This window comes from Stenotrophomonas sp. SbOxS2 (assembly GCF_013416715.1).
Classification (GTDB): Bacteria; Pseudomonadota; Gammaproteobacteria; order Xanthomonadales; family Xanthomonadaceae; genus Stenotrophomonas; species Stenotrophomonas lactitubi.
Map to the genome: position 1 here is coordinate 448,011 of NZ_JAAVXD010000001.1, position 57,327 is coordinate 505,337.

Sequence of the window (57,327 nt, forward strand, 5' to 3'; positions counted from 1 at the left end):
GCCAGGCATGGCCTGGCGCTACCGGAGGCGGGCACGTCACACCGGTAGCGCCGGGCCATGCCCGGCAGCATCGGTCGTGCAGGCCTGCAATGTTATAAACACCGTGATAGTTTCCCAACGCCCGTCGGCGTAGCCTGCCTCCATCGCAAAGGAGCTGTTGCCATGGGTCACGACCACGATCACCTGCCATCCGAGATCCGCCACGAGAAACCCTTGTGGTGGGCGCTCGGCCTGACCTCCACCTTCCTCGTGGTGGAGGTGGTCGGTGCGTTCTGGACCAACAGTCTGGCGCTGCTGTCCGATGCCGCGCACATGGCCACCGACACCCTGGCGCTGATGATCGCGCTGGTGGCCGTGCGGCTGAGCCGGCGTCCGCCGGATGCACGCCGCACCTACGGCTATGCACGCCTTGAGGCACTGGGTGCGATGATCAACGGCGCCATGCTCTTCGTGGTCGCCGGCTACATCCTGTGGGAAGCCATCGGTCGCTTCCGCCAGCCGCAGGAGATCGCCTCCACCGGCATGCTGGTGATCGCTGCGGTCGGTCTGGTGATCAACATGATTTCCATGCGCCTGCTGCAGGCCGGCAGCGGCGAGAGCCTCAACGTGAAGGGCGCCTACCTGGAAGTGTGGGCCGACATGCTCGGCTCGGTGGCGGTGATTGCCGGTGCGCTGCTGATCCAATGGACCGGCTGGAAGCCGATCGACCCGATCCTGGCCGTGCTGATTGGTCTGTGGGTGCTGCCACGCACGTATGTGCTGATGCGCGAAGCGGTAAACGTGTTGCTGGAAGGCGTGCCCAAGGGCATGGACGTGGCCAAGGTGCGCGACCGCCTGTCCGACCATGACGCGGTGCTGGACGTGCATGATCTGCACGTATGGGCGCTGGCGTCCAGCACGCCGGCACTGACCGCGCACATCGTGATGCGCGAAGGCGACGACGCTGACCGCCTTCGTCGCGAACTCGGTGATCGCCTGCACGATGATTTCGGCATCGAGCACGTGACCCTGCAGATCGAGGCCGACCACTGCGGCGAAGCCTGTGGCCAGCCGTCAGCAGCGAAGGACGACGATCACACCGGGCACGATCATGCAGCGACCGATGCGCAGGGCCATCGCGGTCACGTGCATCGCTGAGCGGGTGTGCCGGGCTGTGCCCGGCGTCACTGCTATTCGTCGCGCCGCGAGGCCAGCCGATCCGCCAACCGGGTCGGCTCGGGCAGGCGATAGCCGCGCAGCGTGCGCTGCACCCAGGCCAGCGCGGTATCGGCGCTGACCCGATGTCCGCCGGCGACGAACAGCGGCTTGCAGCGCAGCTTGCTGCGCAGCACCCAGCCGAGCTGCTCGCTGCCATCCATCAACGGCGTATGCGCGCCTGCCTCGGCGCCCGGCTCGATGAAGCGGCCAACCAGCTTCGATTTGGCCACGCCGATGCTTGGCAGGTCGGTCACCACGCCCAGGTGTGCGGCAATGCCCAGCCGGCGCGGATGGCTGATGCCGTGGCCATCGACGAACACCAGATCCGGCGTTCGCGGCAGCAGCGCCAATGCCGCCAGCAGCGCCGGCAGTTCGCGGAAGCTGAGCAGGCCCGGGATATAGGGCATGACGGTGGGGATGCGGGCGATTTCCTGCGCCACCGGCTGCAGGGTCTCCGCGTCGAGCAGTACCGCCGCCGCGCGGGTGATCGCGCCGTCTTCCTCGAAGCCGACATCCAGCCCGGCCAGCCAGCGCACGGCAGCGGGCAGGCGGTCCTGGCGCTGCACACGGCTGGCCAGCTGTTTCTGCTGCTCGCGCGCGGCACTGACGCTGCCTTCCCAGCGCCCGGGGTCGATCACGGTATTCATCGGCCACAGGATGACATCCGCACCGCCACGGCGCGGTGAGCGGGCGCCGGGGCTACAATGGCCGCCTGCCTTTCCTCGCGTTGGAGACCCTGCAGTGACCCGTAAACTCGTACTGTTGCGCCATGGCCAGAGCCAGTGGAACCTGGACAACCGCTTCACCGGCTGGGTCGATGTCGACCTGACCGAGCAGGGGCGCCGGGAAGCGGTTGCCGCCGGCCGCCTGATGCGCGAGGAAGGCCTGCAGTTCGACGTCGCCCACACCTCCGTGCTCAAGCGCGCCATCCACACCCTGCAGGGTGCGCTGGCCGAGCTTGATCAGGATTGGCTGCCGGTGAGCAAATCCTGGCGCCTCAACGAGCGCCACTACGGTGGCCTGCAGGGTCTGGACAAGGCCGAGACCGCGGCCAAGCACGGCGAAGACCAGGTCAAGGTGTGGCGCCGCTCGTACGACATCCCGCCGCCGGCGATGGACCTGGAAGATCCGGGCCACCCGATCCATGACCGTCGCTACGCCGGCCTGGACCGCAACGCGCTGCCGGGTACCGAATCGCTGGCCACCACCCTGGACCGCGTGCTGCCGTACTGGCACGACGCCATCGCGCCGCAGCTGAAGGACGGCAAGACCGTGCTGGTCACCGCCCACGGCAACTCGCTGCGCGCGCTGTACAAGTACCTCAACAACGTGTCGCGCGAGGAAATCCTCGAGCTGAACATCCCGACCGGCATCCCGCTGCTGTTCGAGTTGAATGACGACCTCACCGTGAAGTCGTTCCGCTACCTGGGTGACCCGGAAGCGGCACGCAAGGCTGCTGAAGCCGTGGCCAACCAGGGCAAGGCGAAGTAAGAACGAAGGGCCGGCGCAAGCCGGCCTTTCTTTTTGTTGGGCGAGCCAGGCTCAACGGCTTTTGGCTCGGCGGCGGTTACCCCGCGCTCTGGTAGCGCCACGCCATGAGGGCTGTGCGGCCGTCAGCAGTCGTAACCCCAGTCTTCCACGCTCAGCGTGCAACCCAGCAGTTCGCCCAGCGCGGCCTGCTGCGCCAGCAATCGATCCAGTGCCATCTGCTGGAACGCATCGCTCCCCAGCACATCGACCACGCCCGCTTCGGCGGTGCGTACGAACAGGGTGACGAAACCGCTTGCCTTGGCCCGTTGCATGCTGCCGATGCCGGCGCTCATCACCGGGAACGGCAGGACCAGGCTGAGGCCATGCTGGCTGAATCCCGCGCAGCCGGTTTCCGCTGCCGACCACGCCAGCAGATGCGCGCGCGGTTCGGCATCGATCGTTGCGGCAACGATACCGGGCAGGTGTTCAACGCCAACCAGTCGGGCACGGCCCGTATAAAGCCGTAGTGGATCGCTCTGAAGGGTGGCAAGGATGAGGGTCTTCATTGCGGCCATGGTAGCGGCCAAGCATCGTCCTGTGACCTTTGGCCGGTCCCCGCCATCGCCGCAGCGGCTACGCTGGACGATTCGCCGTTGGAGACACGCCATGAACGTCCGCAATCTGGTCCCGTTGGGCCTGACCATCGCCATCGCCGCTTCGCTCGCCGCCTGTGGCAAGAACGAGACTGCGCCCGCTGCCGACGCCGCCAAGCCGGCCTTCGACCAGTCGCAGATCAAGACCGCGCTGATCTCGCTCAACAGCGCCGATCTGGATCCGTCCATCGCTGCATGCACCGACCTCAACGGCTTCGTCAACAGCAAGTGGCTGAAGGCCAACCCGGTGCCGGGCGACCAGACCACCTGGGGCAGCTTCGAGATCCTGCGTGAGCGCTCGCTGGAAGTGCAGCACGCGCTGGTCCAGCAGGCCGCCGCCAGCCAGGCCAAGGCCGGCTCGGTGGAAGCCAAGATCGGCGACATCTGGAAGACCGGCAACGACGAAGCGAAGATCGAGGCCGCCGGCCTGGCGCCGCTGCAGCCGACGCTGGACAAGATCACCGCGCTGAACGACACCGCCGCCATCACCCAGTACCTGCGCGACAGCCAGGCGCAGGGCCAGGGCGTGCTGTTCTCGCTGTTCGCCAATGCCGACTACAAGGATTCGGCGAACGTCATCGCCTACGTCGGCCAGGGCGGCCTCGGCCTGCCGGAGAAGGGCTATTACTTCGATGAGTCGCAGGCCAAGATCCGCGACGCCTACGTTGCCTATATCGCACAGGTGCTGACGCTGTCCGGCGTGGACGCGGCGCAGGCCGCCGAACAGGCCAAGGCGGTGATGGCGTTCGAGACCCGCTTGGCCAAGGCCTCGATGTCGCGCATCGAGATGCGTGACCCGGCCAAGCGCTACAACCCGCTCAGCGCTGCCGACGCGGACAAGCTGACCCCGAACTTCAGCTGGACCGCGCTGTTCGACACCCTGAAGGTGCCGGCCGCACAGAAGTTCTCGCTGGCCCAACCGGGCTTCTTCAGCGAGATGGACAAGATGCTGGCCGACGTGCCGGCCGCCACCTGGCAGTCCTACCTGCGCTTCCACACCATCGATGATGCCTCGCCGTACCTGAGCAGCCAGTTCGAGAAGGCCAACTTCGAGTTCTATGGCAAGACCCTGCGCGGCCAGCAGGAAATGCAGCCGCGCTGGAAGCGCGTACTGGAGTCGGTCAACGGCGGCATGGGCGAAGCGCTCGGCCAACTGTATGTCGATGCGGTGTTCCCGGCCGAATCCAAGGAGGCCATGCAGCACCTGGTGCAGAACCTGTCGGTGGCGCTGAAGGCGCGCCTGGAGCAGCTGCCGTGGATGGGCGAAGAAACCAGGAAGAAGGCGCTGGAGAAGTGGGCCAGCTTCACTCCGAAGATCGGTTACCCGGACAAGTGGCGCGAGTGGACGGGCCTGCAGACCAACGGTGACAGCTACCTGGGCAACATGCAGGCTGCGCGCGCGTTCAACTACCGATACATGCTGGACAAGGTCGGCAAGCCGGTGGACAAGACCGAGTGGGGCATGACCCCGCAGACCGTCAATGCCTACTACAACGCTACCAAGAACGAGATCGTGTTCCCGGCGGCGATCCTGCAGGCGCCGTTCTTCGACGCCAAGGCCGATCCGGCGCTGAACTACGGTGGCATCGGTGCGGTCATCGGCCACGAGATGATGCACGGCTACGATGACTCGGGCAGCCAGTTCGCCGCCAACGGCAACTTCGACAACTGGTGGACCGACAGCGACCGCAAGGCCTTCACCGAGCGCACCGATCAGCTGGTCGCCCAGTTCGACGGCTACGAGTCGGTGCCGGGCGTGTTCGTGAAGGGCAAGCTGACCCTGGGCGAGAACATCGGTGATCTGGGTGGCCTGACCGTGGCCTACGATGCTCTGCAGATGGCGCTGAAGGAGAACCCGAAGGCGAACGTCGAGGTTGACGGCCACAGCCAGGACCAGCGCTTCTTCATGAACTGGGCCACCGTGTGGCGTCGCAACTTCACCGACGGTGAGCTGCGCGTGCGCCTGAACACCGATCCGCACGCACCGGCGAACTTCCGTGCCAACGGTGCGCCGTCGAACATGCCGTCCTATGCCGCTGCGTTCCAGTGCAAGGCCGGCGATGCGATGGTGCGCGCAGACGACAAGCGCGTGGTGATCTGGTAACCGATCGCCCGCACTGCGTGAAGCAGAAGGCCCGGCGCAAGCCGGGCCTTTTCATTGGGGAACCACTACAACCGGCTGCGGCTCAGCCCGGGCATTTCAGGTACTGCGACAACGTCGCCTGCCATGCACTGGCCGGGTCGAAGCCTGGCACCAGGCCGCCACCCGTGCCGGTGAAGTTGGACATGCCATGGGCCAGCATGTAGGTGGGGGTATACGAGGGCGGCCCCACGCGCTTGCTGAAGGTACAGATGCCAGCGACATAGGCGGGCGCCTTGTCGGGGGTCAGTTGCGCCTTCAACGCGCTGTCGAAGCGGCCGAGATTCTCCTCGCCCATGGCCGAACCCGCCATCGCCTTCAGCGCGTTGTAGGCACTGTGTCCGGTCTCGTCCGCAACCCGCTGGCGATCGAAATGGGCGAATACGCCGGCGATGTTGTAGAGATCGATGGCGTCCTGCATGCGCCCGTCCTGCACGCAGCGGGGCAGGGCGTTCATCAAGGCGGCGGGCGAGGTGCTGGCGCTGATCTGGCTGCGCGACAAGCAGGCGGCAGCGGGCGCGTTGCCCTCCTGCTGGGCCTGTGCGAACGGCGCCAGGGCCAACAGCAACAGCCCCAGCGGTGCGGCGATGCGGGTGTTTCCTTTCATGGGTGGTGCTCCTCGTAAGCAGGCGGCCGTCTTTGGCCGATCAGCAGCTTGCGAGGATTGCCGCGGCTGCGCAAGCGAGGCGCAGCCAGGCCCGTGCATGCTCAGGCCAGCGCCGGCTCGTGCTTGAGCATGCCGTGGAAACGCTGCAGCACGTACGGATCGATCAGGCCACCGGCCTGCTCATCGAGTATCCGCAGCACCGTCTCATGCTCCATCGCTGCGCGATAGGGGCGTGCACTGGTCATCGCATCATAAGCATCGACGATGGTGACGATGCGTGCGCCCAGCGGGATGTTCTCGCCCAGCAGGCCATCGGGATAGCCGCTGCCGTCGAACGCTTCATGGTGGGCGCGGATCAGGCGCGCGACCGGCGCGGCATCGCTGCGACCGGTGGCCAGGAAGATGTGTTCGCCACGTACCGGATGCTCGCGCATGATCGCGCGCTCTTCATCGCTGTGCCGGCGTGGGCTCAGCAGTACGTCGTCGGGAATGCCGATCTTGCCGATATCGTGGAAGCGTGCGGCCAGGGCGACCTGCGCGCAGGCTTCTTCATCCAGGTCGCAATGCAGGGCAAGGTGCTGCGCAAGCAGGCCCACGCGGTCGCAGTGGTGGCGGGTATAGGCATCACGCATCTGCAGCGACATCGACAGGGCGTCGATCAGGCAGGCCTGCGCGTGCAGGAGGTCGGGAGGTCTGGGCAGGGGCATCGGAACTGGCGGCGCGGCGAAGCCGCGCAGGAAACGGAAAGGCCCGCAAGAGCGGGCCAAGGCGGCGCATAGGGTACCCGCATCGGTGTTGCGCGGGGCGCATCGACGGTATCGCGTGGGGCCGTACGTTCAGTCGTGCAGCGTGTCATCGCCCCGGCCGCATCGGCAACCGGGGCGGCGTGGCTCAGCCGGTGGTCTGCAGGTGGATGCGATGGGCTTTGGCGAAGGCGTCCTGCGCGTCGCTCAGGGTCTGCATGTCTTCGTCCATCTTGGTCACGGCTTCATCCAGCGTCCGCAGCAGCGGGGTGACCTGTTCTTCGCTGTAGCCATCGGGCAGGGCAGCCAGCTGTTCCATCACCGCGAACATCTGTTCGGTGCTCTTCAGGGAATCGAGCAGGTTCTGGTGCAGTGCATCGGCGTCCTTGCCATGGGTGAACTGCTGGACGAAGACCAGCCGGTCGGCGATTTCCTTGTGCGCGTTCTTCAGGCCGAAGCGATGCTGCTGCATGCTCTTGCCATCCTGCAGCGACGCATGGAAGGACTCGCCGTTCGGGCCGTTGGTCCATTGCTCGACCATGCTGACCGTGCCGTTCCAGCTGGCGACATTCTCAAGCAGGTAATCGCGGTTGCTCATGCCGCTGTGGCAGGCGGCCAGCAGGCCCAGGCTGGTGGCAAGCAGAAGGGGGGCGAAACGATTCACGGCAACACTCCTTGTCGCGGGCGCGGTAAACGGAAGGGGTACCGGTCTGCCGCCCGCGGCGGACCGGTACCTAGGATATCGATCAGCGCAGGGCCAGGGTCAGCAGCAGCGCCCGTGCGGCGTTGAAGCGGTCTTCGGGCAGCGGCAGCGGATGCTTGACGCGCAGCTTGTCCGGGCCTTCCATGGCATAGAGGTTCGGTTGCTTCTGGATCAGCTGGATCACCGCCATCGGATCGATGTTCGGCTTGGATTCGAACACGATGCGGCCGCCGTTCTCGCCCAGGTCCAGTTTGCGGATGCCCAGCGTGCTGGCCTGCAGCTTCAGCTCGGCGATGGCGAACAGGTTCTTGGCCGCATCCGGCAGCAGGCCGAAGCGGTCGATCATCTCCACCTGCAGCTCGCGCAGCGCATCGCTGTCGCGCGCGCTGGAAATGCGCTTGTACAGCGTCAGTCGGGTGTGCACGTCCGGCAGGTAGTCGTCCGGAATCAGCGCCGGCACATGCAGTTCGACCTCGGCGCCACGCGCTTCTTCGCCGGCATCGATGTCGGGCAGATGGCCCTGCTTGATGCTGCGCACGGCGCGTTCCAGCAGCTCGGTGTACAGGCTGAAGCCCACTTCGGCCATCTGTCCGCTCTGGTCCTCGCCGAGCAGTTCACCGGCACCGCGGATTTCCAGATCGTGCGTGGCCAGGGTGAAGCCGGCGCCCAGTTCGTCCATCGAGGCGATCGCTTCCAGGCGCTTTTCCGCGTCGGGCGTGATCGAACGACGGTCGGGTACAACCAGGTACGCATAGGCGCGGTGGTGCGAACGACCGACGCGGCCACGCAGCTGATGCAGCTGGGCCAGGCCGAAGCGGTCGGCACGGTTGATGATGATTGTGTTGGCGTTGGGGATGTCGATGCCCGATTCGATGATCGTGGTCGACAGCAGCACGTTGAAGCGCTGCTTCTGGAAGTCCAGCATCACCTTTTCCAGCTCGCGCTCGGGCATCTGCCCATGGGCGATGCCGATGCGCGCTTCGGGCACAAGTTCGGACAGCTCACGCTGCATGCGGCCGATGCTTTCCACATCGTTGTGCAGGAAATACAGCTGGCCACCGCGTGCCAGCTCGCGCTGGAAGGCTTCGCGCAGCAGCGCGTTGTCCCACTGGGTGATGAAGGTCTGCACCGCCAGCCGGTTCGGCGGCGGGGTGGCGATGATCGACAGATCGCGCAGGCCGGCCATCGCCATGTTCAACGTACGCGGAATCGGCGTGGCGGTCAGGGTCAGCAAGTGCACGTTGGCTCGTAGTGCCTTCAGCGCCTCCTTCTGGCGCACGCCGAAGCGCTGCTCCTCGTCGACGACGACCATGCCCAGGTCCTTGAACTTCACGTCCGGCTGCAGCAGGCGATGGGTGCCGACGATGACGTCGATGGTGCCGGCGGCGACCTTCTCCAGCTCGGCCTTGATCTCCTTGGTGCTCTTGAAGCGCGACAGCACCTCGACCTTCATCGGATAGTCGGCGAAGCGGTCGCGGAAATTGCGGTAATGCTGTTCGGCCAGCAACGTGGTCGGCACCAGCACCGCCACCTGCTTGCCAGCGCTGGCGGCGGCGAACGCGGCACGCACCGCGACTTCGGTCTTGCCGAAGCCCACATCGCCACAGACCACGCGGTCCATCGGCTGGCTGCTGGCCAGGTCACGCAGGGTGGCGTCGATGGCGGCCAGCTGGTCCGGGGTCTCCTCGAACGGGAAACCGGCGGCGAACGGCTCGTACATCGCGCGGTCCACCTGCAGTGCCAGTCCGGCACGCGCCTGGCGGCGGGCCTGGATTTCCAGCAGCTCGGCGGCCACGTCGCGCACCTTCTCGGCAGCCTTGCGCTTGGCCTTGCTCCACTGCTCGCCACCCAGCGAATGCAGGGGTGCGGTCTCGGCCGAGGCGCCGGAATAGCGGCTGATCAGATGCAGCTGCGCGACCGGCACGTACAGCCGGTCGCCCTTGGCGTATTCGATTTCCAGGAATTCGCCGGGCATGCCACCGACGTCCATCGCGATCAGTCCGCGATAGCGGCCGACACCATGGTCCTCGTGCACGATCGGCGCGCCTTCGGTCAGCTCGCCGAGATCGCGGATGATCGCTTCCGGCTCACGTCCGGCGCGGCGCGTGCGGCGCGTGCTGCCCGCGCGCTCGGGGAACAGCTGGCGTTCGGTCAGCACCGCGATGTGCGGTGCGTCCAATGCGAAGCCGTCTTCCAGCGGCGCCACGGCAATGGCGAAGCGTTCGTCGCTGGCCAGGAAGGACAGCAGATCGGCCACCACTGGCGGCTTCAGCTCGGCGGCCTGCAGCACTTCCAGCAGGGCCTCACGGCGGCCGGGTGAATCGGCGGCAATCAGCACGCGGCCGGGATAATGGCCGAGGAAGGATTTCAGTGCGTCGCCGGCCGGCGCCTCGCGTGCGGCCACCGGCAGCGGCGGCAACGGCTGGTCGCCCAGCGCATGCGCCTCGGCAATGCGCGCGTGATCGGCAGCCCATACCTCGATGCGCGGTGCGTCGTTCAGACGCTCGCGCAGCAGGTCCGGGGACAGGTACAGCGCCGACGGTGGCAGCAGCGGCCGTTCAACATCATGGCGGCGTTGCTCGTACCGTTCGCCGGTCTGCGTCCAGAAGGTCTCTGCCGCTTCAGCGGCACCGACGCAGACCACCGGCAGGCTGCCGGCAGGCAGGTAGTCGAACAGGGTGGCGGTGCGCTCGAAGAACAGCGGCAGGTAGTACTCGATGCCGGCCGGGGCCAGGCCCGATTTCAGATCCTGGTACAGCGAACTGCGGCGGGTATCGACGTCGAAGCGCTCGCGCAGGGTGGCCAGCACCCGCGCGATGCTGGCGTCGTCCATCGGCACTTCGCGGCCGGGCAGCATGTGCACCGCCTCGACCTTGTCCAGCGAGCGTTGGCTTTCCGGATCGAACGCACGGATCGAATCGATGTCTTCGTCCAGCAGCTCCACCCGCAGCGGCTCGTCGGCGCCCATCGGGTAGACGTCAAGCAGGCCACCGCGCACGGCGAAGTCACCCGGGTCCATCACCTGCGGCACGTTGCGGTAACCGGCGCTTTCGAGGCGACGCTTCTCCGCTTCCAGGTCCAGGCGCTGGCCGACTTCAAGATTGAAGCTGCCACCGATGACGTAGCTACGGGGCGCCAACTGCTGCAGCAGGGTCTGCACCGGCACCACCACCAGGCCACGCTTCAGCGTGGGCAGGCGGTGCAGGGCGGACAGGCGCTGCGAAATGATGTCCGGGTGCGGGCTGAAGCGGTCGTAGGGCAGCGTTTCCCAGTCCGGGAACGCCACCACCGGCAGGCTCGGGTCGCCTCCCAGCAAGGTATGCAGATCCGCTTCGAGCTGGTTGGCACCGTGGTTGTCACGGGCCACCACCAGTACCGGGGCGTCATGCGTCCGCGCGGCCTGGGCCAGATACCAGGCCAGGGCAGTGGGCGAGGCGGGGGCGCGCCACCAGGCGCGGAGCTGGCCGGCACGGGGCAGCGGCGGGGCGGGGTAGGGAGTACGCGACATGAACTGCGGATTTTAGCAGAAGCCCCCGCCGGGCCCATGATCGTTACGTGACCGGGGTAGCGCCGGGCCATGCCCGGCGAGCGCAGCGGTCGGATCAACATCGCCGGGCAGGGCCCGGCGCTACCGTCAGTTGTCCAGCTCCAGCACCATCCGCACCAGGCCCTCGGCCCCGTTCGGGTGCGGCACCGGCTTGAAGCCCAGCGAGGCGGCCAGCTGCTTCATCGGCTCGTTCTCGGCGGCGACATCGCCGTACAGGCGGTCCAGGTACTTGCCGCGGCCCCATTTCACCAGCTTGCGCATCAGCTGGCGGCCCAGGCCCTGGCCGATCAGGAACCGGCTGATCAGGATCGCGTACTCGGCTTCGCGGGTACCGGGGATGATCGAGGCACGGGCCACCGCGCCGACCACGGCCTCACCGGCCGGCAGCGACTCGGCGGCGACCAGGGTGATCTCGGTCTTCGGATTGGGGTGGGTCAGGCGCTGGGTGGTTTCCGGCGACAGCTCGGTCACCGACTGCAGGAAACGGTCACGGATTTCTTCCGGCCCGAACAGGCTGAAGGCGGCCTGCAGCGGCGCGCCATCTTCCGGGCGGATGGGGCGGATCAGCAGCTCGTGGCCGCTGGGAGCCTTGAAGATCTCATGCCAGGGCGGCATGCGGTTGCGAGTGGCCATACCGGGTGATTCCTTGGTGGTCCATCGATTGTGTCATCACCGGGGCTGTATTCCGTGAACGAAAGGCTCACGGTCGTACAGCCTCGTGAAGGCCCTTATTCGGCCGTCTTCAGCCAGTCCAGGCGGGTGCTGGCACCGGGTTCGCCCAGATGCTGGCGCAGCGCCGGCAGGGCCGGGCCGACCACGCGGTCGAACTGCCAGGGCGCATTGAGCACCAGCATGCCACTGCCGTTGAGGCGCAGCGGCGAGTCGTCCGGGCGCACCAGGAACTCGATGGTCATCGCCGACTTCACCGGCAGTGCGGTGGCTTTGCGCAGGAAATGCAGGATGGTGCGGCGCTGCTTGATCGGGAACCAGACCGCACAGGTGGCCTGCGGCCAGCGCGCCAGGGTCTCGGCCAGCGCGGCCAGGATCGCTTGGTACTCGGCATCCTGGGCCTCGTAGGGCGGGTCGATCAGGACCAGGCCGCGGCCGATCTTGGCGCCGTTGGCCTTGGGCGGCAGCAGCGAGCGCAGCAGCGCGTAGCCGTCACCGGGGTGTACGCCGACGCGGCTGTCATGGGCGAACAGGGTCTTCAGCGACGCGGCTTCGTCCTCCTGCAGCTCGCACACCGCCATGCGGTCCTGCGGGCGCATGGCCTGCGCGCTCAGCAGCGGCGAGCCGGGGTAGGCGATCATCGCGCCGACCGGATTGTCGGCCTGCACTGCCTTGAGGTAGCGCTCGACCACCTCCGGCAGCTTGGGCTGGGCCATCAGCCGCATGACCCCGGATTCGGCCTCAAGGGTCTTGCGGCTTTCTTCGCTGGCCAGCAGGTAGCGGCCGGCACCGCCGTGGGTGTCGAGCACGAAGAACGGGCTGTCCTTGCGCTTGAAGCTGTCGATCAGGGCCAGCTGCACGATGTGCTTGAGGACATCGGCGTGGTTGCCGGCGTGGAAGGCGTGGCGATAGTTCATGGGCGGCAGTGTACGGGGCGAGGGCCGCAGCGGCTATGCTGCGCGCCATGACAGCGCCTGTTACCCATGTCCTGGTGGTTGAAGACGAAGCGGCCATCGCCGAAACCGTGCTCTATGCGCTGCGCAGCGAAGGCTATGCGGCCAGCCACAGCCTGCTGGGCGGGCAAGCCCTGCAGCAGCTGCAGGCCGGCGATATCGACCTGGTGGTGCTGGATGTCGGCCTGCCGGACCTCAGTGGTTTCGAGGTCTGTCGCCGGCTGCGCGCCCTGCCGGGGCCGGTGGCGCAGGTGCCGGTGATCTTCCTGACCGCACGCAACGACGAACTCGACCGCGTGCTGGGCCTGGAGCTGGGGGCCGACGACTACATGGCCAAGCCGTTCTCGCCGCGCGAGCTGGTGGCGCGGGTGCGTGCCCGGCTGCGGCGTGCCACGCCCGCTCCGGCCGCCTCGGGTGCCGAGACCGGCTGGCAGGAACATGGTGCCTTCGCCATCGATCGTGAAGGCCGCCGCATCCGCTTCCAGGGCCACGCGCTGGACCTGACCCGCTATGAATATGCCCTGCTGGAAGCGCTGCTGCAGCGCCCCGGCGCGATCCTCAGCCGCGCCCAGTTGATGGACCGTGGCTGGGACAGCGCCGCCGACAGCGCTGACCGCACCGTCGACACCCACGTCAAGACGTTGCGCGCCAAGCTGCGGGCGGCCGGCGCCAGCGGTGAGCCGATCCGCACCCATCGCGGCCTCGGCTACGCCCTGGAGGTCTGACGGGTGCGTCTGGTCCTGAAACTGTTCCTGGGCTTCTTCCTGATCGTGGGCATCGCCGCGTTCTTCGTGATGCGCGTGTTCGTCAATGAAGTGAAGCCGGGCGTGCGCCAGGCGATGGAATCGACCCTGGTGGACGCGGCCAATGTGCTGGCCGAGATGGCTGCCGCCGACGTCAAGGCCGGCACCATCCGCAACGGCAGCTTCACCCGCAACCTGGCCAAGGCCCGGCAGCGTGACCTGAAGGCCATGGTCTGGCGCTTCCCCAAGCGTGCGCTGGACTACCGGGTGACGATCACCGACGCTAAGGGCATCGTGATCTACGACTCGTTGGGCCGCGACGTGGGCCGCGACAATTCGCGCTGGAATGATGTCTATCGCACGCTGCGCGGCGAGTACGGCGCGCGCTCCAGCCCGGAAACGCCGGGCGATGACAGCAACACGGTGATGCACGTGGCCGCGCCGGTGTACGACCCGGTCGATGGCAGCACCCTGATCGGCGTGCTCAGCCTGGCCCAGCCCAACCGCAGCATCGACCCGTTCATTGCCGCCAGCCAGCGCGCCATCATCGAACGCGGCGCGTGGCTGATCGGCCTGTCGGCGCTGGTGGGTGTGCTGGTGACGATGTGGCTGACCAACGGCCTGGGCCAGCTCAGCCGCTATGCGCGGGCAGTCAGCGCCGGTGAGCCGGTGCCACCGCCCAAGCGCCGCAACGATGAGATCGGCGAGCTTGGCCAAGCGCTGGAGACGATGCGGCGCAAGCTGGAAGGCAAGGCGTACGTCGAACAGTATGTGCAATCGCTGACCCACGAGATGAAAAGTCCGTTGGCGGCGATCCGCGGTGCGGCCGAACTGCTGCAGGAGCCGATGGCCGACGCCGACCGCGCGCATTTCGCACGCAGCATCGTCGACCAGCAGGAGCGGCTGACCGAAACCATCGACAAGCTGCTGGCGCTGGCCGAGGTCGAGCAGCACGGCTGGTTGCAGACCCGTGATCCGATTGCCTTGCCCGCGCTGCTGCAGGAAGCCGCAACGGCAGCGCAGGTACGCGCGCAGGCCGCCGGTGTCGAGCTGCTTATCGACGAAGTCCCTGATCTGCGCGTGCAGGGCGATGGTTATCTGCTGCGGCAAGCGCTGCACAACCTGATCGACAACGCCATTGCGTTCTCGCCGCCCGGGGCACAGGTGCAGCTGGATGCACAGCTGGACGGGCAGGGTGTACGCCTGCAGGTTGCCGACCGTGGCGCGGGCATTCCCGATTACGCACGCGAGCGCGTGTTCGAACGCTTCTATTCTCTGGCCCGACCCGGCACCGGCCGCCGCAGTTCCGGCCTCGGCCTGCCCTTCGTGCAGGAAGTCGCGCGCCTGCATGACGGCCGCGCCGGCCTGCAGCCGCGCGAAGCAGGCGGCACCGTGGCCAGCCTGTGGCTGCCGCTGGCGATACCTGGGCAGCGCCAGCGGCGCTGACTTCACACTCGCTTCAAATTCGCCACAAACCCTGCTCACCGCAGCGATCCATCCTGCAGTCCTCTCCAACGAGGACGGACGATGAAATCCCTGAAGATGCTGCTGCGGTTCGCCATTGTCGGCGGCCTGATCCTGCTGCTGCTGATCCCGCTGTTCCTGATCCGCAGCGTCATCACCGAGCGCAGCGCCTATCGCGAAGAGGCCTATTCGCGGGTGGCCGAAAGCCGTGCCGGTACCCAGCGCGTGGTCGGGCCGGTGCGCGTGGTGCCGTGGTCCAAGCGCGAGCTGGTGGAAGTGGTCGATGCGCAGGGCAACAAGAAGACCGAGCTGCAGACCACCCAGGGCTACTGGTTGCAGCCGCCGGCCACCCTGCAGATCAGCGGCGAGCTGCTGCCAGGCCAGCGTTCGGTCGGCCTGTTCAAGGTGCCGGTGTACAGCTGGAATGGCCAGCTCAAGGCGACCTTCAGCGAGGATGACTACCCGGAGCACGATGGCACGACCTATGGTGAGGCCTACATCGCGCTGGGCGTGTCCGATGCGCGCGGCCTGGTCGGTACGCCGAACCTGCGCGTTGATGGACAGCAGGTCAAGCTGCTGCCGGGCGTGGCCGGCGCATCCGCACTGGGCCGTGGGCTGCATGCACCGATCGCCGGCATCTCGCGCAGCGGAGGCACCCTGGCGGCCAGCAGCGTGGAACTGGAACTGCAGCTCGATGGCAGCCGCTCGCTGTCGGTGGTGCCGGTGGGCGATGACAACCAGATCGCCCTTCGCTCCAGCTGGCCGCACCCGTCGTTTGCCGGTGCGTTCCTGCCCAACGAGCGGCGTGTGAATGCACAGGGCTTCGATGCACGTTGGGCCGTGTCCTCGCTGGCATCGGACGCGCAGCAGCGACTGCACGAAGGCGATGACCTGGACGCGCAGGCGGTGCAGGTCTCGCTGGTGGACCCGGTCGATACCTATACCCAGGCCGACCGCGCTTCCAAGTACGGCGTGCTGTTCGTGGTGCTGACGTTCGTTGGCTTCATCCTGTTCGAGCTGATCAAGTCGCTGCGCATCCACCCGCTGCAGTACCTGATGGTCGGCCTGGCGCTGGCGATCTTCTTCCTGCTGCTGATCAGCCTGTCCGAGCACATCGCCTTCTGGCAGGCCTACCTGGTCTCGGCGCTGGCCTGTATCAGTCTGCAGGCGGTGTACCTGGCCAACGTGCTGGGTCACTGGAAGCGCGGCCTGGGCTTCGCCGCGATGCTCACCGTGCTGTACGGCGCGCTGTATGGGCTGCTGGTGTCGGAAAACAATGCACTGCTGATGGGCTCGCTGCTGCTGTTCGTGATCCTGGCGCTGGCGATGTGGGTGACCCGTCGGGTCGACTGGTATGCCCTGGCCGAGCAGAAGTAAGGAGCACGCCATGGGTTGGCGCCAAGGATTGCAGCAACGGGCACGACAGGGCATTCCCTCCCTGCTGGAAGTGGATGCGCTGCTGCAGGCGCATGGGGTGTTGGCGGCTTTGCCGGGGGCACGGATCGCCCCCGGCCTGGTCCGCTTCCAGCTGGCCGCCATCACCTGCGAGGGACTGCAGCGGCGTGGGCTGGACTGGCTGCGGGAGGCGCGGCACGGACGCGGAGCGCTCGCGGGCGAGGTGCCCCGTTACCGGCCATGGAAGGCCGGGGCGGCGGCATTGTCGGAGATCGGCATCGACGGGCTGCCTGCGGAGTGGCCGGAACACGCCACCGTGTTTGGCTGCAGCAGCATCGACCAGCGGCATTGGCTGCTGCTGTTGCCGGAGCGTGCGCAGCTGTGGCTCGGGTGGAAGGGGTGACAGCCGCGCAAGGCCCCATCCACGCATGGCGTGGATCTACCAGATGCCCATGACCGATGGGACGGGGGCCCGGCGCCCTGGCTGGCTAGACTCGACCGGTTGATGATCGAGCCGAAGGGCAGGGGTGCGATGTGCTGAAGTGGGGCGTGCTGGCAGTAGCGCTGGCGATGGGTGGCAATGCGGTGGCGCAGCAGCGCGAGCCGGTGGACCTGGACATGGTCGGCAAGATCCGGCAGCAGGCGTTCCACAAATCGCAGGTGATGGACACCTTCAGCTACCTCACCGAACGCATCGGGCCGCGCCTGACCAATTCGCCGGCGATGGGCCGCGCCAATGCGTGGACCCGTGGCAAGTTCAGCGAATGGAAGCTGGACAATGTCCACGACGAAGCCTTCGACGAATTCGGCCGTGGCTGGGAATTCACCTCGGCCAGCGTGGAGATGCTGGGCGATCGCGTGCAGCCGCTGCATGCCCTGCCCAAGGCGTGGACGCCGGGCACCAGGGGCCCGGTCGAGGGCGAACTGCTGCAGGTGGACATCAAGAAGCCTGAGGACATCGAGAAATATCGCGGCAAGCTGCGCGGCAAGATCCTGCTGCTGGGCGAAGCACGCGAATACAAGCGTGGCACCGACGCCGATTCGCACCGGCACGACGCCACCTCGCTGGAAGGCCTGCAGGAGTTCACCCTGCCCAAGGACAAGGACGTGGCCGCCGACCGTGCCAAGCGGGTCAAGGAATACCAGGAGAAGCAGGCGCTGGCGGCGAAGGTCAACGCGTTCTTCGTCGAAGAAGGGGCGCTGGCCTCGATCAGCATCAGCAGCTGGGACAACGGCATCATCCGCGTGGCCGGTGGTGGCTCGCGCAAGGCCGGCGAGTCGGTCGGCATTCCCGAACTGGCGATGATCGCCGAGCACTTCAATCCGCTGGTACGCGCGCTGGAAGCCAAGCAGAGCGTGCGCCTGCGCGTGGATGTGGCCGCTCGCTTCACCGATGAAGCGGACCAGCCCGGCTACAACACGCTGGCCGAGATCCGCGGCAGCAGCAGGCCCGACGAAGTGGTGATGATCGGTGCGCACCTGGATTCCTGGCACAGCGGCACCGGTGCGGCCGACAACGCGGCCGGCGTGGCGGTGATGATGGAGGCCATGCGCATCCTCAAGGCCAGCGGCGCCAAGCCCAAGCGCACCATCCGGGTTGCGCTGTGGAGTGGCGAGGAACAGGGGCTGATCGGCTCGCAGGCATACGTGGCCAAGCACTTCGGTCGATTCCCCGAACCGACCGACCCGGCGCAGAAGGCGCTGCCGGCCTCGCTGCGCGAACCGACCGGTGCCCTGCAGAAGACCCGCGACTACGGCAAGTTCCAGGTCTACTTCAACATGGACAACGGCTCGGGCCGTTTCCGTGGCATCTACGCACAGGAAAACCTGGCGGCCATGCCGATCTTCGAAGCGTGGCTCGCCCCGTTCCATGACGTGGGTGCAACCACCGTGGCCACCCGCAACACCGGCAGCACCGACCACATCAGCTTCGACCGCATCGGCCTCCCGGGCTTCCAGTTCATCCAGGACAAGCTGGACTATTTCAGCAACGTCCACCACAGCCACCTGGACACGTGGGACCACGCGGAACCGGAAGACCTGAAGCAGGCCGCTGCCATCGTTGCCTCCTTCGCCTACCACGCCGCCATGCGCGAGCAGCCCTTCCCGCGCAAGCCCGAGCCCTGAAAAGGGGACGGAGGGGTCAGGTCGTATTTCCCCTCCATTGCCCGCGCATCCCCGCAGGAGCGGGGGAGTAGCGACTTGATCCCCTCCGTCCCCTTTTTCCGCAGGGGACGGAGGGCTGGTAAAATCGGGGGATACCCGTTCCTCGAGCCCTCCATGACCTGCCGCACCCGCTTCGCCCCCAGTCCCACCGGCTACCTGCATATCGGTGGCGCCCGCACCGCGCTGTACTGCTGGCTGGAGGCCCGCCATCGTGGCGGCGAGTTCGTGCTGCGCATCGAGGACACCGACCGCGAACGCAGCACCCAGGGCGCGATCGACGCCATCCTGGAGGCGATGGAGTGGCTGGGCCTGGACTACGACGAAGGTCCGTTCTACCAGACCGAGCGCGTCGCCCGGTACAAGGAAGTGGCCGAGCAGCTGATCGCCGACGGCAAGGCGTACTACGCCTATGAAACCCGCGAAGAGCTGGATGCCATGCGCGAGGCCGCGATGGCCAGGCAGGAAAAGCCGCGCTACAACGGCGCCGCGCGCGAGCAGGGGCTGCCGTACCGGGACGACCCGAACCGCGTCATCCGCTTCAAGAACCCGCTTGAAGGCACGGTGGTGTTCGATGACCTGATCAAGGGCCGTATCGAGATCGCCAACAGCGAACTGGATGACATGGTCATCTTCCGTCCGGACGGCTACCCCACCTACAACTTCGCAGTGGTGGTGGACGACTGGGACATGAAGATCTCCGAAGTCATCCGTGGCGACGACCACATCAACAACACCCCGCGCCAGATCAACCTGTACGAAGGCATCGGCGCGCCGGTGCCGAAGTTCGGCCACATGCCGATGATCCTGGACGAGCAGGGCGCCAAGCTGTCCAAGCGCACCGGCGCGGCCGATGTGATGCAGTACAAGGACGCCGGTTACCTGCCCGACGCGCTGCTGAGCTACCTGGCCCGGCTGGGCTGGTCGCATGGCGACCAGGAGCTGTTCAGCCGCCAGGAACTGATCGACCTGTTCGACGTGAAGGACTGCAATTCCAAGGCCTCTCGCCTGGACATGGCCAAGCTGGGCTGGGTCAACCAGCACTTCCTGAAGACCGAGGAACCGGCCGCGATCGCGCCGCACCTGGTCTACCAGCTGCAGAAGCTGGGCCTGGACGTGGCCGCTGGACCGGCGCCGGTGGACGTGGTGATCGCCCTGCGCGAGCGCGTGCAGACCCTGAAGGAAATGGCCGAGAAGGCCGTGGTCTGGTACCAGCCGCTGAACGAGTACGATGAAGCGGCCGTGGCCAAGCACTTCAAGGCCGGTGCGGAACTGCCGCTGGGCAAGGCCCGCGAGCTGCTGGCAGCCCTGCCGGAGTGGACCGCCGAGGCTGTTGGCGTGGCCCTGCACGATGCAGCTGCGGCGCTGGAAATGGGCATGGGCAAGGTCGCCCAGCCGCTGCGCGTGGCCATCACCGGCACCCAGGTCAGCCCTGACATTTCCCATACCGTGTACCTGGCCGGCCGCGAGCAGGCCTTGAAACGCATCGATGTGGCCATCACCAAGGTAGCAACGGCCTGAGCCCACCGGCCCACGCCCGAACTGGAGAACGCGCATGTCCGCCAAAACCGCCTGTACGGCCCCGCACCACCATGTCCACGACGCTTCGGATTTCGTGGCGGTGGTCGAGCGTGTCTCGCGTGAGCGCGGGCTGCGCCTGACCCCGATCCGCGCCAACGTGCTCAAGCTGATCGCCGAGGCCGGCAAGCCGGTCAAGGCCTACGAGCTGCTGGAGTGGGTGCGCAACGGCAAGGGTGTGGGCGCTGATGCCCCGCCTACCGTGTACCGCGCGCTGGATTTCCTGATGGCCAATGGCTTCGTGCACAAGCTGGAATCGGTCAATGCCTTCGTGGCCTGCCACCATCCCAGCAGTGCGGCCCATTCGGTGCCGTTCCTGATCTGCAACAGCTGCCACAGCGCGGTGGAACTGGAAGACCGCGAGATCGTGACCCAGCTGGAGAAGCGGGCCAAGGAACTCGGTTTCCAGCCGCAGGCACAGACGCTGGAAGTGCACGGGCTCTGCGCCCGCTGCGCCGGCTGACGGAACGGTAGTGCCGGCCGCTGGCCGGCATCCTCGCGATTGGGGTCAGATCCCTTTGCCAGTGGCAAAGGGATCTGACCCCATCTCACAGATGCCTGCGCAGATGCTTCAGCACTGCCTTGCGTGCGGCGATCAACTCCGCATCCTCCAGCACCCGTGACTGCACCCAGTCCAACGCCTCGGCAACGCGTGCGCCGCGCGCGGCATACAGCGCCATGCACTGGCGTTGCGGCGTCGGCGCTTGGCCCCACGCGCGCTGCACACGCTGCAGCAACGTCTGTTGGATATCCGTAGACACCGCCACACCCTTGTCGAACGACAGCAGCACGTTCAGCGCAGCCAACGCCCGCCAAGGAGCTGACGTGGGATCATCCTGGCTGAAATCGGCCTGTCCGCAGAACGCCAGCAGGGCGGCAACCGAAGCCTCGCTGCGCACCTCTTCCAGCACCCCGATCGCGTAGTTCGCCATGCGCGGCTGATCCAGCAGCGGCAACATCGCCGCCACGCCGCCATGGCCGAAAGCCGCACAAGCCCTTGCCCACGGCGCCATCGGCGCGAAATGCGTGCCATCGCCGTTGTACTGGAACTCCTCGCGCCAGCCATGCAGCGCGCACAGACGTTCAATCTCGGCTGCACCTTCGGCACCATGCTCCAGCACGAAGCCGATCAAGTCTTCCACCTCGACCGCACCGCCATGCTCCAGTGGCGCAGAACCCTTGGCCGCCTTGCGGGCCAGTGCGTTGATTTTCATCGTTGTCGTCTGTTCCTGCAGCAAAGCAGTCGAGCATGGCTCAACACTACAAAAAAAGCGGAGCCGCGCGCTTTCGCTTTTGATTTTCATCCTTTGATTCACGTGGCTGACGCGCACGGAACCTGTCCGTGGCCGGGTGGGTGGGGTAGGCGGGACCGCAGGCGCCATGGATGGCGCCTACGAGCCCCCAGGGATGGGTTCACGGCGTGTCCCGCCTGCCTCACCCACCCGGCCAATCCCACCAATCCAACCGCAACGATCAGCCACGAGGGGCTCCGCCGGTTGCTGCCTTCGACGAAGCCGCGCAGTCAAGCAGGCCAGCGTTTAGTCCATCGGCTTCGTCGCAGTATCCACCCGCACGATCACCGACATGCCCGGCCGCAACCGCGCCGCCAGTTCTTGCTCCCCGTTGATCGAGATCCGCACCGGCAACCGCTGCACCACCTTGGTGAAATTGCCGCTGGCATTGTCCGGGCGCAGCACGCTGAACTCCGAGCCCGTGGCCGGCGCGATCTCTTCCACGCGGCCACGCAGCACCTGGCCCTGGAACGCATCCACCGAGAACGACGCCGGCTGCCCGATCGCCATCTTCCAGGTCTGGCCTTCCTTGTAGTTGGCCACCACCCACAATGCATCCGGCACCAGGAACAGCAGCTGCGAACCGGCCGCCACGTACTGGCCCACGCGCACGCTGGCCTCGCTGATCTGCCCATCGCGCGGTGCATGGATCACCGTATTGGCCAGGTCGATGCGCGCCAGTTCCAGCTGTGCCTGCGCACTTTCCACCTGCGCCTCCAGGCTCTTGCGCGAGACCTGGGTCGAGACCAGGGTCTCCTCGGCGATGCGGATCTGCGCCTGCGACTGCTGCACGCTGGCCTGTGCAGAGGCCTGGCTGGTGCGGAATTTGTCGCGGTCGTTGATCGATACCAGCTGCTGCGCCGCCAGCTCCTCGTAGCGCTTGGCCTCATTGCGGGAGCGCTGCAGCTCAGCCTGTCCCGCCGACAGCGTGGCCTGCGCCGAAGCGATCTGCGCGCGGTTCTGCGCCTGTGACTGGTCCGAATTGGCCAGCGCCGCGCGCGCGCTGTCCAGCGTCGCCTGGGCCTGCGCCACCCGCTGCGCATAGATACGGTCGTCGATGCGCAGCAGCGGCTCGCCCTGCTTCACGTGCTGGAAATCCTTCACCAGCACCTCAGTCACGTAACCGTTGACCTGCGGCGCCATCACCGTGATCTGCCCGCGCACATAGGCGTTGTCGGTCACCATCACGCTGCTGGTGAACGGCCACAGATGCCAGGCGCGCAGGATCAGCGCGATGCCCAGCAACGCCACCACCACCATCACCACCACGCTGCGCGAACTCGGTTTCAGGTACTTCGGTGCGGCGGCCGGCGCGGCCGGCGTCGCCGCAGGTGCTGCATCGGTGGGCGGTGGCGGGGTGACGTTCTCGGCGGCGTCGGTGTCGTCTGGACGGGGCGGGACGGGAGGCATGGCGATGGACTCAGCGCGGTGCCGCGGTCGCAGCCGCAGCGGAGGAGGAAGGATGGCGCTTGCGCCATTGTTTGCGCACGGCAGTACGCAGCGACAGCAGCAGCAACCAGCACAGGAAGCCGATTGCCAGCCAGCCGCTCAGGGTGAACACATCGTTGAAGCCACGCACGTTGGCTTCGCGGCGGGTGGTCTGTGCCAGCTGCGCGCTGCCCTGTGCGCTGCGCAGCACCGGGTCGGTGATCTGCGCGGCGTACAGCTGCTGCTGGAGGCGCAGGCGCTGCGCCACCACCGGGTCGGCGGGATCAAGCTGGCTGGTCAGGGCGCTGGAATACAGCTGCTCGCGATGCAGCTGGAAGGTTCCCAGCACTGCCGAGCCGGCCAGTCCGCCCAGCGTCTGGGTGATCGACAAGGTCACCAGGAAGGTGATCATGTGGTCCACGCCTTGTTTCAGCGCGGCCGAAATGCCGAGCATGATCAGCGGGCCCATGAACATGCCGGCGCCCACCGAGGCCAGGAACTGGCTGACGTAGAAGTCGTGTGGTCGATCCAGGCTGGTGCGGTGCTGGTCGAAGAACGCGGCCGCGCCCAGCAGCAGGATCGCCATCAGCAGCTGCGCGATCAGCCGCTTCGGGCCGAAGGTGATCGCCGCGCCGGCGATGCCGGTGACCACGCCGGCCAGGATCACCACGAACAGCGGCCGCATCTGGTCCGGCCCCATGCCCAGGGTGCGCATCAGGTTGACCACGCCGTAGGACTGTTCGGTGGTCAGGAAGCGGATCAGGAAGGCGCCGACGATGAAGTGCATCACCGGCAGCGTCGCCAGCCAACGGATCTGCAGCAGCGGATTGCGCCGGTAGTGTTCGATGATCAGGGCGGTGGTGGTCAGCGCGATGGAGGCGATCAGCGCCCAGCCCAGCCACGGCGTGTTGAGCCACCAGCGCGTGTAGCCCTGCGCGAGCACGATCACCAGCAGGGCGACGGCGGGTGCGAGCAGGGCGAAGGTGAGGAAGTCCAGCGGTTCGAAGGCCTTGACCTGGATGCCCGGTGGCAGCTTCAGCACAACCACGGCGGCAAACGCGCACAGTGCCAGCCCTGCTTCGAACGAATACAGCTGGTGCCATTGACCGGTATCGACCAGGCCCGGCGAGACGATCCAGGCAATCGGCACCGCCAACTGCGACAGGCCAACGCCGACCACCAGCAGGTTGCCGGTGAAACGGCGCGGCAGTGCCTGCAGCATGTACAGCGTACCCAGCGTCGAACATGCCGCGCCGGCGAAACCGCTGGCGGCGCGGGTCAGCATGGTGGTCTCGAAGCTACCGACGAACAGGTGCAGCACCGCCAGCGCCGCATACAGCCCCAGGCCGATCTCGGCGAACAGGCGGATGCCGTACTGCTGGCGGAACTTGAAGGCCAGCAGATTGGCGGTCACGTTGACCATGGCGTAGGCGGCGACCAGCCAGCTGCCCTGGGTGGGCGTGAGTGACAGTTGCCCCTGCAGGAAAGGCAGGTTGGCCGTTACCAGCGCGTTGCCAAGGCCGCCGGTGATGGCCACCAGCAGCGAGACCAGTGCATAGGCTGCACGCCGATAGGGCGGGTGCCACGGCATCGACGCCGAACCGGGCATGGTCGGCTTCTCGTGCTCCTCCCAATCCGGCACCGGCTTGAGGTACGGCTGCACCATCAGCGTTCCCCGCTGGCTGCTCCCTGGAGTCCCCCGCGCAGCAGCTGCAGGGCACGCCCGGCCAACTGGGCGCGCTCATCGCGGGTCTTGCCGCGCAGGGCCGCACCCAGCATGCCCGAGATCAGTGAAATATCCGTCTTCTCCAGGTCGGGCCGGCACAGGCCAGCGGCCTTGGCGCGGGCGATGGGCGCTTCCAGCAGGTCGCGCACGGTCTCGCGTGCGGTGCGCATGGCCGGAACATCCGAATCCACCGCGCGCCAGTAGTCGGCCAGCGCAGGCGAATCGACGATGCGCTGGGCCATGCCTTCGAACACCTCGAACAGGGCGTCGTCGCGGTCGCCAAGCTGCTCGACCTGGCGGCGGATGCGGTCGACCGTGCGCTGCAGCAGCGCTTGGATCAGCGCCGTACGGTCGGGGAAGTTGCGGTACAGGGTGGCGCGGCCGACTTCGGCACGCTCGACCACCAGGTCCAGCGGCGCGGTCACGCCATGTTGGCCGAACACATGGTCGGCGGCATCGAGGATGAGGGCTCGGCGGGCAGCAGCATCGGCACGTTGGGTGGTCATGGCTTCATTTTCGGACAAACATGTCCGGATGGCGAGAGACGAATGGCGACGGGATTGTCCGCTTGTTGTCGTACGCACATCTTTGTGACGCCCGCGTGAGGGGTGACTGGGATGACCAAAAAAACGGGGGGCCAACCTGGGCCCCTCGGGAGAGAACGACAGCACGCAGCCATCAAAGTCGGTAGATCCACGCCATGCGTGGATGCGCTTATCAGTAGATCCACGCCATGCGTGGATGCCCCATCAGAAGAACGCGCGGATCCCGAAGGCGACACCACGGCCCGGCAGCGGCGAGTAATCCTTCAGCAGCGAGGTGTGCGGACGCACTTCGCGGTTGGTCAGGTTGCTGCCGTCCAGGAACAGCTCGTAGCTGTTGCTGTCGCTGCGGTCCCAGCGGTAGGCCAGGTGCGCATCGACCAGGGTGTAGCCGTTGCTCGGCGCCTCGTTCTGCGCAACGTCCTTCTGCCGGCTGTAACGCACCGCGCCCACCGAGGCACGCCAGCCATCCTTCGCCCAGCGCAGGTCGGCGCCGACACGGGCCGGGGCGATGCGCGGCAGGTAACCGGTGTTGGCCAGTTCCACGCTGTAGTTGTGGTTGTGGTCACCGTGCGGCACGGCGATGTCGAGGGTACGGCTGCCGTTGCCGTCCAGCTTGGCCTGCACGTAGTCGCCGAACACGCGCAGGTCCCAATCGCCGGCACCGCCTTCGAACAGGTGCACCAGCGCTTCGGCCTCGGCGCCCTTGAACACCGCGTCCTGCTGGGTCCAGGCACGCACCGGCAGGCTCTCGGTCACGCCGGTGTCAGCCAGGTAGATGAAGTCCTTGAACTTCGTCTGGTAGATCGCGGCGGAGAAATCGAGGCGCTCGCTGTGGGTGTGGATGCCCAGTTCGATGCGCTGGCCGCGCTCGGTCTTCAGGTTGGCATCGCCGATTTCCAGCGAGCGGGTGGCGATGTGTGCACCGGCGGCGTACAGCTCTTCATTGGTCGGCGCGCGCTCGGAGCTGTCCACGCCGATGCGCAGGTCGACGGCATCGTTGAGCTTCCAGATGCCGGCGGCCGACAGGTTGGTCGCATCGAACTTGCGGCGCTGGTAGTCGCCGGTCGGGTCCAGCTTGACCTGGTCGTGGCGGCCGCCCAGTTCCAGCTTGAACGGGCCGAACTGCTTTTCCTGCAGCACGAACACGCCGATGTTCTTGGTGCCGGTATCCGGCACGAAGGCTTCTTCACCCTTTGCGCCGAAATCGCTGTTGCCGACCTGCAGGCCGAAGGCGCCGTCCCAGCCGCCGATCTGCTGCTGCACCGCTTCCAGGCGGCCTTCGATGCCGCGGTTGGTGAAGCGGGTGGACGGCGTGCCGGCTTCCAGCTCCACGTGTTCGTAGTCGGTGTAGGCCACGCGCGCGTTGATGTTCTTCAGGAACGACACCGGGTTGTAGATACCGGCCTTGGTCTCGAAGCGGTTCTGCACCATGTCGATGCGCACGTCATGCTCTTCACCTTCCTCCTCCTCGCCATGGTCGTGGTCGTGACCATGGTCGTGGTCATCGCCGTCGGCATGCACATGGGCGCCGTTGGGAATGCCGTAGTTGGTGCGGTAGGTGCTGGCAGAGACGCCGAAGTAGCCGTCTTCACCCAGCCAGGTGGCGCCGACGCCGCCGGCGCGGGTGCGGATGGAGCTGTTGTCCAGGCGGCCGCGACGCGGCTCTTCGCCTTCCTCGCCTGCGTGGTCGTGGTCATCGTGGTGGTCTTCCAGGCCGTCGATCACCGCGTAGCCGGGAATGCGGAAATCGTCGCCATTGCGCACCAGGCCATCCACGTGCAGCACGACATTGCCGCTCACGCCGTCAAGGCGGAACATGCCGCTGCGCTCGTCGTTGACCGAGTTGCCGCGCAGTTCGGCGCGGCCGCTGAGCGGACGGTCCGGCAGTTCGCGCGCGATGCGGCCATCGACCACGTTCACCGCGCCGCCGATCGCGCCGCTGCCGAACAGCAGGGTTGCAGGGCCCTTCAGCACTTCGATCTGGTCGGCCAGGAACGGCTCGATGCTGGTGGCGTGGTCGGCGCTGACGGTGGAGGCGTCCATGTTGCCCATGCCGTTGGACAGCACGGCCACGCGCGGCCCTTCCTGGCCGCGGATGATCGGGCGGCCGACGCCGGGACCGAAGAAGGTGCTCTGCACGCCGGGCAGCTTGGCCACGGTGTCGCCGAGGGTGCCGGCCTTCTGCTCGTCCAGGCGCTCACCGGCCAGCACTTCAACCGGACGTGCCAGCGATTCGGCATCACCCTGCAGCGGCGACGCCGTGACCTGCACCGAGGACAGCTCGGTCAGGTGGCGGTCACGATGCGAATCATCGTCGGAGGCCGCAAAGGCGACGGACGGCAGCAGCGCAGCGAGCGCCAGGGCCAGGGAATGCGGCTTGAAACGAGGGTGGTGGGAGGGCATGGGCGGTCCTTTGTTACATTGTATCAATAGGGTGGCGCACGAATCCCGTCGGCGGGACAGGGGGAGCGGAACCGTGCGGGTCGGGAAACGATGTTATATTATTCCATAACGATTCGCCGCCCTGCTGGAAGTCATGCCTTTGCCCTCACGCCTGCGCCACCTGCTCGATCGCTTCGGCGCCACCGGTTCGATGCTGTGCGCGGTGCATTGCGCGGTGATTCCGCTGCTGCTGGCAGCGGCACCCTCGCTGGGCCTGTCTTTCTGGCTCAGTGATGGCGTGGAAAAAGCACTGGTGGTGTTCGTGACCCTGCTGGGCTTGTTCAGTCTGGTCTGGGGCTATCGGCGGCACGGCGCGCTGCGTGCGCTGGCGTTCCTGATTCCCGGCCTGGTCGCTCTGTGGGCCGGCGTGCTCTACGACCCGCTGCACCACAACGCGGTGCCGCACGCGGTGGTGATGACCCTGGGCGGGCTGCTGGTCGGCATCGCGCATCTGGTCAACCTGCGCCTGAACCACGGCCACGTACATGACGCCAGCTGCGCGCACTAGGTGCTCCGTGGTAGGCTTTCCGATCGTGCGCGGGGGCGCCCAGCAAGGCGGCCCCGCCGAACCCGTGTCAGTACGGGGTAACCAGATTTCACATTTGAGGAGTTGAAGACATGGGTAAGGGTGACCGCAAGACCGCCAAGGGCAAGCGCTACAACGCCAGCTACGGCAACGCCCGTTCGCACACCGCGAGCAAGGTCGCCGTAGGCGCCGCTGCCCCGGTTGCCAAGAAGACCGTGGCCAAGGCTCCGGCGAAGAAGGCTGTGGCCAAGAAGGCAGTGGCCAAGGCCGGCTGATCCGCCGACCGACCGGTCCAAAGAAAACGCGGCGCTCGGCGCCGCGTTTTTTTTGCCCATTTTTGTAGAGCCGAGCCCATGCTCGGCTGGCGCAATGCAGCCGAGCGTGGGCTCGGCTCTACAACGTATTCAACGCAGGGTCTGCTTCAGCGCTTCCGGATTGCCATCGTTCGGCGCTTCCGGCACCTGCAGCAGGTGCGCCAGCAGCGGATAGAGGTCGACGTTGTCGAAACCGTCGATCACCAGGCCCTGCCGGAATGAAGGGCCACGAGCCACGAACACTGCGCGCATCGACGGCAACGCGTTGTCGTAACCATGCGAGCCGCGATCGGCATGCTCGCGCTTGGCGATCTTCTCGCGCGTCAGCGCGTCCCAGCCCTCATCCATCTGGCAGACGATCGCCGGCACGCGCGGATGGGTGCCGTAGTGCCAGCGCGCCGGCAGGTTTTCCTTCTTCCAGCATTCGTAGTGAGCATGACGGCCGAGCAGCGCACGCTCGGCCTCTGCCTCATGTCCCGCCACCGGCGCGAAGCCGACCGACTGGCCCGGACTGACGTTGCGCGCGATGCTGGGATCAACCATCGATTCGAGGGCGATCACCTGGCCTTCCGGCACCGATGCCATGCCATGGTCGGAGACCACGATCACGTTGGTGGTTTCGGTCAGGCCGTGCTGCTGCAATCCATCGAGCACCTGGCCGATGATCCGGTCGGCTTGCACGATCGCATCGGTGTACTGCCTGGAGTCCGGTCCGAAGTTGTGGCCGGCCTTGTCCACGTGTTCCATGTACAGCGTGGTCAGGCGCGGGGCATCGGCATCGGTCTGCGACAGCCAGTCAAGCACGGTCTGCGCACGCTGTTCCAAGGGTTCCTTGGCGTTGTACATGCGCCACTGGCTGGGCCGTGTGCCCTGGATCTCGGCTTCGCTGCCTGGCCATGACGTGGTGGCGGTGCGCACACCGACCTTCTCGGCACCCACCCAGATCGGTTCGCCGCCCCACCATCCGCTGTTGGTCACCGCGGTGCGGTCGTGCAGCGCGAAGCGCCCCAACGCAGCGTCGTCCATGCTGTTGTTGATGATGCCGTGGTGGTCCGGGCGCAGGCCGGTGACCAGCGTGTAGTGATTGGGGAAGGTGAGTGACGGATAGGAAGGCGTCATCCAGCGCGCACGCACACCACCGTCGATGATCCGCTGCAGGTTCGGGGTGAGGCCGCGATCCAGCGCATCGGCGCGCAGGCCATCGATGGAGATCAGCAGCAGCTTCGGCGGCGTGGCCGGGGTCGAGTTCGTGCCGCTTGCCGCAGCGATTGTCGAAGGCGAAGGCGTGGTGGTGCAGGCGGCCAGGGGCAGCAGCAGCGCCAGCGTGCAGGTCAGGCGTACGGATGTCATCCGCCCATGATAATCCGCAGCGATGACGTGCCAAAGACACGTGGCGCCCTTGGGCGGCGCGTGTCCACGCATTCTTCCTGTTTCCCGCGCCTGTAGGCAGACAGATTGCGGATGCTTCCATCCACGCATGGCGTGGATCTACCGTCACCGGGAACCTGTCAGGGGTGGGATGGATCGGGTATGCAGGACCGTTGGCGCCATGGATGGCGCCATCGAGCCCCCACGGACGGGTTTACGGCGTGTCCTGCATACCCGATCCATCCCACCAACCCTCAGGCAATCCAGAGCCGGCTGTTGCTTCGGCGGTTGCTGTTGCTCCGGCCTCGGCGGGTGCAGGGCGCAGCCCTGCCTCCAACCCTCATGCAAACAACGGCGCCTGCCGCTGCTCCAGCCGCAGCAATGCCGCCTTGGTTTCAAGCCCGCCACCGAAGCCCGTCAACGTACCGTTGCTGCCGATCACGCGATGGCAGGGCAGCACGATCGGCAGCGGATTGCGGCCATTGGCTGCGCCGACCGCGCGGGTCGCGGTGGGCTGGCCCAACTGCTGCGCCAGCTGCAGGTAGCTCCAGGTCTGGCCGAAGGGAATCAAGGCCAGCGCATGCCAGACGCGCAGCTGGAACGGCGTGCCATGCGGTGCCAGCACCAGGTCGAAATCGCTGCGCTCACCATGCAGGTACTGCAGCAGCTGTTCGCGCGCCTCCGGCAACGCGCCGGGCGCGTAATGCCAGTGCTCGCGGCCGCGCGCAGGATGGCGGTTTTCCGGGAACAGAACGTGGGCCAAGCCATTGTCATCTCCGGCGATGGTGAGTTCACCGATCGGTGTGTCGAAGCGATCGAACAACAGGTTCATGAGGGTTCTCCAACGAAAGTGCCGGACAGGTGCCACAGATGCAGCACGGCATAGGCGCGCCATGGGCGCCACGATTGCGAACGCGCTTCGGTGGCGCGTTCGCTGAGGCGCTGGCCCTGTGCGTGGCCCAGCACCTGCTGCAGCACCAGATCACCGGCGGGGAAGGCATCAGGCTGGCCGAGCCCGCGCAGGGCAATGTACTGCGCCGTCCACGGGCCGATCCCGGGCAATGCCACGCACCGGGCGACGAAATCTTCCAGTGCCTGGCCTGGCCCGAAGTCGAGCTGGCCGCTGGCGCAGGCCGCGGCGAGGGCGCGCACGGTAGCGGCGCGGCTGCGTGGCAGACCGATCGATTCCAGTGGGGCTTCGGCAAGCGCGTCCGGCGCCGGAAATTGACGGTCGAATTCAGACGGCATGCCGGGCAGGTGCGCACCGTAGGCATCGACCAGCCGGCGCGCGAACGTGGTTGCCGCCGCCACGCTTACCTGCTGGCCCAGCACCGCGCGTACGCCCACCTCGAAGCCATCCCAGCCGCCCGGTACGCGCAGGCCGGGGCGCTCGTCGATGCCTCGTGCCAGCAGGGGTTCATTGCCCAGTGCTGCGTGCACCTGCTGCAGGTCGGCGTCCAGGTCGAACACGCGACGCACGCGGCGCACGATGTCCGGAATCAGGCGCGGGTCGACCGCGCCCAGCTGCAGGCGCAGCTCGGGCCGCTTCGGATCGGCGGTGACCCGCAGCAGAGTGGGGCGCTCGGCTGTGCCCAGTACGCGCTGATAACTGTCTTCACCGATCAGCTCGATGCCGGGCAGGCTGCGCTTGCGCAGGAACGACAGCATCCGCGGGAAATCCAGCGGCGGTCGATAGCCCAGGCGCAATACCAGCCCGCCATCGTCGGCGGCCAGTGGATGGTGCTGGCGGCGCAGCACGGTAGGCGCCATGCCGCAGCCCTGCAGGAAGGCCGTATTGAAGCGGCGCAGGCTGTTGTAACCGGCGGCCAGCGCCACGTCGGTCACCGGCAGCGTGGTTTCGGTCAGCAGCTGCTTGGCCAGCAGCAGGCGATGGGTCGCGTGGATCTGCCCTGGCGTTGCGCCCAGCCGTTCGACGAACAGGCGTTGCAGCTGGCGTGCGCTGAGGCCGATCTTTCCTGCCAGGTCGGCCACCGGCTGGTCCTGCAGGAAGCCTGCATGGATCAGGGCCAGGGCACGCTGCACGGCCTGCCCGGCCAGTGCCTGTTGTGCCAGCGGGGCCAGTTCGGGGCGGCAGCGCAGGCAGGGACGATAGCCGGCCGAAGCGGCGGCAGCAGCCGTGGGGTAATAGGTGATGTTGCGCGGCTTCGGCGGCGGCGCCGGGCACACCGGGCGGCAGTAGATGCCGGTGCTGCGCACGGCGGTGAAGAACACGCCGTCGAAGCGCGCATCACGGGCCAGGCGGGCGCGGTCGCAGGCGGCTGTGTCGAGGGCGAGTGCGGTATCCATGGCGCCAGTCTAGGCGTGTCCGGGGGACAGTACTCGCCATATTCGGACATGGATGCTGGGGGAGGTCGGCCGGGCTGCGCCCGGCACCCGCAGGGGGCAACGGCGACGTCAACAGCAACAGCAACGTCAAAAACCTGCATTCCGTGGGATGGCGGGGTGGGTCCGGTTGCGGGGGACGCCGTAAACCCGTCCATGGGGGCTTGGCCGCGGCATCCATGCCGCGGACACCCCCGCAACCGGACCCACCCCGCCTTCGACAGTTGGCCGCGATCTGTTGGAACGGCGTTCTGTGCTGCTGGTAGGTGTCGACCTTGGTCGATGCGTAGATCCACGCCATGCGTGGATGGGAAGGTGGAAGACACTGGAACGGGAAATGACAGGGCCTGAGGGTCAGAGCAGGTTCAGTGGCGCGCGCTGAATGCGCGCCATGGGCAGGTAGACTGTGGTTCTTACCTGTCCGAATTCCGGTTGCCCGATGTCCGCCAAACTCCGCTGGTTGCCCTTGTTGTGCCTGGCCCTGGCGGGCTGCAGTCAGTTGGAGAATCCCGGCAACGTCACTGCCGCCGACAAGGCCACGCGTGCCCCGGCCAGCGATGGCGAGAACATGGTGTCGATCAATGCCGCCGATGCGCCGCCGCCGCCGGCACAGGCACGCAGCAGTGCCGACCGGCCCTGGCCGCAGACCCCGCTGGACAATGGCAAGGCGTGGATCAGCTGCAGCACCGACTACGCCGGCGAAGGCGGCGATGGCCTCGAACTGGAAGGGCTGCAGCGCGAACAGCTGAAGCAGGCGCTGGCCCCGTGCGTCGAGCGTGGCCTGCTGCGGGTGCGCTACAACGGCAAGATCAATCCTGGGTTTGCCGAGATGATGTGGCGGCTGGCCGTGGTTGCCGACGAACTGCAGATCCACAAGCGCATCCTCGATCTGGATTCCAGTGGCGGCCAGGTGGAATCGGCGATCGTTGCCGGTGACAGCATCGGTGAATCCGGCTGGACCATCTGGGTGCGCGAGGGCTCGATCTGCCACAGTGCCTGCGTGTTCGTGCTGGCTGCCGGTGACAACCGCCTGTTGACCGGCAAGGTCGGCATCCACCGCATGATGCGCATCAGTTCCAAGGCCACCTCGCGCGCGGAACTCAACCGCGAGCTGCACGAGGTCTATGACAACGTGAAGGACTATCTGCAGCGCAATGGCGTGGCGGTGGGCGTGGCCGACCTGATGATGACCGTGCCCAACCGCAGCCTGCGCCTGCTGACGGCCGAAGAGCTTCGCCAGTACGGTCTGGACGGCACCAACGCGGTGCAGGACGACCTTGAGCGGATCAAGCAGATGCGTGCCTGCGGCGATGACTTCGTGCAACGCAAGGATGCCTTCCTGGTAGCCTTCGACCAGCAGTGCAAGCGCGACGGCGCCGACATGGAATCGATCAACAGCTGCGGCCAGTCGCTGAAACAGCGCTTCGGCTTCCCCGATCCGGTGTGCCCGGAGGAAAGCCCGCTGTCGGAGATCGACGTGGCCACGCTGCCGCCGGCACCGCCGGAGCAGCCGCCGGTGGCCGAGCAGCTGCCGGCGACATCGGCTGCACCGGCGGCGCAGGCCGACGCAGGCGCGGTGGAAGGCAGCGTCCAGGCGCGCTGACGGGCCACTCACCGCGCTGGCGTAGACTGCGGTTCTTTCCATCGAACCGGCGGTGTCCATGAAGCGCGTGCTCCTGCTGCTGTCCCTGTTGCCCCTGGCTGCACTGGCGCAAACGCCTGCACCGGCCACGCCCGCGCCGGCCCCGGCGCGCCCCGCGGCGAGCGCCCCGGCCGCCGCGAAACCGGCGACGGCTGCCACGCCGGTGCTGAGTGCTGCCCAGCAGGCACAGGTGCAGAAGCAGGACGCGGAAATGGGCAGCGCCGCATTGAAGGCCGCGCAACTGGTCGACGCCAATCGGGCCGGTGAGTTGTGGGACGGCGCCTCGGCCGTTGCCCGCCGCGCGGTGCCCAAGGCGGCCTTCGTCAGCCAGCTTGCGGCAGACCGCACGCGTCTGGGTGCGATGGCCGGCCGTGGCCAGCCGACCATCACCCGGGTCAAGTACGCTGCGGGCGCTGCCGTGCCTGAAGGCCTGTACATCAACGTCAGCTTCCCGACCCGTTTCGCCAACAGCGCGCAGCCGGTCCGCGAGCTGGTGTCGTTCCGCTTCGACGAAGACCAGACCTGGCGCCTGGCCGGTTACAGCCTGCGCGCATCCAGCCCCTGACGGAGAACGACGATGGCCACCGAACTGACGATGCTGGCGTGGGCGATGCTGCTGGGTTTCGTCTACATCTTCGCCGCCTCTACCGTGGTCACCCGCGAGCGCGGGATGAAATGGAACGCCTCGGCACGCGACGACTCGTCCAAGCCGCTGAGTCCGCTGGCAGGGCGACTGCAACGGGCGCAATCCAACTTCTTCGAGACCTTCCCGTTCTTCGCCGCCGCTGCGATCGCGGTGGTGGTGGCCGGGCGTGGCAGCGATGCCACCGCCTTGGCCGCGCAGGTCTACTTCTGGGCGCGTGTGGTGTACCTGCCGTTGTATGCGGCCGGCATTCCCTATGTGCGCAGCCTGGTCTGGCTGGTGTCGATCCTGGCGATCCTGGCGCTGGTGTTCGCGCTGCTGTGAAGTACAGCTGATCCAGATCAAGGCCGGTCAGGCACGCGGCGCTATGCTGGCCGCGACTGGATCAACGGCAGGAGGCGCGCATGCGCAGGATGGACGTGGTGGTGGTCGGTGCCGGACCGGCCGGGCTGTGCTTTGCGCGCGCGCTGGCCGGCACTGGCCTGCAGGTGGGGCTGGTCGAGGCGCAGCCGCGCCAGGCCTTGGCCGAGGCCGCCTTCGATGGCCGTGAAATCGCCCTGACCCATGCGTCGCGGCAGAGCCTGGAACAACTGGGCCTGTGGCAACGCCTGCCCGAAGCCGAGATTGCCGAGCTGCGCGATGCGCGGGTGATGAACGGCGGGTCGCCATTCGCGCTGACCTTTGCCAGCAGCCAGATCGATGGCCAGCCGCTGGGCTGGCTGGTGCCCAATCATCTGATCCGCCGCGCGGCGTGGCAGGCGGTGCAGGGCCAGGACGGGCTGGAGCTGTTCGATGGTCGCAAGGTGCAGGCGGTGCGCGCCGGCAGCCAGGGCCACGTGGTGCGCCTGGATGATGGCAGCGAACTGCACGCGCGCCTGCTGGTGTGCGCCGACAGCCGCTTCTCCGGCACCCGCCGCATGCTCGGCATCGGTGCGCAGATGCGTGACTTCGGCAAGTCGATGCTGGTGTGCAGGATGCAGGTCGAGCGCGATCATCACCACACGGCGTGGGAGTGGTTCGGCTATGGCCGCACCATGGCACTGCTGCCGCTCAACGAAGGCCAGGCATCGGCGGTGATCACCCTGCCGCCGCGGCAGATCGAAGAACTGCTGGCGATGGATGAGATCGCGTTCGGGGACGCCATCAGCGGTTTCTTCGAACACCGTCTGGGACGGATGCAGCCGGTGGCGACGCCGCAGGCTTATCCCCTGGTCGGGGTATATGCGCAGCGCTTCGTCGGCGAGCGTTCGGCATTGATCGGTGATGCCGCGGTGGGCATGCACCCGGTCACCGCACATGGTTTCAACCTGGGCCTGGCCAGCGCACAGCGGCTGGCGCAGGGCATCGCCGGGCAGCAGCGGCGCGGCGCGGACATCGCCGCCGCCGGCATGCTGGGCAGCTACCAGCGCGGACATCGGCTGTCAGCGCGGCCGCTGTATGAGGCGACCAATGCGGTCGCCAGCCTGTATACCGATGACCGCCGGCCGGCGCGCCTGTTGCGTGCGGCCGGGTTGCGGGTGGCGCAGGGGGTGGCGCCGTTCCGGCAGCTGATTGCCGCGCACCTGACCCAGCGCGTGGCCTGACGGCCGCGCGGTGATTCAAACGGCGGCCAGCACCCGGATCTGGCTGTCGTTGAACTCGACCACCTGGCCTGCGCGGATCTTGCAGGCCTTGCGCAGCTCGACCTCGCCATCGACCAGCACCAGGCCTTCGCTGATGACCATCTTGGCTTCGCCACCGCTGGTGACCAGGTCGGCCAGCTTGAGCAACTGCTTGAGTTCGACGTAGTCGCCGTCGAGGTCGAATTCGAGGATCTGCATGGAACGGGGTTTCCTGGGGCAGGCGCTGCAGGACAGAGCCCGCAGCGGTAAAATGGGCGCCTATTGTGCGCCACGGCGGGCCGTAACGGCATGCCGATGGCTTCCTGTACACCATGTTCAGGAACAGTGCGGTATCATTCCGCTCTGAGCGAGTGAAACCTCAGCTTCAACCGAGCAGCGCCAGGGCACGCGATAAGAAGGGCGCCCAAAGCGCGGAATCCCCCTTTTTTTCGCCTGCCATGCTCGTGGCAGTGCCTTCGGAGTTCCCCATGTCCCAAGAAACCCAAGCGCAGCTGCAGTTCGCGCAGCTCGGCCTGTCCGATTCTGTCATGCAGGCTGTCACTGCCATCGGCTACGAAACGCCGTCGCCGATCCAGGCCGCCACCATCCCGGCGATGCTGGAAGGCCGCGACGTGCTGGGCCAGGCCCAGACCGGTACCGGCAAGACCGCAGCCTTCGCGCTGCCGGTGCTGTCCAACATCGACCTGCAGCAGATCAAGCCGCAGGCCCTGGTGCTGGCCCCGACCCGCGAGCTGGCCATCCAGGTTGCCGAGGCGTTCCAGTCCTATTCCTCGAAGATCCCCGGCTTCCGCGTGCTGCCGGTGTACGGCGGCCAGCCTTACGGCCAGCAGCTGACGGCCCTGCGCCGCGGCGTGCACATTGTGGTCGGTACCCCCGGTCGCGTCATCGACCATCTGAACCGCAGCACGCTGGACCTGTCCGAGCTGAAGACGCTGGTGCTGGACGAAGCCGATGAAATGCTGCGCATGGGCTTCATCGACGACGTCGAAGCGGTGCTGAAGAAGCTGCCGGAGAAGCGCCAGGTGGCGCTGTTCTCGGCCACCATGCCGCCGGCCATCCGTCGTATCGCGCAGACCTACCTGAAGGACCCGGTCGAGGTCACCATCGCGACCAAGACCACCACTTCGGCCAACATCCGCCAGCGCTACTGGTGGGTGAGCGGCATGCACAAGCTGGACGCGCTGACCCGCATCCTGGAAGTCGAGCCGTTCGACGCGATGATCGTCTTCGCGCGCACCAAGGCCGGCACCGAGGAACTGGCCAGCAAGCTGCAGGCCCGTGGCCTGGCCGCTGCCGCCATCAACGGTGACATGCAGCAGGCCCAGCGTGAGCGCACCATCGCCATGCTGAAGGAAGGCAAGCTGGACATCCTGGTCGCCACCGACGTGGCCGCCCGTGGCCTGGACGTGGAACGCATCAGCCACGTGCTGAACTACGACATCCCGTACGACACCGAAAGCTACGTGCACCGTATCGGCCGTACCGGCCGTGCCGGCCGCAGCGGTGAAGCGATCCTGTTCGCTACCCCGCGCGAGAAGGGCATGCTGCGCCAGATCGAGCGTGCGACCCGTCAGCCGATCGAAGAAATGCAGCTGCCGAGCGTGGAAGCGGTCAACGACAACCGCATCAACAAGTTCACCTCGCGCATCACCGAAACGCTGGGCCAGGGCGGCCTGGACTTCTACCGCCAGCTGCTGGAGCGTTTCGAATCCGAGCAGAACGTGCCGGCCATCGAAGTGGCCGCCGCACTGGCGAAGATGATGCAGGGCGATACCCCGTTCCTGCTGCAGCCGCCGGTGCGTGCCCCGCGCGAAGAACGTGCCCCGCGTGAGCGTTTCGAGCGCACTGAGCGCCCGGAACGTGGCGACCGCAACGAGCGCGGCCCGCGCTTTGAGCGTGGTCCGCGTCGTGACGATGCCGAGGGTGGCTTCGAGCAGCGTCCGCGCCGTGACGTGCCGCCGCGCGGCGCACCGGAGCAGGGCATGGAGACCTACCGCATTTCGGTCGGCCACCAGCATGGCGTGAAGCCGGCCAACATCGTCGGCGCCATCGCCAATGAAGCCGGCCTGGAAAGCCGCTTCATCGGTCGTATCGACATCCACGACGATTTCTCGCTGCTGGATCTGCCGGCACAGATGCCGTCGGACGTGCTGACCCACCTGCAGAAGGTGTGGGTGTCCGGCCAGCAGCTGCAGATGCGTCCGTTGGCCGCTGGTGAAGAGGTCAATCCGGCGCCGCGTCCGTTCAAGCCGCGCTTCGACAAGCGTGGTCCGGGCGGTCCGGGTGGCCCGGGTGCTCCGCGTCGCAGTGGTCCGGGTGGCCCTGGCGGCGACCGCGACAGCCGTCCGCCGCGTCGTGATGGCTTCAACAAGCCGCGCGGCCCGCGCAGCTTCTAAGCCGCGCAGAAGTAGATGAACAACGCCAGCCTTCGGGCTGGCGTTGTCGTTTGCAGGACGTCCAGGTCGGCCCGGCCACCGCTGCCGATCACCGGCCGGGCCCGGTTTCGCATGGCCCACACATCCTCGGTCCTAGGCTGGCCCGGTTCCGTAGGAGATTGTCACCGCAGCACATTCGGGGGATCCAGGATGGGTAGAAGTGGCATGGACCAACAGCGCCGACGGGTACCGATGACCCGCGGGCTGGGACTGCGATTTGCGCTGTTGACGGGCATGGCGATCGGACTGGTCGCGCTGTCGGCCGTGATCCAGGAGCTGCAGGCGGCATCGACCGCGTGGATCGCAGGGCAGGGCTACTGGTCGCGGGGGCAGCAGGACGCCACCGCAGCGCTCAGCCGTTACCTGGCGCGTGGGCACCTGCTGGATCTGCAGGATGCCCAACGGGCATTGCAGGTTCCGCTGGGTGACCTGCAGGCTCGCAAGGCGCTGGAGCAATCCGAACCGGACGAGGCGACAGCCCGGGCCGGTTTTTTGCGTGGGGGCAACACCCGCGCCGACATTCCACGGCTGATCTTCTCGTTCCGCCATGCGCGCAATGTTGGTGCCTTCCGCGAGGCGACGTGGTTGTGGCGGCAGACCGACGCGGACCTGCTGGCCCTGCAGGCGTTGTCGGAGGAACTGCAACGCCGCCATGGCTCGGGACCGCTGGACGCGTCGACCGTGGATGACTACCTGCACCGGCTGCGTGGCATCGACCACCAGCTGCGCGCGCAGGCGCAGGCGTTCTCGCAGGCGCTGCTGCGCATGGCCCGCGCGGTGCGCATCGCAACCCTGGCCGTCGGCGGCCTGTCGGTCCTGTTGATCAGCCTGATGGCGGTGGCCCTGGCCCGCCGGGTCGGCAAGGACCTGACCGAGCACGAGAGCCGCTTCCGGGCGGCTTTCTATCAGGCCAACGTCGGCATGCTCAAGCTGGACGCCGCCGGCCGGGTGGTGGAGGCCAACCAGGCGATGGCCGACATCCTCGACCATCGCCGGGACCTGCTGCTGCAGATGTCGTTGACCGACCTGCTGATGGAAGGCGAGCTGGTCATCGATGGGGTGGGCCGTATCGACTGGGACCGCCAGCTGCGCCCGGGCGAACTGCGCTTCCGGCGTCGCGATGGCAGCCTGGTGTGGGGGCGTTGGAGTGGTACCGGCGTGCGCACCGCCGATGGCCGCCTGTCGGTGTTCGCCATCGTCGAGGATGTCAGCCAGAACCATGCCCTGGCGCGTGAGATCGAGCACCATGCCAGCCACGATCCCCTGACGGGCCTGATCAATCGCCGCGAGATCGAGCGCCTGCTGGAGAAGTCGCTGCTGCAGGTCCGCTCCGACGGTGGAACCCACGCACTGGGTTACATCAACCTGGACCACTTCAAGCTGGTCAACGACAGCTTCGGCCACGCGGCCGGCGACCAGATGCTGCGCAGCTTCGCCGAGTACCTGGTCGGCGCGGTGCGTGATGGCGACTGGGTGGGCCGCCTGGGCGCGGATGAGTTCGCGGTGTTCCTCGCCCGCGCCAACCAGGATGAAGCCAAGCGCGTACTGCAGCGGTTGATCCGCAATCTGGGCCAGGCCACATTCCCGATCAGCGAAGGCAGTCCGCAGCTGAGCTGCAGCGTGGGCGTGGTCGAAGTGACGGCCGAGGCACCGGACGCGAACTGGTTGATGAGCGCCGCCGACAGTGCCTGCTATGCAGCCAAGCAGGCCGGCCGCAACCGCGTGCATTGCTTCAATGAAAACCGGCTGGCCCTGGAAGAACGGCGGCTGGAGGCCGAGCGGCTGCAGCGGGTCAGCCGTGCCATGGCAGAGAACCGGATGCTGCTGTATGCGCAGCGCATCGCCAAGGTGGGCGATCCGTCCTACCTGCACTACGAAGTGCTGGTGCGCATGCGCGACAGCGATGGCGTGCTGCACCTGCCGGGCCAGTTCATGCCGGCGGTGGAGCGTTATGGCATGGCGGTGGTGCTGGACCGGCACGTGCTCGGCCTGCTGTTCCGCCACCTGCAGGTGTGCCCGGCGCACGTACGTCAACTCGGCCTGTGCAACGTCAACGTGTCGGCCCAGTCGATCGCCGAGCCGGGATTCCTGGCGTTCGTCTGCGACCTGCTGGAGCGCAACCGCGCGCTGGCGTCCAAGCTCTGCTTCGAGATCACCGAAACCGCGGCAATCGGCAACCTGAGCCAGGCACGTGCCTTCATCGACGCGGTGAAGGCGCGCGGATGCCGGGTGGCGCTGGATGATTTCGGCTCGGGCCTGTCCTCGTTCGGCTATCTGCGGCAGCTGCCGGCGGACATGCTGAAGATCGATGGTGCCTTCGTGCGTGACATGGATACCGATCCGGTCAGCCGTGCCAGCGTGCGTGCGATCAGCGAGCTGGGCCGCGAACTGCAGATGGAGGTGGTGGCCGAGTGGGTGGAGACCATTGAAGTGGCCGAGGCGCTGGCCGGGATGGGGGTGCAGGGCCTGCAGGGCTATGCCATTGAACGGCCGCAGCCACTGGAGCGGCTGACCCTGGCTGACCTGCGGCCGATGCGGTTGGCCGGCACGCAGGGGCCATCGGCTGCCGGCTGAAGATGCTGCGGCCGGGCTGCGCCCGGAACCCGCGGTAGTGCCGGCCGCTGGCCGGCAACCTCAACAGCAACAGCAACAGCGGGGTTCCGTGGGATGGCGGGGTGGGTCCGGTTGCGGGGGACGCCGTAAATACGTCCCTGTAGGCTTGGCCGCGGCATCCATGCCGCGGACACCCCCGCAACCGGACCCACCCCGCCTTCGACAGATCTCCGCATCTGTCGGAATGGCATGGCCTGCTCCTGGTGGGTGTCGACCTTGGTCGACACGTAGATCCACGCCATGCGTGGATGCTCTTCGTCCAATTATCGAAATATTCGATTTCGATGGAGTTTCATCCACGCATGACGGGGATCCAGCAGACGCCAGGACGCTGTCAGGGGTGGGGCGGTATGGGCAGGCAGGACCGTTGGCGCCATGGATGGCGCCATCGAGCCCCCATGGATGGGTTTACGGCGTGTCCTGCCTGCCCATACCGCCCCGCCCACCGCGGTAGCCCGCTTTGGCTGTTGAGGTTGCCGGCCAGCGGCCGGCACTACGGCGGGTGCCGGGCGGCAGCCCGGCCAACACCCCCACCACTTTGGTCTACACATCGGTGGTGCCTTCGACTGCGATAATGCCGCCAGGGGCGACGCGCAGTGGGCGCGGACGTAAGCAGTAACAGGACGTGGCGTGGGCGGCAGGCAGGTGCGTTTCGAAACAGGGGCGGTGCTTGTCCTGCTGCTGGTGTGGTTGGCGTTGCCGTGGCTGGGCCATGCGCGCAGCGTCGACGCCGGCCGCGATTATCTTCTGGTCGGCACCGCGACGGCCGAACCTACGCCCCATCGCGCCTGCACGCCGGCGATGCTGGCCGGGCCGCGCCAGCAGACACAGGTGAATGCACCGCCAGAAGGCTGGTCCGGCGAGCCGCAGGCGCTGGATGTCTTCAATGTCTTTGCCGGCGAAGTGCGGCTGCAGCACGGTGACCGCGAGATCTGCGGCAACATGCAGGACGCGCGCACCCGCGATTCGCGCTTCCGGGCGGGCATTGGCATGGTGGCGGTACCCGCTGCCGGCAGCCACGAACCCTTCCTGGTCTCCTGGCAGACGCCGCTGAAGGCACGCTGGGTGCCGACACTGCAACTGGGCGCGCCCAGCCCGGTACAGCAGAACGACACGGCCCGGCTGCTGGTGCGCGCCGCCTGCATCGCCGTGGCAATCGCGCTGGCGCTGTCGGCGCTGATGGCCTATCTGACCACCCGCGACCGTAGTTTCCTGATGTACATCGGTGCCACCCTGGTGCTGGTGCTGTGGCAGTCGATCCTCGGTGGTCTCAGCGGCTATCCCGAACCCTGGCTGCGCGTCGGCGGGCGCGGTGACTGGTGGCTGCTGGCGCTGACGGCAGCGACCCAGGCACTGGTGTTGCCGGCGATGTGGCGCCTGAACGGCGGTGACCGCGTACTGCCACGTTCGCGCGTGGCCCAGCAGCTGGTGTTGTGGTCCTTGCTGATGCTGGCGGCGGTGGTGCCGTGGTTGCAGCGCGATGGACTGGGCGTGGTCGCGCAGATCCTGCAGGGGACCTTCGTCGTCGGCTGCGCACTGTCGCTGGCGATGGGCATCTGGGCCCGGCTGCGCGGCGATGTCTGGTCGCTGGCAGGACTGGCTGCACTGGCGCCGATGCTGGTGCTGATCGTGGCCGACGCCGCCAGCGCGCACTGGCTGATGGAGTACCGGGTGGAGGCCCTGCAGCTGGCGGTCACCTGGCTGCTGATGATGGCGGCCTACGCGCTCAACCTGCGCCTGGGCCGGCTGCGCCAGCAGCGTGATGAAATGCGCCAGCTCGCCGAGACCGACATGCTGACCGGCCTGCCCAACCGCCGCGCCGGCCTGCACCAGCTGGCCCAGCATCTGCAGGGCGGCGAGCGTGACAGAGGGCCGCTGGTGATCGGCTTCCTCGATATCGATCTGTTCAAGGACATCAATGATCGCCACGGCCATGAGGTCGGCGACCAGGTGCTGGTGGCCGTGGCGCGCGCGCTTCGCGCTGCGGTCCGCAGCGAGGACCAGGTGGTGCGGATGGGGGGCGAGGAGTTCCTGCTGCTGTTGCCGGGCATGCCGCGGGAGATCGCGGCCGCCCGCCTGGAACGCCTGCGCCAGCGCATCACCGAGACCTGCCGGGACCTGCAGGTGCCCGGCCTGGAGGTGACCGCGAGCATCGGCCTGGCACAGTGGCGGCCGGCCGAAGATGACCTGGCCGCGCTGCTGCGGCGCGCCGACCACGCCATGTACGTGGCCAAGCGCAGTGGCCGCAACCGGGTGTTCGATGGCGAGACCGAAGATCCATTGACCACGGCATGAGGCGGGAAGGGCGGCGATGCCGGATAATGGGGCGATGACCAGCCGACTCAACAAATACATCGCCGACACCGGCTTCTGCTCCCGTCGCGAGGCCGATCGCCTGATCGCCGCCCGCCGGGTCACCGTCAATGGCCATGCCGCCGGCACCGGCGCGGTGGTCGGCGAGGATGACAAGGTGCTGGTCGACGGCCAGCCGTTGCGCGTTCGCACTGCCCGCAAGCCGGGCGCCCGCCGCCACGTGTACATCGTGCTGAACAAGCCGGTGGGCGTGACCTGCACCACCGAAAGCACGGTGAAGGGCAACATCGTCGACTTCGTCGGCCATGAACAGCGCATCTTCCCGATCGGCCGCCTGGACAAGGAATCGGAAGGCCTGATCCTGATGACCAGCAACGGCGACATCGTCAACCAGATCCTGCGCGCTGAAAACGGCCACCAGAAGGAATACCTGGTGGCGGTGAACAAGCCGGTCACCGACGAATTCCTGCGCGCGATGGCCCGCGGCGTGCGCATTCATGACCAGATGACGCTGCCGTGCAAGACCTCGCGGATCGCCAAGTTCGGTTTCCGCATCACCCTGCAGCAGGGCCTGAACCGGCAGATCCGGTTGATGTCGGCCGAGTTCGGCTATCGCGTGACGCAGCTGCGCCGCGTGCGCATCGACAACATCAAGATCGGTGCGCTGAAGCCCGGCCAGTGGCGCAACCTGACCGAGCAGGAGCTGCACGGCCTGTTGCCGCAGCAGCAGGACTGGTAAACGACGTGTGTAGAGCCGAGCCTATGCTCGGCTGCCGTTGCCCGGGTGCAGTCGAGCATGGGTGCGGCTCTACATCAGCTAGAATTTGCGGCGACCTGCCGGAACGTGACGCTGCATGATCAAGCCCGACAAGCCCGCCAACGAAGCGCTGCGCCTGGAGGCGCTGTACCGCTACCGGATCCTCGATTCCGAACGGGAACGCTCGTTCGATGATCTGGTCGCCATTGCCAAGGCGGTATGCGGCACGACGATGGCGGCCGTGACCCTGATCGACGTCGAGCGGCAGTGGTTCAAGTCGATACAGGGCATCGATGCGGCCGAGACCCTGCGCAGTGATTCGATGTGTGGCCATGCCATCCTGCAGCCGCAGGAGATCATGGTGGTCGAGGACGCGCTGCAGGATGTGCGCTTCCACGACAACCCTGTAGTAACTGGCGACCCGCACGTGCGTTTCTATGCCGGTGCACCGCTGATCAGCAGTGACGGCCTGCCGTTGGGCACGCTGTGCGTGTTCGACGCGCGCCCGCAGCACCTGGCAAGCGACAAGGCCGAAGCGCTGGCCGCGCTGTCGCGGCAGGTGATGCTGGTGATGGAGCTGCGCCGCTTCGCGCTGGACATCCAGAAGCACATGCTCGAGCGCGACGACTACGAGCGGCTGCTGTCGGACTACCACGACCTGCTGCTGGCACAGAATGCCGACCTGGCCGAACAGAGCCGGACCGATGCGCTGACCGGCCTGCCCAACCGCCGCGCACTGGCAGCAGCGCTGGGAGAAGCCGTGGTCGCCGCCGATGGCCAGGCGCGGCAGGCCTGCGTGGCGCTGGTGGATATCGACCATTTCAAGCACATCAATGACTTCCAGGGCCATGCGACCGGCGACCGGGTGCTGGCCGAACTGGGGGCGCTGCTGCGCTCGCACTTCGCCGGGCGCGGCATGGCCGCACGCTACGGCGGTGAGGAGTTCGTCGCACTGATGCCGGACGTGGACCTGCGCACCGCCGAGCTGCAATGCGAGTTCCTGCGCGTGGCGGTGTCCAACCTGCCGCTGGGCTTCCCGGTGACGATCAGCATCGGCGTGGCGCAGCACCGGCCTGATGAAACCTCCGAGCAGACCCTGGCCCGTGCCGATGCCGCGCTGTACCGGGCCAAGGGCGCCGGCCGCAACCGGGTGGAAGTGGCGCCCTGACCGCTGGGGAGGCTGCGGTGGCTTCACGCGATGCATGGATGCACCAGTAGATCCACGCCACGCGTGGATGGCCGGACGTTTCCATGCAGTCGCAACCACTGCGATCCCCGTACGGCACGCTCAACGTCTCACTGCAAGGACGTCGACCATGCTGCAGACCCTGGCCATCGCCAATTACCGATCACTGCACGGGCTGGTGCTGCCGATGCAGCGGCTCAACGTCGTCACCGGCGACAACGGCAGTGGCAAATCCAGCCTGTACCGCGCGCTGCGCCTGCTGGCGGAAACCGCGCAGGGCGGCGTTGCAGCGGTGCTGGCGCGGGAGGGCGGATTGGGTTCGGCGCTGTGGGCCGGTCCGGAAAAGATTGATCGCCGCGTGCTGGCCGGTGAGATTCCGCTGCAGGGCGGACCGCGGCAGGAATCGGTGGGGCTCAAGCTGGGCTTCGCCACCGATGAATTCGGCTACGCCATCGACCTCGGTTATCCGCCGCCGAGTCGATCGGCCTTCGCGCTGGATCCGCAGATCAAGGCCGAATCAATCTGGGCGGGACCGTTCCTGCGCAGCGCCAACCTGCTGGTCGACCGCCGCGGTGCGCTGGTGCGGCAGCGGCACGCGCGCGGCTGGGACCTGGTGGACGACCGACTGTCCCTGTTCGACAGCCTGTTCACCCAGGTGGGCGATCCGCAGCGCATGCCGGAAGCCATCACCTTGCGCGAGTACATCCGCCGTTGGCGCTTCTACGACCACTTCCGCAGCGATGCCGATGCACCGGCGCGACAACCGGCGATGGCGACCCGTACCCCGGTGCTGCACCATGACGGCCGCGACCTCGCCGCCGCCTGGGTGACGATTCTGGAAATCGGCGATCCGCAGGCGCTGGCGCGCAGTGTCGAGGATGCATTCCCGGGGGCGACGATCAGCTTCGAGGAACTGGATGGCCGGCTCGCGCTGCGCTTCCACCAGCCCGGTCTGCTGCGGCCATTGTCGATGGCCGAACTGTCCGACGGCACGCTGCGTTTCCTGTTGCTGGCAGCGGCGCTGCACACGCCTCGGCCGCCGCCGCTGCTGGTGCTCAACGAGCCGGAGACCAGCCTGCATCCGGATCTGCTGCCGGCGCTGGCACGCTTGATCATCGCCGCAAGTGCGCGCAGCCAGGTCTGGGTGGTATCGCATGCCACGCGCTTGATCGCCGCGCTGGAGCAGGCACCGCACTGCCATTCGATGCACCTGTACAAGGAGCATGGGCGGACGCTGCTGGGCGGGCAGGGCCTGCTGGATGCACCGGCCTGGCATTGGCCGCAGCGCTGAGACGGGTACCGGGAAGATCCGCGCAATGCGCGGACACACTCAATCGGCGATGTTGCGCGCTTCGGATGTGCCGAGGATCTCCGGATGCTGCATGCGCTTGCGGCGGTTGAGCAGCGGATGCAGGAACACGGCACCGACGATGATCGCCACGCCCAGGTAGAACCACGGGGTGACTTCGTGTTGCTCGCGCAGCAGCACCACGGCCAGCAACACGGCGTAGACCGGTTCCAGGTTGGTGACCAGCTGCACGGTGTAGGCGCTGAGGTGGCGCAGCGCGACCAGGGCCAGGGCGAACGGTAGCAGCGTGCAGACACCGGCCAGCACCAGCAGCAGGATGCCGTCGTGCAGGTCGGGAACGATCCACAACGGGCTGGCCAGCGCCGGCAGCAGGTACGGCATCAGCGGTGCCAGCAGGGTCAGGGTGATGGTGCCGGCGCCCAGCTCCAGCGCAGTTACCGTCAGCGGATCGGCATGGCTGACCATGCGCTTGTTGAGCGAGCCGAACACCGCCACCAGCAGGGCCGAGAGCGCACCGATCAACACGCCCATGCGCATGCCGTCGGGCACGCCGCCCACCACCAGCGCCACACCGGGCAGCACGGCCAGGCCGAAGGCCAGCTCGCGCATCTGGAACGGGCGTTTGGCCACCCACGGTTCGATGATCGAAGTGAACACCGGTGCAAGCGCGATGCAGGTCGCAGCAACCGAGGCATTGGCCAGCTTCACCGCGCCATAGAACGTCAGCCAATGCAGCGCGACCAGCGCGCCGATGCCGGCATAGCCGGCGACCAGCCGTAGCGGCAACGTGCGCAGCCCGCGCCAGACCCGCGGCAGCAGTGCCAGCATCGCCACCACCAGCAGCATCCGCCACCACACCAGCGGCAGCGCGGGCAGGGTGATCAACTTGCCGAGGATGGCGGTGACGCCCCACAGCAGGACACAGAAGTGGATCTGCCAAAGTGCTTTGCGGGTGTCGGGTGTGGTCATCGCCCTATTGTGAGGCAAGGCCGCGCGCAACGCCCATCTGCAGGCGTTCAGTCGCCCTCGATGAGCCGTTGCAGCGCCATCGCCGCCGCCGGGTTGCGCACCTTTCCGGCGCCGATGCACAGCAGGTAGACCTCGCGCGGCGCGGCAGCGGCCGGTGGGGCCAGGCAGGGCAGGTCCTCCACTATCTCGCCTCGGGCCCAGCACCGCGCGCGACCGGCCCAGCGCTGCTGCATCGGTAGGGGAAGACCTTCGGGCAGCCTGGCTTGGCTGCGTTTGATCCGTGCATAGACGAAGCCGGCGGTGATGTCGCCGTGCAACGGTGACTCGTCGCTGTCTTCGATCACCAGGGCCACGCCATGCCGGCGTGCCGCTTCGACCAGTTCGCTTCCATGGACGCTGGTGTTGCGCACCTCCAGTGCATGTTGCAGCACCGTTCCATCCAACTGCTGTGGCAGTTGTGCCATGAAGGTGTCCAGCGCCACGGCATCGGCCGGGTGCTGCGGGTCGAACTGCCAGAGCAACGGGCCAAGCCGGTCGCCGAGAGCGATGGCTGCCTGCAGGAACGAGCCCGCTGCCTCGACCGTGGACGATAGATCTCGCCGCTGCACCAGATGGCGCGGCGCTTTCATCGAGAAGCGGAAGCCGTCCGGCGTCTGCGCGGCCCATTGCGCACACTGGGTCGCTGTCGGGGTACGGTAGAAGGTGCCGTTGATTTCGATGCAGCGCAACGCGCGGCTGGCGTAGGCCAGCTCTTCGCGCTGGATCAACCCTTGTGGATAGAAGGCGCCGCCACGCCACTGCGGGTACACCCAGCCGCCGATACCGCAGCGGACCGGCGCCGCAGACGCTGATCGTGCCGTCATTGCGTGTGTTCCGCCCGCCACGGATCGTAACTGCCGAACCACCACAGGTAGCCTTCCGGGTCTGCGCAGGCATAGCCACGCCCACCGTAGGCCTGGTCGGCGATGTCGATGACGATGCGCGCACCGGCGGCCTTGGCCCGTGCATAGTGGGCGTCGGCATCGGTGACGATCACGCAGGCGCTCTGGGTCTGACGGCCGCCGACTTCATCGGGCATCACCGCCAGCTTGGCCCATTCGCCGCTGTTGCTGGCAGATCCGAGCATGATCATGCCCTGGTCGAACACCAGCTGTGCGTGGTGCACGGTATCGCCGTCGGCATACACGGCCTGCGCGTGAAAACCGAACGCGCGCTGCAGCCAGTCGATGGCCGCCAGCGCATCGCGGTAGCGCAGGCACGGAATGATGGTGGAGCCGTTGCTGCTCTGGCCGTTCGCACCCATGACACCCCTCCTATGGCACAGGGCAGGCTGCGCCCGGGACCGTTACCATCGCGCGAAACCCCGGTGACGGCCTGCACATGGCCGCTACCCCTGTTCGGAGATGGTGCTGGATGAAAACCTGGATCGGAGGAGCCGTGCTGCTTGCGTGCACGACCATGGCCAATGCGGCGACGCCGCAGCAGCTGCAGGACCTGGATGCGACCGTCGAGCGCGTGCGCGCGCAGTTCGACGTACCCGGTATCGCCGTGGCCGTGGTCAAGGACGGGCAGGTGGTGCTGGAGCGCGGCTGGGGCGTGCGTGAACTGGGCAAGCCGGCGCCGGTCGAGGCCGATACCCTGTTCGCCATCGCCTCCAACACCAAGGCCTTCACTGCCACCTCGCTGAATCTGCTGGCCGAGGACGGCAAGCTGAAGATGGACGACAGGGTGATCGATCACCTGCCGTCATTCCGCATGTCCGATCCGTTCGTGACCGGGCAGATGACGATCCGCGACCTGCTTTCGCACCGCAGTGGCCTGAGCCTGGGCGCGGGCGACCTGCTGTTCTGGCCGACCACCTCCTACAGCAATGCCGAAGTCGTGCAGCGCCTTGGCCAGGTGCCGCTGAAAGGTGGTTTCCGCGAGCGCTATGCCTACGACAACATCCTGTATGCGGTCGCCCAGCAGGTGATCGAGCACGTCTCGGGCATGAGCTACCAGCAGTTCCTGCAGACGCGCATCTTCGACAAGGTCGGCATGGCCGGCACGCGTTACAACGCCGATCACCTCAGGGCCGGCGACAACGCTGCGGTCGGTCACGCCAAGTACGATTTCAAGGATCTGCGTACCGTTGCGCCGTTGACCTGGTCGAACAACGCCGGGGCCGGTGGCATCTATTCCAGTGCCCACGACATGGCACGCTGGATGCAGGTGCAGCTGGCCGAAGGCAAGCTGGCCGATGGCACGCCGCTGTTCACTGCCAAGAGCCAGCAGCAGATGTGGCAGATGATCACGCCGCAGACGATTCCGGCGCCGAGCGTGCCGGAGCTGGCGCCGGCGCGGGCCAACTTTGCCGGCTATGGCGAGGGCTGGAGCCTGAGCGACTATCGCGGCCAGAAGCTGGTCTGGCACACCGGTGGCTGGCCGGGCATGGTTTCGCGGCTGACGCTGGTGCCGGGCGAGAAGCTGGGCGTGGTGGTGCTGACCAACCAGGAAGCGGGTGCGGCATTCAATGCGATCACGCTGAGCGTGCTTGATGCCTACCTGGGCGGTGAAAAGCACGACTGGGTGGATGCCTATGCGAAGGGCGTGGCCAAGGGCCAGGACAAGGCCGACGAAGCGTGGGCCAAGCACCAGGCGGAGCGTGACAAGGGCAGCAGGCCGTCGTTGCCGCTGGCCGGGTATGCGGCCACCTACCGCGACCGCTGGTATGGCGACATGGTCATCCGCGCGGAAGGCAAGGACCTGCGGCTGCGCTTCGCAAAGACGGCACAGCTGAGCGGCCGCCTGGAACACTGGCAGCACGACACTTTCATCGTGCGCTGGGATGATCGCTCGCTCAATGCCGATGCGTTCGTGAATTTCAGCCTGGACCCGGATGGAAACGTGCGCGAGGTGCGCATGCAGCCGATCTCCGACCTGACCGATTTCAGCTTCGATTTCCAGGATCTGCTGTTCACTCCGGTGAAATAACGCCGCCGGGCATGGCCCGGCGCTACCCGGAACCGGGGGCGATCGTCGGCCGGCGTACACACGCGGCGTGGGATACTCCGCCGGCTATCGATGGCGAGGGAATGCGATGTTCCGTTGGTTTGAATCCCTGATTCCGGTGTTTCCGCCCATTGACGGGCGCATGCCGCCGCGCACCGTGGTGCCGTTCTACCTGCACTACCTGCGACCGGTGTGGCCGGTGCTGCTGGCCACCCTGATCGCCGGTCTGCTGCTGGCGCTGGTGGAAGTGGCGATGTTCGATTTCCTCGGCCGCATCGTCGACATGGTCGCCGAGCAGCCTGGCGCGGACTTCTTCCAGCGCCATGCCGACACCCTCGGCTGGATGCTGTTCATCACCGTCATCGCGCGCCCGATCCTGGTCGGCCTGCACAACCTGCTGGTCAACCAGGCCATCGTGCCGGGCCTGAGCAATCGCTCGCGCTGGCTGATGCACAACTACGTGGTGCGGCAGAGCCTGAGCTTCTTCCAGAACGACTTCGCCGGCAGCATGGCCAACCGGGTGATGCAGACCGGTACCTCGCTGCGCGAGTCGGCGGTGCAGATGGTCGATTCGCTGTGGTACATCGTGGTCTACACCGGCACCGCGCTGTACCTGTTCGCGCAGGCCGACTGGCGGTTGATGGTGCCGCTGATCCTGTGGCTGCTGGCCTACGTGGTGATCATGATCTACTTCGTGCCGCGCGCGAAGGAACGCGCCTGGATCGCATCGGAGGCGCGCTCCAAGGCGATGGGGCGCATCGTCGACGGCTACACCAACATTCCCACGTTGAAGCTGTTCGCCCATGGCGGCCGCGAGCAGGCCTATGTCGCCGATTCGATCCAGGAGCTGGCGGTCAAGCACCGCGCGCAGACCCGGATCACCACCGGCATGGACCTGACCATCGCCATCGTCAACGGGTTCCTCATCGCCGGTACCTGCGGCCTGGCGTTGTGGTTGTGGAACGGCGGACACATCACCGTCGGCGCGATCACTCTGGCGACCGGTCTGGTGATCCGCATCCACAACATGTCCGGCTGGATCATGTGGACCATCAACGGCATCTTCGAAGACATCGGCACCGTGCAGGATGGCATCACCACCATCGCCCAGCCGCTGACGGTGCAGGACCGCGAGGATGCGGTGCCGCTGCAGGTGACACGTGGCGGTGTGCACTTCCAGGATGTCCATTTCCATTACGGCAAGAAGGGTGGCGTGATCGCTGGCCTTGAGCTGGTGGTGAAGCCGGGTGAGAAGATCGGTCTGGTCGGCCCATCCGGTGCCGGCAAGTCGACGCTGGTGAACGTGCTGCTGCGGCTGTACGACCTGGAAAGCGGTCGCATCCTGATCGACGACCAGGACATTGCCTACGTCACCCAGGAAAGCCTGCGCCAGCAGATCGGTGTGGTTACCCAGGACACCTCGCTGCTGCACCGTTCGATCCGCGACAACCTGCTGTACGGCCGCCCGGATGCCAGCGACGAGCAGCTGCGCGCGGCCGTGGCCAAGGCGCGCGCGGAAGCCTTCATCGATACGCTGGTCGACGGCGAAGGGCGTCGTGGCTACGACGCGCACGTCGGCGAGCGCGGCGTGAAGCTGTCCGGTGGCCAGCGCCAGCGCATCGCCATTGCCCGCGTGCTGCTGAAGGATGCGCCGATCCTGGTGCTGGACGAGGCCACCTCGGCGCTGGACTCGGAAGTGGAAGCGGCGATCCAGGACAACCTGGACGAGCTGATGGGTGGCAAGACGGTGATCGCGATCGCCCATCGACTGTCGACCATCGCCCGCATGGACCGGCTGGTGGTGATGGACCAGGGCCGCATCGTCGAGACCGGTACCCATGCCGAGCTGATCGAGGCCGGTGGCCTGTACGCGCGCTTGTGGGCGCGGCAGACCGGTGGGTTTGTCGCCGCCGAGCAATGACCGCCCCCCGGACGATGGATGAGCAACAGTAGATCCACGCCACGCGTGGATGCCGTACAACACAGATGAAAACGGCCCGGGTCTCCCCGGGCCGTTTGCGTTCAACTCACATCCGACCGATCACTCGATCGGCTGGTCCAGCATCAGTTGGCGTGCGAAGCGCACCGGCGGGGCGCCGTAGGACAGCATCTGGTCGTGGTAGGCCTTCAGGTTGAACTTGTCGCCCAGCTTGTCCTGCATCGCCTTGCGGGTGTCGAAGTGTTCCTGTGCACCGACGAAGTAGGTCGGCAGCTGTGCCGAGGTCAGCTGCGCACGCACCCACTTGCCCGAGGCTTCGCTTTCCTGCTGGAAGGCGTCGTGGGTCATCAGGTGCATCGCCTTCTCGCGATCCCAGTTGTCCACGTGCACGCCCTGGTCGAGGATCGCGTTGGAGATCGTGCGCAGGTAGAACTTCAGTTGCACCAGGTGGAACAGCGGATCGTTGTTGAGATAACCCTGCTCCTGCATCATGCGCTCGGTGTAGACCGCCCAGCCTTCGGCGAACAGGCCCGAACGCAGCACGGCACGCAGGGTGGAGGGGAACTTGGCCGAGTGCCAGCCTTCCAGGTAGTGGCCCGGGGTGCCTTCGTGGATGCTCAGCAGGTGGATCATGCGCGAGTTGTACTCACGCAGGAACGAGTCAACCTGCTTGTCGTTCCAGTCGTCGGGAATCGGCGACACGGCGTAGAAGGTCTTCAGGTTCTTGTCCAGCGGGCCCGGCGAATCGCAGTAGGCCACGGCCACGCCACGCTGGAATTCCGGCATCAGGATGATGTCCACCGGCGCGTCGGGCAGGGTCATCAGGTCGTGCTCGCGGACGAACGCGGTGGACTGCTCCAGTGCGGCCTTGGCATCGTCGACCACCTTGTCGCGCGCCGGCTTGTCAGCGTAGGCCAGCTCCAGCGCGGCCTCGATCGCCTTCTGCTGCTGCTCGTCGCTCGGCTGCGCCGGCATGTCCGGTGCGCCCGGCTTGTCCTTCAGCACGGTCTGCGCGATGCCGTACATGTCCTCGCGCACGCGCTTCAGTTCGGCGCGCGCACGCTCACCGATCTCCTGCCGCGACAGCGAGGAATTCAGCGCGAACTTCAGCTTCTGGTCGTACTTTTCCGCACCGATGCGGAAGTCGCCCTTGGCGTTCGGCACCAGGGTCTTGTCCAGCCAGGTCTGCTGCTCGTCCACCGCCTTCTTCAGGCCATCGATGGCGGCCTGCAGGCGCTGCTGATCGGCCTGCGGCAACTCGCCGATGTGCGGGGTGATGAAGGTATCGACGATGCTGAGAATGCCCTTGTTCTGCTTGGCCACGGTCTCGGCATGGATCTTCGGCACGCGTGCCGGATCCAGGTTCTCGCGGGCCTGGGCGAAGATCGCCGGCAGCTTTTCCATACGCGCGGTGGCCGACTTCAGGCGCTCCGGCAGCGGCGCGAACTCGCGCGCCATCAGGCCGTAGATCGCGCTGCCGGCAATGCCGTTGTACAACTGCGGGTCCCACTTGCCGGACTGCATCACCTCGGCATTCCAGATTTCCGACTGCAGCTGGTTGCGCAGGATCGCGGCATCCACCTGGTTCTCGCGGCCGAGCTTGGCCACCTCGATCTTGTCCAGTTCGCCCAGCAGGCCCTTGTAGGCGTCCACGGTCTTCTGCTGGCCGGCCGCGCTCAGGTCGTCGATCTCGCTGTCATAGCGGTGGTCGCCGATCTGGGTGGCGCTGACCGGGGACAGCTGCATCCAGGTGTCCAGGGCACGCTTGGACAGGTCGGCGAAGGCGGCATCGACCGCCGCATCACCGGCCTGCTGGCTGGCGGCCGGGGTGGAACCGTTGGTCGGGGCATCGGCCGGCTGGCAACCGGCGAGGGCGGCGACGAGGGCGAGGGCAAGAAGATGCGGGCGCATCGGCATTCCTGTACGGGGTCAATCCCTGAGCATAGGCCCCCGGGGCTGCTTTGTCCCCGTGCCATAGGATTACCATGGGCATACACAAGGACCCTCCAGCGGAGCGCAGGACATGGAATACCAGGGAAGCTGCCATTGCGGCAGGATCGCATTCACTGTGCAGGCTGATGCACCCATCAGGGACGTCATCGACTGCAACTGCTCGATGTGTCGCCGCCGCGGCAGCCTGCTCTGGTTCGCCCCGCGCGAGGCGTTCCAGCTGGGCACCGATGTCGCCGACGTGGCGACCTACCAGTTCAACACCCACAACATCGATCACCATCACTGCCGCGCGTGCGGCACCGCGCCGTACAGCGAGGCGGTGGACCCGCGCAGTGGCCTGCCGATGGTGGCGATCAACGTGCGCTGCCTGCCACAGGTCGAGCTGGGTGGATTGTCGATCACCTCGTTCGACGGAGCTTCGCGATGACGGCGCGCCGCGTGTGGATGCGCGTGGTGATGGCGCCGGCATTGCTGCTGGCGCTGGCGGCCTGTGCCAAGAACGGTGAGCGAGCGCAGGAGGCCGGTGCAGTCGCTGCCGATGCCGATGCCGCTGTCGCTTCGCCGGAAGGCGCCTTCCTGGCCTATGAGCACGATGTGCAGGTGCAGCTGGAAGCGGCGCAGATCGCGCCGCGCATCCAGCAGGTCGCGCAGGCCTGCCAGAACGCGAAGTTCGGTGAGTGCGCGGTGCTGCAGGTGGATCAGCGCAGTGGCGAACAGCCCAGTGGCGAGGTCAAGGTGCGCATCGCGCCGAAAGGCGTGGAATCGCTGATCGGCCTGGCCGGCGAAGGCGGCACGCTGCAGGCGCGCAACACGCGTGCCGAGGACCTGGCGCAGCAGGTGGCCGACACCGCGCTGACCAAGGCACGCCTGGAGAAGGAGCACGCGCGGCTGCTGTCCTACCAGGACCGCGGCGATCTGAAGATCGAGGATCTGATGGCGATCACCACGCGCCTGTCGGAGATCGAGGCGGGTGTGGAGCAGGCCAGCAAGGACGCCGCCCAGCAGCGCAGGCGCATCGATACGCAGCTGGTGACGATGCATTTCGATACCACCTCGGGCCAGCGCAGCCGCAGCGAGATCGGCGAAGCCTTGAGCGAGTCCGGCAGCATTCTCAGCACCAGCGTGGCATTCCTGATCCGTGCCGCGGCGGCATTGCTGCCGGTGGGTCTGGTGGCGCTGGTGATGGCCTGGATCGTCCGTGCGCTGATCCGTCGTCGCCGCCGCAAAGCCTGATCGACACCGAGCGATGCGCTCGCCGGTCGTGGACCGGCGCTACCGAGGTGCCTCGAGCATCGGGTAGCGCCGGGCCATGTCCGGCGGACGCTCAGCCTTCGTCGGTCTCGTACTCGACGAACACATCCAGTTCCAGCGCCAGTTCCTGCACCGCATCACGCACCTTCTGCGCAGTGCTCTCGTTGCCCACTTCCACTTCCAGTTCGTGGGTACCCGGGCCGATGTCGTCGGACAGCCCGGCCGAGCTGGAATCATCGTCGTCCATGTGCGGCATCAGGTCGTCGGTCTCTTCGACGTGTTCGATGCCTTCCAGGCCGAGCAGCAGGTCGCTGATCGCACGGGCATCGTCTTCGGTTCCGGTAATTCGCAGTCGCAGCAGGGCCATGGCAGAAGCACGTTGTGGGGTTGGCCTGCAGCCTAGCCAGCGCCGGGCAAAGATCGGGTGAGGGCGCAGTCAGCCGGGTGTGCTCGGGCGCCCCAGCAGGCTGTCGGGCAACGCGGGAACCGGCGTGCGTTCGTCCTGCGCCTGGCCCAGCAACCAGTCGATGAACAGCCGCGCGGCAGGGCTGGGCGGCCGTCCTTCGGCATGCACCACGTAGTACGCGTAGCGTGCCTTCAGTGCAGGGCCTGGCAGGCGCACCAGCTCATAGCGCTGCAGATAGGGCTGGGCGACGTGGGTGCGCGCCAGCACCGCGCCCATGCCATACACCGCCGCGCGCATCGCGTCGGTACTGTCGGCGAAGGTGTGCATCGCCGGCAACGGCGACGGCGGGCGCACGCCGGCGTGGCGGAACCAGTCACGCCAGCCCTGTGGTGACAGATCACTGAGCAGCGGCAACTCGGCGATGCGTGCCGGATCTTCCAGGGCTTCGACACCGGGCAGCGCCGGGGACGCTACGGGAAAGAGGTTGTCGTCCATCAGGTGCTGCGCGTGCAGTCCGGGCCACTGGCCCAGTCCATAACGGATGCCCACCTCCGGGCCGTTTTCGTCGTAGCGGTCCAGGCCACTGCCGGTGTGCAGCTCGATGCGGATGTGTGGATGGGCCTGGGTGAAACGCGGCAGCCGTGGCAACAGCCAGCAATACGACAATGAGCGCAGCGTAGCGATCCGCAGCGGCACGCTGTCAGCGTCCGGCTGCAGATGGTGGGCGACGGCGGCGACATCGGTGAACGCGGCGCTGGCGGCGTCGGCCAACTGCCGGCCCTCGGCCGTCAGGCGTACCCCACGCGCATGGCGCAGGAACAGGCGCGTGGCCAGCACCTCTTCCAGACGACGCACATGGTGGCTGACCGCGCTGGCGGTCAGATGCAGTTCCTGCGCCGCCTGGGCGAAGTTCTGATGGCGCGCGGCGACCGCGAAAACGGCCAGCGCAGGGAGCAGGGAAGGGCGCAGCAGCATGTCCAGCCTCAAGCCATATTTGTGGCTGGCAGCGATACTACGCGCTTGTGCAGCGGGCGTCTGCGGCCGATCCTGTGTGGCCAGACCAGCGCCACGTTGACGGACGGACACAGAAGATGAATGCGATATCCCAGGCGACCGAGCGTGATTGGCGCACACCGCTGGAATTGACCCTGCTCGGCGCGATCTGGGGCTGCTCGTTCCTGTTCATGCGCGTGGCGGTGCCCTCGTTCGGTCCGTTCGCCCTGGTCGAGGTGCGGCTGGTGCTGGGCGCACTGGTGCTGCTGCCGTTCCTGTGGCGCGCCCGCGCGCAG

The 57,327-nt window shown here is 67.0% G+C and carries 50 protein-coding genes (1 of these 50 cut by a window edge); 27 read left to right on the plus strand and 23 right to left on the minus strand.

Annotated features, from left to right (window positions below):
* Positions 1-162 precede the first annotated feature (162 nt).
* Positions 163-1,137, plus strand: coding sequence for a cation diffusion facilitator family transporter (locus HFK18_RS02185; RefSeq protein WP_180164080.1), 975 nt, complete (start codon positions 163-165; stop codon positions 1,135-1,137).
* A 32-nt stretch (positions 1,138-1,169) separates the two neighbouring features.
* Here the strand turns inward: HFK18_RS02185 and nfi are convergent, their stop codons facing one another.
* Positions 1,170-1,844, minus strand: coding sequence for a deoxyribonuclease V (gene nfi / locus HFK18_RS02190; RefSeq protein ID WP_180164082.1), 675 nt, complete (start codon positions 1,842-1,844; stop codon positions 1,170-1,172).
* 94 nt (positions 1,845-1,938) lie between these two features.
* Here nfi and gpmA point away from each other — a divergent pair, with 94 nt between their 5' ends.
* Positions 1,939-2,688, plus strand: a complete 750-nt coding sequence (gene gpmA / locus HFK18_RS02195; protein WP_180164084.1) for a 2,3-diphosphoglycerate-dependent phosphoglycerate mutase — start codon at positions 1,939-1,941, stop codon at positions 2,686-2,688.
* A gap of 122 nt (positions 2,689-2,810) precedes the next feature.
* Here the strand turns inward: gpmA and HFK18_RS02200 are convergent, their stop codons facing one another.
* A complete protein-coding gene (locus HFK18_RS02200; protein ID WP_180164086.1) occupies positions 2,811-3,233 on the minus strand; it encodes a hypothetical protein in 423 nt (140 codons plus the stop codon).
* Between the two features lie 100 nt (positions 3,234-3,333).
* Here HFK18_RS02200 and HFK18_RS02205 point away from each other — a divergent pair, with 100 nt between their 5' ends.
* Entirely contained in the window at positions 3,334-5,424 is a 2,091-nt protein-coding gene (locus tag HFK18_RS02205) for a M13 family metallopeptidase (RefSeq protein WP_180164088.1), read from the plus strand.
* An 82-nt stretch (positions 5,425-5,506) separates the two neighbouring features.
* On the opposite strand, the gene HFK18_RS02210 is transcribed toward HFK18_RS02205, so the two are convergent.
* The 6 genes from HFK18_RS02210 to rlmJ all read right to left on the minus strand — a co-directional run bounded on the left by HFK18_RS02210 (position 5,507) and on the right by rlmJ (position 12,646).
* A complete protein-coding gene (locus HFK18_RS02210; RefSeq protein WP_180164090.1) occupies positions 5,507-6,067 on the minus strand; it encodes a hypothetical protein in 561 nt (186 codons plus the stop codon).
* Positions 6,068-6,168: 101 nt separating this feature from the next.
* Complete coding sequence (locus HFK18_RS02215; protein WP_180164092.1) at positions 6,169-6,774, minus strand: HD domain-containing phosphohydrolase; 606 nt, start codon at positions 6,772-6,774, stop codon at positions 6,169-6,171.
* 184 nt (positions 6,775-6,958) lie between these two features.
* Positions 6,959-7,474, minus strand: coding sequence for a hypothetical protein (locus tag HFK18_RS02220; protein WP_180164094.1), 516 nt, complete (start codon positions 7,472-7,474; stop codon positions 6,959-6,961).
* 82 nt (positions 7,475-7,556) lie between these two features.
* On the minus strand, positions 7,557-11,021 hold the full coding sequence (gene mfd, locus HFK18_RS02225) for a transcription-repair coupling factor (protein WP_180164097.1): 3,465 nt from the start codon (positions 11,019-11,021) through the stop codon (positions 7,557-7,559).
* A gap of 126 nt (positions 11,022-11,147) precedes the next feature.
* The gene (locus HFK18_RS02230; protein WP_025879325.1) at positions 11,148-11,693 is read right to left on the minus strand and encodes a GNAT family N-acetyltransferase; all 546 of its coding nucleotides are present in this window, start codon (positions 11,691-11,693) and stop codon (positions 11,148-11,150) included.
* Positions 11,694-11,788: 95 nt separating this feature from the next.
* Positions 11,789-12,646 (minus strand): 23S rRNA (adenine(2030)-N(6))-methyltransferase RlmJ, encoded by an 858-nt coding sequence (gene rlmJ, locus HFK18_RS02235; RefSeq protein ID WP_132825582.1) that lies wholly within the window; start codon positions 12,644-12,646, stop codon positions 11,789-11,791.
* A gap of 35 nt (positions 12,647-12,681) precedes the next feature.
* On the opposite strand from rlmJ, the gene creB reads away from it, so the two are divergent.
* The 7 genes from creB to HFK18_RS02270 all read left to right on the plus strand — a co-directional run bounded on the left by creB (position 12,682) and on the right by HFK18_RS02270 (position 20,488).
* Positions 12,682-13,407, plus strand: a complete 726-nt coding sequence (gene creB / locus HFK18_RS02240) for a two-component system response regulator CreB (protein ID WP_100551975.1) — start codon at positions 12,682-12,684, stop codon at positions 13,405-13,407.
* 3 nt (positions 13,408-13,410) lie between these two features.
* Positions 13,411-14,871, plus strand: a complete 1,461-nt coding sequence (creC, locus tag HFK18_RS02245) for a two-component system sensor histidine kinase CreC (protein ID WP_180164099.1) — start codon at positions 13,411-13,413, stop codon at positions 14,869-14,871.
* 81 nt (positions 14,872-14,952) lie between these two features.
* Positions 14,953-16,266, plus strand: a complete 1,314-nt coding sequence (gene creD / locus HFK18_RS02250) for a cell envelope integrity protein CreD (protein ID WP_180164101.1) — start codon at positions 14,953-14,955, stop codon at positions 16,264-16,266.
* Between the two features lie 10 nt (positions 16,267-16,276).
* Positions 16,277-16,687, plus strand: a complete 411-nt coding sequence (locus tag HFK18_RS02255) for a hypothetical protein (RefSeq protein ID WP_180164103.1) — start codon at positions 16,277-16,279, stop codon at positions 16,685-16,687.
* A 131-nt stretch (positions 16,688-16,818) separates the two neighbouring features.
* Positions 16,819-18,411, plus strand: coding sequence for a M28 family metallopeptidase (locus HFK18_RS02260; RefSeq protein WP_100551978.1), 1,593 nt, complete (start codon positions 16,819-16,821; stop codon positions 18,409-18,411).
* 153 nt (positions 18,412-18,564) lie between these two features.
* Positions 18,565-19,968: a glutamate--tRNA ligase gene (gene gltX, locus HFK18_RS02265; RefSeq protein WP_049466461.1), complete on the plus strand. Its 1,404-nt coding sequence runs from the start codon at positions 18,565-18,567 to the stop codon at positions 19,966-19,968.
* 34 nt (positions 19,969-20,002) lie between these two features.
* A complete protein-coding gene (locus HFK18_RS02270; RefSeq protein WP_025879333.1) occupies positions 20,003-20,488 on the plus strand; it encodes a Fur family transcriptional regulator in 486 nt (161 codons plus the stop codon).
* Positions 20,489-20,573: 85 nt separating this feature from the next.
* Here HFK18_RS02270 and HFK18_RS02275 read toward each other — a convergent pair whose 3' ends face one another.
* The 5 genes from HFK18_RS02275 to HFK18_RS02295 form a co-directional block, all read right to left on the minus strand.
* On the minus strand, positions 20,574-21,356 hold the full coding sequence (locus HFK18_RS02275; protein ID WP_180164105.1) for a hypothetical protein: 783 nt from the start codon (positions 21,354-21,356) through the stop codon (positions 20,574-20,576).
* Positions 21,357-21,563: 207 nt separating this feature from the next.
* Positions 21,564-22,727 (minus strand): HlyD family secretion protein, encoded by a 1,164-nt coding sequence (locus HFK18_RS02280; RefSeq protein WP_100464157.1) that lies wholly within the window; start codon positions 22,725-22,727, stop codon positions 21,564-21,566.
* Between the two features lie 10 nt (positions 22,728-22,737).
* Positions 22,738-24,411 carry an MFS transporter gene (locus tag HFK18_RS02285; RefSeq protein ID WP_180164107.1) on the minus strand — a complete coding sequence of 558 codons (1,674 nt, stop codon included), beginning with the start codon at positions 24,409-24,411 and terminating at the stop codon, positions 22,738-22,740.
* On the minus strand, positions 24,411-24,977 hold the full coding sequence (locus HFK18_RS02290; protein WP_025879336.1) for a TetR/AcrR family transcriptional regulator: 567 nt from the start codon (positions 24,975-24,977) through the stop codon (positions 24,411-24,413). Before HFK18_RS02290 ends, HFK18_RS02285 begins: the two co-directional genes overlap by 1 nt.
* A gap of 243 nt (positions 24,978-25,220) precedes the next feature.
* Positions 25,221-27,419, minus strand: coding sequence for a TonB-dependent receptor (locus tag HFK18_RS02295; protein ID WP_180164109.1), 2,199 nt, complete (start codon positions 27,417-27,419; stop codon positions 25,221-25,223).
* Between the two features lie 133 nt (positions 27,420-27,552).
* On the opposite strand from HFK18_RS02295, the gene HFK18_RS02300 reads away from it, so the two are divergent.
* The gene (locus HFK18_RS02300; protein ID WP_025879338.1) at positions 27,553-27,966 is read left to right on the plus strand and encodes a MerC domain-containing protein; all 414 of its coding nucleotides are present in this window, start codon (positions 27,553-27,555) and stop codon (positions 27,964-27,966) included.
* A 110-nt stretch (positions 27,967-28,076) separates the two neighbouring features.
* Entirely contained in the window at positions 28,077-28,259 is a 183-nt protein-coding gene (locus HFK18_RS02305) for a 30S ribosomal protein THX (RefSeq protein ID WP_025879339.1), read from the plus strand.
* Positions 28,260-28,388: 129 nt separating this feature from the next.
* Here the strand turns inward: HFK18_RS02305 and HFK18_RS02310 are convergent, their stop codons facing one another.
* From HFK18_RS02310 to HFK18_RS02320, 3 genes are all read right to left on the minus strand, one after another.
* Positions 28,389-29,648 carry an ectonucleotide pyrophosphatase/phosphodiesterase gene (locus HFK18_RS02310; RefSeq protein WP_180164111.1) on the minus strand — a complete coding sequence of 420 codons (1,260 nt, stop codon included), beginning with the start codon at positions 29,646-29,648 and terminating at the stop codon, positions 28,389-28,391.
* A gap of 358 nt (positions 29,649-30,006) precedes the next feature.
* Positions 30,007-30,498 carry a methylated-DNA--[protein]-cysteine S-methyltransferase gene (locus tag HFK18_RS02315; RefSeq protein WP_100551986.1) on the minus strand — a complete coding sequence of 164 codons (492 nt, stop codon included), beginning with the start codon at positions 30,496-30,498 and terminating at the stop codon, positions 30,007-30,009.
* The gene (locus HFK18_RS02320; protein ID WP_180164113.1) at positions 30,495-31,973 is read right to left on the minus strand and encodes a DNA-3-methyladenine glycosylase 2; all 1,479 of its coding nucleotides are present in this window, start codon (positions 31,971-31,973) and stop codon (positions 30,495-30,497) included. The genes HFK18_RS02315 and HFK18_RS02320 overlap by 4 nt, the downstream gene beginning before the upstream one ends.
* Before the next feature lie 475 nt (positions 31,974-32,448).
* Here HFK18_RS02320 and HFK18_RS02325 point away from each other — a divergent pair, with 475 nt between their 5' ends.
* The 4 genes from HFK18_RS02325 to ubiM all read left to right on the plus strand — a co-directional run bounded on the left by HFK18_RS02325 (position 32,449) and on the right by ubiM (position 35,877).
* Positions 32,449-33,612, plus strand: a complete 1,164-nt coding sequence (locus HFK18_RS02325; protein WP_180164115.1) for a hypothetical protein — start codon at positions 32,449-32,451, stop codon at positions 33,610-33,612.
* Positions 33,613-33,670: 58 nt separating this feature from the next.
* Positions 33,671-34,216: a DUF4019 domain-containing protein gene (locus HFK18_RS02330; protein ID WP_180164117.1), complete on the plus strand. Its 546-nt coding sequence runs from the start codon at positions 33,671-33,673 to the stop codon at positions 34,214-34,216.
* A 12-nt stretch (positions 34,217-34,228) separates the two neighbouring features.
* Positions 34,229-34,618, plus strand: coding sequence for an MAPEG family protein (locus HFK18_RS02335; RefSeq protein ID WP_180164119.1), 390 nt, complete (start codon positions 34,229-34,231; stop codon positions 34,616-34,618).
* Positions 34,619-34,698: 80 nt separating this feature from the next.
* On the plus strand, positions 34,699-35,877 hold the full coding sequence (gene ubiM / locus HFK18_RS02340; protein WP_180164121.1) for a 5-demethoxyubiquinol-8 5-hydroxylase UbiM: 1,179 nt from the start codon (positions 34,699-34,701) through the stop codon (positions 35,875-35,877).
* 15 nt (positions 35,878-35,892) lie between these two features.
* On the opposite strand, the gene HFK18_RS02345 is transcribed toward ubiM, so the two are convergent.
* Positions 35,893-36,114 carry an RNA-binding S4 domain-containing protein gene (locus tag HFK18_RS02345; RefSeq protein WP_089239773.1) on the minus strand — a complete coding sequence of 74 codons (222 nt, stop codon included), beginning with the start codon at positions 36,112-36,114 and terminating at the stop codon, positions 35,893-35,895.
* Between the two features lie 269 nt (positions 36,115-36,383).
* On the opposite strand from HFK18_RS02345, the gene HFK18_RS02350 reads away from it, so the two are divergent.
* From HFK18_RS02350 to HFK18_RS02375, 6 genes are all read left to right on the plus strand, one after another.
* Positions 36,384-38,312, plus strand: coding sequence for a DEAD/DEAH box helicase (locus HFK18_RS02350; protein ID WP_025877722.1), 1,929 nt, complete (start codon positions 36,384-36,386; stop codon positions 38,310-38,312).
* A gap of 189 nt (positions 38,313-38,501) precedes the next feature.
* Positions 38,502-40,925 carry an EAL domain-containing protein gene (locus HFK18_RS02355; protein WP_180164123.1) on the plus strand — a complete coding sequence of 808 codons (2,424 nt, stop codon included), beginning with the start codon at positions 38,502-38,504 and terminating at the stop codon, positions 40,923-40,925.
* A gap of 669 nt (positions 40,926-41,594) precedes the next feature.
* Entirely contained in the window at positions 41,595-43,259 is a 1,665-nt protein-coding gene (locus HFK18_RS02360; protein ID WP_180164125.1) for a diguanylate cyclase, read from the plus strand.
* 34 nt (positions 43,260-43,293) lie between these two features.
* A complete protein-coding gene (locus tag HFK18_RS02365) occupies positions 43,294-44,016 on the plus strand; it encodes a pseudouridine synthase (protein WP_049466269.1) in 723 nt (240 codons plus the stop codon).
* 115 nt (positions 44,017-44,131) lie between these two features.
* A complete protein-coding gene (locus tag HFK18_RS02370; RefSeq protein ID WP_180164127.1) occupies positions 44,132-45,202 on the plus strand; it encodes a sensor domain-containing diguanylate cyclase in 1,071 nt (356 codons plus the stop codon).
* A 148-nt stretch (positions 45,203-45,350) separates the two neighbouring features.
* Positions 45,351-46,511 (plus strand): AAA family ATPase, encoded by a 1,161-nt coding sequence (locus HFK18_RS02375; protein WP_180164128.1) that lies wholly within the window; start codon positions 45,351-45,353, stop codon positions 46,509-46,511.
* Positions 46,512-46,550: 39 nt separating this feature from the next.
* On the opposite strand, the gene HFK18_RS02380 is transcribed toward HFK18_RS02375, so the two are convergent.
* From HFK18_RS02380 to HFK18_RS02390, 3 genes are read right to left on the minus strand one after another with little or no spacing between them, the layout of a single operon-like run.
* Positions 46,551-47,498 (minus strand): DMT family transporter, encoded by a 948-nt coding sequence (locus HFK18_RS02380; RefSeq protein ID WP_180164130.1) that lies wholly within the window; start codon positions 47,496-47,498, stop codon positions 46,551-46,553.
* A gap of 47 nt (positions 47,499-47,545) precedes the next feature.
* Entirely contained in the window at positions 47,546-48,361 is an 816-nt protein-coding gene (locus HFK18_RS02385; RefSeq protein ID WP_180164132.1) for a DUF72 domain-containing protein, read from the minus strand.
* Positions 48,358-48,801 carry a VOC family protein gene (locus HFK18_RS02390; RefSeq protein WP_180164134.1) on the minus strand — a complete coding sequence of 148 codons (444 nt, stop codon included), beginning with the start codon at positions 48,799-48,801 and terminating at the stop codon, positions 48,358-48,360. Before HFK18_RS02390 ends, HFK18_RS02385 begins: the two co-directional genes overlap by 4 nt.
* A gap of 110 nt (positions 48,802-48,911) precedes the next feature.
* On the opposite strand from HFK18_RS02390, the gene HFK18_RS02395 reads away from it, so the two are divergent.
* Positions 48,912-50,471 (plus strand): serine hydrolase, encoded by a 1,560-nt coding sequence (locus tag HFK18_RS02395; RefSeq protein ID WP_180164136.1) that lies wholly within the window; start codon positions 48,912-48,914, stop codon positions 50,469-50,471.
* Positions 50,472-50,577: 106 nt separating this feature from the next.
* A complete protein-coding gene (gene smrA, locus HFK18_RS02400) occupies positions 50,578-52,410 on the plus strand; it encodes a multidrug efflux ABC transporter SmrA (protein WP_180164138.1) in 1,833 nt (610 codons plus the stop codon).
* A 120-nt stretch (positions 52,411-52,530) separates the two neighbouring features.
* Here the strand turns inward: smrA and HFK18_RS02405 are convergent, their stop codons facing one another.
* On the minus strand, positions 52,531-54,339 hold the full coding sequence (locus tag HFK18_RS02405; protein WP_180164140.1) for a DUF885 domain-containing protein: 1,809 nt from the start codon (positions 54,337-54,339) through the stop codon (positions 52,531-52,533).
* Positions 54,340-54,451: 112 nt separating this feature from the next.
* Here HFK18_RS02405 and HFK18_RS02410 point away from each other — a divergent pair, with 112 nt between their 5' ends.
* Entirely contained in the window at positions 54,452-54,808 is a 357-nt protein-coding gene (locus HFK18_RS02410) for a GFA family protein (RefSeq protein ID WP_099821450.1), read from the plus strand.
* Positions 54,805-55,614: a DUF4349 domain-containing protein gene (locus HFK18_RS02415; protein WP_180164142.1), complete on the plus strand. Its 810-nt coding sequence runs from the start codon at positions 54,805-54,807 to the stop codon at positions 55,612-55,614. Before HFK18_RS02410 ends, HFK18_RS02415 begins: the two co-directional genes overlap by 4 nt.
* A gap of 91 nt (positions 55,615-55,705) precedes the next feature.
* On the opposite strand, the gene HFK18_RS02420 is transcribed toward HFK18_RS02415, so the two are convergent.
* A complete protein-coding gene (locus HFK18_RS02420; protein WP_025877698.1) occupies positions 55,706-55,999 on the minus strand; it encodes a hypothetical protein in 294 nt (97 codons plus the stop codon).
* Between the two features lie 69 nt (positions 56,000-56,068).
* Positions 56,069-57,013, minus strand: a complete 945-nt coding sequence (locus tag HFK18_RS02425) for a LysR substrate-binding domain-containing protein (RefSeq protein WP_099821447.1) — start codon at positions 57,011-57,013, stop codon at positions 56,069-56,071.
* 116 nt (positions 57,014-57,129) lie between these two features.
* Here HFK18_RS02425 and HFK18_RS02430 point away from each other — a divergent pair, with 116 nt between their 5' ends.
* Positions 57,130-57,327: the 5' end (the start) of a DMT family transporter gene (locus HFK18_RS02430; RefSeq protein WP_180164144.1), read on the plus strand. Its footprint extends 675 nt past the window's final position; only the first 198 of its 873 coding nucleotides appear in the window; the start codon lies at positions 57,130-57,132; its stop codon lies beyond the right edge, outside the window.

Coding starts and splice junctions, on each gene's coding strand:
- HFK18_RS02205 (WP_180164088.1), top strand. CDS start 3,334: ATGAACGTCCGCAATCTGGTCCCGTTGGGCCTGACCATCGCCATCGCC.
- HFK18_RS02365 (WP_049466269.1), top strand. CDS start 43,294: ATGACCAGCCGACTCAACAAATACATCGCCGACACCGGCTTCTGCTCC.
- HFK18_RS02355 (WP_180164123.1), top strand. CDS start 38,502: ATGGGTAGAAGTGGCATGGACCAACAGCGCCGACGGGTACCGATGACC.
- ubiM (WP_180164121.1), top strand. CDS start 34,699: ATGCGCAGGATGGACGTGGTGGTGGTCGGTGCCGGACCGGCCGGGCTG.
- HFK18_RS02380 (WP_180164130.1), bottom strand. CDS start 47,498: ATGACCACACCCGACACCCGCAAAGCACTTTGGCAGATCCACTTCTGT.
- HFK18_RS02335 (WP_180164119.1), top strand. CDS start 34,229: ATGGCCACCGAACTGACGATGCTGGCGTGGGCGATGCTGCTGGGTTTC.
- HFK18_RS02405 (WP_180164140.1), bottom strand. CDS start 54,339: ATGCGCCCGCATCTTCTTGCCCTCGCCCTCGTCGCCGCCCTCGCCGGT.
- HFK18_RS02375 (WP_180164128.1), top strand. CDS start 45,351: ATGCTGCAGACCCTGGCCATCGCCAATTACCGATCACTGCACGGGCTG.
- nfi (WP_180164082.1), bottom strand. CDS start 1,844: ATGAATACCGTGATCGACCCCGGGCGCTGGGAAGGCAGCGTCAGTGCC.
- HFK18_RS02345 (WP_089239773.1), bottom strand. CDS start 36,114: ATGCAGATCCTCGAATTCGACCTCGACGGCGACTACGTCGAACTCAAG.
- HFK18_RS02255 (WP_180164103.1), top strand. CDS start 16,277: ATGGGTTGGCGCCAAGGATTGCAGCAACGGGCACGACAGGGCATTCCC.
- creD (WP_180164101.1), top strand. CDS start 14,953: ATGAAATCCCTGAAGATGCTGCTGCGGTTCGCCATTGTCGGCGGCCTG.
- HFK18_RS02200 (WP_180164086.1), bottom strand. CDS start 3,233: ATGAAGACCCTCATCCTTGCCACCCTTCAGAGCGATCCACTACGGCTT.
- smrA (WP_180164138.1), top strand. CDS start 50,578: ATGTTCCGTTGGTTTGAATCCCTGATTCCGGTGTTTCCGCCCATTGAC.
- HFK18_RS02300 (WP_025879338.1), top strand. CDS start 27,553: ATGCCTTTGCCCTCACGCCTGCGCCACCTGCTCGATCGCTTCGGCGCC.
- HFK18_RS02350 (WP_025877722.1), top strand. CDS start 36,384: ATGTCCCAAGAAACCCAAGCGCAGCTGCAGTTCGCGCAGCTCGGCCTG.
- gltX (WP_049466461.1), top strand. CDS start 18,565: ATGACCTGCCGCACCCGCTTCGCCCCCAGTCCCACCGGCTACCTGCAT.
- HFK18_RS02395 (WP_180164136.1), top strand. CDS start 48,912: ATGAAAACCTGGATCGGAGGAGCCGTGCTGCTTGCGTGCACGACCATG.
- HFK18_RS02310 (WP_180164111.1), bottom strand. CDS start 29,648: ATGACATCCGTACGCCTGACCTGCACGCTGGCGCTGCTGCTGCCCCTG.
- HFK18_RS02280 (WP_100464157.1), bottom strand. CDS start 22,727: ATGCCTCCCGTCCCGCCCCGTCCAGACGACACCGACGCCGCCGAGAAC.
- HFK18_RS02315 (WP_100551986.1), bottom strand. CDS start 30,498: ATGAACCTGTTGTTCGATCGCTTCGACACACCGATCGGTGAACTCACC.
- HFK18_RS02305 (WP_025879339.1), top strand. CDS start 28,077: ATGGGTAAGGGTGACCGCAAGACCGCCAAGGGCAAGCGCTACAACGCC.
- HFK18_RS02415 (WP_180164142.1), top strand. CDS start 54,805: ATGACGGCGCGCCGCGTGTGGATGCGCGTGGTGATGGCGCCGGCATTG.
- HFK18_RS02270 (WP_025879333.1), top strand. CDS start 20,003: ATGTCCGCCAAAACCGCCTGTACGGCCCCGCACCACCATGTCCACGAC.
- HFK18_RS02210 (WP_180164090.1), bottom strand. CDS start 6,067: ATGAAAGGAAACACCCGCATCGCCGCACCGCTGGGGCTGTTGCTGTTG.
- HFK18_RS02425 (WP_099821447.1), bottom strand. CDS start 57,013: ATGCTGCTGCGCCCTTCCCTGCTCCCTGCGCTGGCCGTTTTCGCGGTC.
- HFK18_RS02410 (WP_099821450.1), top strand. CDS start 54,452: ATGGAATACCAGGGAAGCTGCCATTGCGGCAGGATCGCATTCACTGTG.
- HFK18_RS02385 (WP_180164132.1), bottom strand. CDS start 48,361: ATGACGGCACGATCAGCGTCTGCGGCGCCGGTCCGCTGCGGTATCGGC.
- HFK18_RS02320 (WP_180164113.1), bottom strand. CDS start 31,973: ATGGATACCGCACTCGCCCTCGACACAGCCGCCTGCGACCGCGCCCGC.
- HFK18_RS02230 (WP_025879325.1), bottom strand. CDS start 11,693: ATGGCCACTCGCAACCGCATGCCGCCCTGGCATGAGATCTTCAAGGCT.
- HFK18_RS02215 (WP_180164092.1), bottom strand. CDS start 6,774: ATGCCCCTGCCCAGACCTCCCGACCTCCTGCACGCGCAGGCCTGCCTG.
- HFK18_RS02390 (WP_180164134.1), bottom strand. CDS start 48,801: ATGGGTGCGAACGGCCAGAGCAGCAACGGCTCCACCATCATTCCGTGC.
- HFK18_RS02295 (WP_180164109.1), bottom strand. CDS start 27,419: ATGCCCTCCCACCACCCTCGTTTCAAGCCGCATTCCCTGGCCCTGGCG.
- HFK18_RS02290 (WP_025879336.1), bottom strand. CDS start 24,977: ATGACCACCCAACGTGCCGATGCTGCTGCCCGCCGAGCCCTCATCCTC.
- HFK18_RS02330 (WP_180164117.1), top strand. CDS start 33,671: ATGAAGCGCGTGCTCCTGCTGCTGTCCCTGTTGCCCCTGGCTGCACTG.
- HFK18_RS02420 (WP_025877698.1), bottom strand. CDS start 55,999: ATGGCCCTGCTGCGACTGCGAATTACCGGAACCGAAGACGATGCCCGT.
- creB (WP_100551975.1), top strand. CDS start 12,682: ATGCTGCGCGCCATGACAGCGCCTGTTACCCATGTCCTGGTGGTTGAA.
- HFK18_RS02370 (WP_180164127.1), top strand. CDS start 44,132: ATGATCAAGCCCGACAAGCCCGCCAACGAAGCGCTGCGCCTGGAGGCG.
- HFK18_RS02285 (WP_180164107.1), bottom strand. CDS start 24,411: ATGGTGCAGCCGTACCTCAAGCCGGTGCCGGATTGGGAGGAGCACGAG.
- mfd (WP_180164097.1), bottom strand. CDS start 11,021: ATGTCGCGTACTCCCTACCCCGCCCCGCCGCTGCCCCGTGCCGGCCAG.
- HFK18_RS02185 (WP_180164080.1), top strand. CDS start 163: ATGGGTCACGACCACGATCACCTGCCATCCGAGATCCGCCACGAGAAA.
- HFK18_RS02325 (WP_180164115.1), top strand. CDS start 32,449: ATGTCCGCCAAACTCCGCTGGTTGCCCTTGTTGTGCCTGGCCCTGGCG.
- rlmJ (WP_132825582.1), bottom strand. CDS start 12,646: ATGAACTATCGCCACGCCTTCCACGCCGGCAACCACGCCGATGTCCTC.